The sequence below is a fragment of the Caldibacillus sp. 210928-DFI.2.18 genome (assembly GCF_020554505.1).
Taxonomy (GTDB): Bacteria; Bacillota; Bacilli; order Bacillales; family Caldibacillaceae; genus Caldifermentibacillus; species Caldifermentibacillus hisashii.
Map to the genome: position 1 here is coordinate 1 of NZ_JAJCHL010000001.1, position 57,671 is coordinate 57,671.

Here is a 57,671-nt window from a genome sequence, read left to right on the forward strand (position 1 = left end):
ACATTTTGGTTTCAATTTCCGATTAATTTGTCCCATAGGGCTGATCTATGAGACATTTCTGTTCGCTTTTCCGAAGTTTTTGTCCCATAGAAAAGGATTTGGTCACTCCTATGAGACCATAAAGCAATTCCACTACACATTTCTGTACTTACTTTATTACTTCAGAAGGTTTTGTCCTACGTAAAGAACTTTATATCTTCTTCTAACGTATTAAAAAGTAGTTAACTTTTCACCCATTTTATATTAAACTATTAAAAAGTGGAAAAATTACAAAAAAGTAGGGATATGATGATTAAAGCAATTTTCTTTGATTTAGATGACACGCTTTTATGGGATCAAAAAAGTGTGCAAAAAGCATTCTTGGCCACATGCAAAATAGCTCAGGAACGTTACGGGATTGACCCGAGTAAACTGGAGGATGAAGTTCGGCAGGCTGCCAGAACATTGTATCTATCTTATGAAACATATCCGTTCACCCAAATGATCGGTATTAATCCTTTTGAAGGGTTATGGGGTGAATTTTGCGATAAAAATGACCAATTCAAAGCGTTACATGATATCGTCCCAACGTATCGAAAAGATGCATGGACACAAGGGTTAAAAGCACTTGGCATTGATGACCCTGATTTCGGCTCTGAATTAGGAGAGACTTTTCCTAAAGAGCGAAGAAAAGTCCCGATTGTTTATGAAGATACGTTTCCTGTACTGGAACAATTAAAGAAGGATTATCGTTTACTTTTATTGACAAACGGTTCACCGGATTTGCAAACGACAAAATTATCCTTGACTCCTGAACTACCCCCGTATTTTGAACATATTGTCATCTCCGGTAATTACGGGAAAGGAAAACCGGATCCGGGAATTTTTCAATATGCTTTATCTTTAATGTCCTTAGAGGCAGACGAGGTTCTAATGGTCGGGGATAATTTAAATACCGATATTTTAGGGGCAAATCGTACAAAGATTAAATCTGTTTGGGTGAATCGCTATCAAAAAAGAAGAACAGACATCACACCGACCTTTGAAATACAAAATTTAACAGAACTATTCTCCATTCTAGAGAAAGTAAATGTGAAAAACAGCTAAATCATATACATTTGTAGCACGTTTTGCCACGTATCATTTCTGTATCGTTGAGGAAAATAAAGAAAGAAATAAACATGAGGAGATGAATCAAATGGCAAAACGGAAAGCAGAGAGAAATGCTGTTGAAAAATACACAAAAACGCCACATAAAAATAACCGAGAAACTGATTTTACAGCCGAGTTTGCCGGTGAGGAAAACCCGATGAAAGGGGCAAACAGAAATTCACAAAAGGGAAGAGCGGGAAAGCATAATGAAAGACCAATCGAATAAAACGAACAAGGATCTCAAGGGCCGGGTTGAATTTGGCATTGAATTTGGAAATGTGAATGCAGGAAAGGAATTGGAAACACTCATAATGAATAAAAAAGAACAGAAGCATAAAAAGAAAGATTCCTCTAAAAAAGAACGTTAATCATTTGTTTGCACTGAAATGAAGTCAAAGAGTGGCACAGGTCCACTCTTTGAAAAACCAGTTTTAATAGTTATTTCGCAAAATAGTCATTCAGCATCTGGTTAAAATCCTCCATAACATTTTGGTCGCCACGCTTTAGTCTTGTTGAGAATTCACTCATTTGCTGAATAAAATGTGGATTTTCAGAAATATATACATGGTCAATTTGTGGATGATTCTTTTTTACTTGATCGGTTATTTGATTTTTCATCTTGGACGTCAGTTTTTGCCTTTGTTGCAGAACCACCGCCACATAAGCATTATTGTTGCTAATAATGACATTTGTATCGATGACTTCCTTCATGGCTAAAAGGTTGTTTTTTGTGTCCGTATCGGTAAAAATCGTTGGTTGACGAGCTTCATTTTTTTGTTCGTTTGTACCTGGATTTTTACTGTTTATGAAATTTTGCCCTTTCGATTGAGAAACATTAGATGTCCTCCATGGATGATCAGAAGTGTCTGTTACGGTCAAATTGCGATGATCATTAGATTGATTTTTATCATAATACGTACACCCGGACAATAGAAGAAAAGCCGAGAGAATTGAGCAAGAGATAACGATTATTTGTTTCAAAATGGACCCCCCAAAGGATTGCAAATTGTTGTATTCCTATTTTTTGCACTAAGAAAATTTTTTATGCAATCGTTAAGAGGGGACCTTGATTCAGACAATTGTATTCATGATCAGTAAGCCGACTGTTAAGAAAATCATAATGACTAAACTTAACGTATCAGCCCATTTCCAACGCAGTTTCCGAAATGAGGAGCGTCTAGCGTTTGGTTGATAACCACGAACTTCCATAACATTTGCGACTTCTTCCGCCCGGTTTAGTGAACTCACAAATAATGGTAAAAAGATTGGTACGAGAGTTTTCATTTGTTGGAATAAAGAACCTTTGCCGAATTCTGTCCCTCTTGCTTTTTGTGCATCCATGATTTTTTGTGTTTCATCTAATAAGTTTGGAATAAAGCGCAAAGCAATGGACAGCATAATGGATATTTCTTCAACAGGTATTTTAAAAATCCGAAGTGGCTTGAGAAGAAAATGAATGGCTTCGGTTAAGTCAATCGGTTTTGTTGTCAGTGTAATAACCGTAGAGATAAAAATGATCATGACAAAACGGAAAAAGATATAAATACCGCTCACTATCCCAAATTGAGATATGGTTACCGGACCCCATTCGAAGTAAATTTCTCCCCCGGCTGTAAATAATACTTGTAAGCAGACCGTAAACAAAATCAACCAAATTAAAGGTCGTACGCCACGTATGTAGGTTTTGAAATGGACACCGGATAAATGCATGACCCAAAAGGTAAACGACCATAGAAGAATATAGGCCGGCCAATCCTCGGCAAAAAACAAAATAAAAATAAAATAAAAACCGGCGATTAATTTTGCTCGAGCATCAAGTATATGGAGTAAAGAAGTACCGGGAAGATAACGACCGATGATTAATTTATTCATGCAAGTCCCACCTCGATTAAGCAGTCTGCAAGTTCCTCCACTGTCAGACAAATTTTTGGCAAGGATACACCGGTTTTTTCTTCAATGAGTAATTGAAATCTTCTTGCTTCCGGAATATCAAGGTTCCAAGATTGGATTTGATTAAGATCAGCAAAAAAAGTTCGCACATCATCATGAAAGACGATTTTTCCTTTTTCCATAACAATAACATCATCAGCGAATTTAGCTACATCATCCATTTCATGTGTGACCATTAGTGTTGTCAGTTTATTGTTTTTATTCCAAGAAGCAATTAGCGAAAGGATTTCTTGTTTTCCAATAGGGTCAAGTCCTGCTCCGGGTTCATCTAAAATTAAAATATCCGGTTTCATCGCTAAGATCCCCGCAATGGCGACCCGTCTTTTTTGGCCGCCGGATAATGAGAAGGGGGATTTCGGTAAAAAGGAGGCATCCAGGCCTACCTGGTAAATGGCTGTTTTTGCCATTTCTATCGCTTCACTAAGCCCCACACCAAAATTCAAAGGACCAAAACAAATATCTTTTTCCACGGTCTCTGCAAATAACTGGGATTCAGGAAATTGGAATACCATGCCTATACGTTTTCGTACTTCTTTTAAAGAAGTAGGATCGTTATTTGAAGAAACAGAGTATTTGCCGATTTTTACCTCACCTTGTTTCGGACGTATTAAGCCATTCATTACTTTTAGTAAACTTGATTTTCCGGCTCCGGTTTGGCCGACAATAGCGGTAAAGGATGAAGGTTTTACGAATAAATTTACATCATCTAAAACATTTTTTGTTCGAATCGGACCTAATTGGTAATCTGCGGATACATTGCTATATCTTATTTCCATAGCCATTCTACCATCTCTTCTTCACTCATATACGTATTTGGCACGTTTCTTCCTTTCATTTGTAAAATTCGTCTTAGTTTTTCGGTAAAGGGGGCTTCAAAATCAAGTTCTTTACTGAAAACTTCTTTCGGTGTGCCAATGGAACTGATTGTTCCGTTTTTTAACACAATAATGCGGTCACTGGATGCAGCTTCATTCATATCATGTGTAATAGAAATAATAGTCAGTTGATGCCGAGATTTTAATTTTTGTAGCGTTTTTAATAAATCTTTTCGACTTTTCGGGTCTAACATAACAAAGGCTTCGTCCAATAATAATATTTCCGGTTGTAAAGCTAGTAAACCGGCAATTGCCACTCGCTGCTTCTGTCCGCCGGATAACCGGGTCGGATCAGCGTGACGATAATCATCCATATCAACCATATGAAGTGCTTCATAAACTCGCATCTTCATCTGTTCATAAGGCATATTCAAATTTTCTAAGCCAAATGCCACATCGTCTTCAACGGTCGAACCGATAAATTGATTATCCGGATTTTGGAAGACAATACCCATTCGCTTTCTTATTTCCCATTTCGTCTCTTCATTTAACTCATAACCGGCGATTGTTACAGAACCAAATTGCGGTTTGTACAACCCTAATAAAATACCGGCTAATGTTGATTTCCCGGAACCGTTGTTGCCGATAATGGCGACCCACTCACCTTTTTGGACGGAAAAGTTAATGGAAGATAAGGTTTCAGCGGAATTACGTAAATCATAACGAAAAGATACATCTTTTACTTCAATGATTGGGTTTGTTGAATCAAGTACCATGAGCAACACCTCTTATATGAAAACAGCTAAACAAAGGATTGCGGAAATGACTCCGTTAATAATGACCAAATTTTTTACAGAAATAACAAACGTCTCGGATTTAATTTGTTTCTTATTAAATAGTTTCACGTGCTTATAGACAGGGATACTTGCTAAAAGGGCAAGCAACATAATTTTTGGCAATAAATGTAACGCAGCAGCTGCCAAAATTGCGAAAAAGGCAATGAGATATAAAGCATTAAATAACCAGATGGCGTATTTTTTCCCAATGTAATAGGGGAGGGTAAACCGATTATTTTTAATATCCTCCTCCAGATCACAAATGTTGTTGGCCAACATGATATTGGCAATGGTTGCTACACATGGAATAGAAACAAGAACAATTTTTAAGTAAAATGCCGTTTTGGTTTGAGTGGATTATGAAAATAATGCTGCCAACACCAGAAGTTGCCATATTCATGCAAAAATTCGTTATTTTTGTAGAAATGGCGATTGGGTTGGCGCTTATTACCGGGCTATTTACGTGGCTGGCCAGTTTAGCAAGTGCCGGATTTCTTGTTATGTTTACGTTAACTGCGATGCTCGGGTGGGATAAGTTTTGGGTTTTACCTGCTTCGATTGCGTTATTGAACGGATCCGGACGGACACTGGGGTTAGATTATTGGGTTATTCCATTTTTGCAGGTGAAATTAGGAAAATGGTGGTATGGGGAAGAACAGGCTATATACAGGGATAAAGGATAAAGAGATAAAAATAAGAGGAGAGTTTAATTTGCTCCTCTTATTTCCATTTCAAGTAAATTTTCCTGGTTTTGATTCTGCAATTGATTTTGCATCTTATTGTATTGGATTAGCATAGCAATTCGCCAAGGAACAATCATGCCAAAAGCAAGAATCCAAAACATTCCGCCCGTTTCACCGACATGGACGGTTAAACTTAATGCGGCTTTTAATCCCGTTCGAATAAGCAATAGCCCGATCAATATAAAGGCAAAGGCCTTGGAGCGCGTAACATAAATTTCATTCCCGCGAATTTCAAAATGTGTTGTTTTAATAAGAAATATAGAAAAAAACATCCCGATACACAGTGCTTCAATTACTTGTAAAAAAGGAATGCGAAAAAACGGAAAGATGAACATCAATGCACCGGTACTCATAAAGATTGGCGGCAAAATGATTTTCTTCCTCGTTACGGGATGTTTCGTTGCTTTCATTCTAATCACTAAAACGGCAATAGCCATGATGATTGGTATGATAAAAGTAAGATAAACCATGAGTCTCAACCCTTTTCAACTTTTCTCCCGCATAAATGGTCACTAAATCTCCCTCTAATGAAAGAGAAATCAAGTACCCGGAAGTGCCCAATTGATTCAACTAACCATCAGTGGACGATGAAGAAAACCCCCCACTGGTGGAAATTTTCACTTTATCACAGTGAAAAACTGTACGACTCATTTTATCAGATTTTATTCGATATAACAACAAACAAGAAGTACCAACCAGGACATTAAAATAGCTTTAATTGCTCAACTTTTCTTTGTACAATTGGCTCTTTACCAAAAATTTGATAACCCATTAAATGATAAGTCTTTAATCTTTTTTCAAACATGGCTTTTAATAAAGTTACATTTTCATCTACATAATCGTATACTTTGACTTTTTCTTTTTTATTATGGAAGCGATGCAAACGACCAACATATTGTTGCAATGTTCCTTTCCAAGAAATCGGCATGACTAAAAATAATGTATCTATTGGAGCATAGTCGAACCCTTCTCCAATATATTTACCGGTTGCAATTAGTAATCTTTCCGCATCATCAGGTATATCCTCAAGTAATCTCATTTTTGTTGCTTCTTCTGTTTTACTCATTCCACCTGTCAAAGTTATGATATTTTTTGCAAATCCGGTAAATTTTTCTTGCAAATCATAGACATGTTCCACTCTTTCCGTTAATATCAACGGTACTGCTCCTTTATCCAGTTCCTTTAAGACATCATCAAAAATCATGTCATTTCGTTGCTCATTTTTCATTAGTTCCTGATACAATCCTTGGAAATCTTCTCCACTAATTTTGCATGAGCTTTTGAAATTTGTATATCTGGGAATAAGAATTTGCTCAAAAGGACGGGTCATTGCATGTTTTTTGGCACTGACTTTATAACGAATCGATCCCAATTGCATGGTCATAATCCGTTCCAGTCCATCTTTTCTTGCCGGTGTTGCCGTCAATCCATGAATATAAGTGGCATTTGCCTCTTTCAATACCTTTTCAAAACTAAATGCCGAAATATGATGGCATTCATCAACAATAATTTGTCCGTATTGCTGAATGACATCCTTAACTTTCCCTTTATAGTTCAAGCTTTGAATTGTTGCAATATCAACAATGCCGGATAATTTAGTTTTTCCGCCACCCATTTGCCCGATTTGATCATTAGCTAAATTTAAGAATGAGGAAAGTTGCATTTTCCATTGGTCAATCAGTTGCTTACGGTGAACAATGATTAGCGTATTTATTTTTCGGTTAGCAATGATACTTGCAGCAACTACGGTTTTTCCAAATCCGGTTGTTGCCGATAAAATGCCTGTGGAATATGCTAATAATTTAGTAACTGCTGTTTCCTGTTCAGACCGCAATTCCCCGATAAAAGAAACAGCTATTTCGGACCCCGAATTTGTACGGGTTTCGAATTCAAATTCAATAGAAAGATCGGTTAGCAAGTTAACAAGTTGTTCCTTACAACCACGGGGTAAAACAATATAAGCGTCCGTTTCCTCACTACAATTAATCATCCTCGGTGTGTTATGGGTAGACAGGCGTTTTGCTTGTCTTTTAAAAAACTCCGGGTTATTGAATGTAGCTAACTGAATCATCTGATGAACGAGAGATGAAGGAAGATTTGTTTTTTCAATATATAACCCATTCTTTTCAATAATTTTCAGTTTTTTAGGAAGTTTTTGGTCTGCATATTCCTTGGTTCTTAGCTGATTGGTTTCTTGTACAATATTTTCAAATCCGTTTGATTGCCGTAAATCTTTGATAACAGTTCGAATATCTTCAATACTCATCTTTTTCACGTGTTTTAAATAACTCCATTGATCTGGATGCGGCATGAAATTTTCATCTACAAATACGCTATTTCCTTTTTTTCTCGGCTCATTTTGTAAAGGAAGAGCGATTAAATTTCCGAATCCTCCTTTTGGCATTGTATTTTGACTGGGGAGTAGTCGATCAAAAGAATCCATGCCGATTTCGTGTCTCTTTTCTAACGTCTTCGCCAATAATACATTCCCTAATTTTCGGGCTAAAGATGCCTGAATTGCTTGGTTGAAAAAAATCCAGACATGCGCACCGTTTCCCGACCGAGATCGTTCAACATGTGCAGGGATATTTTGTTCTCTACAGGTAGTTATGAATGCTTGTACATCTTGTTGCCAGCTTTTCTTATCAAAATCTACAGCTAAAAACCAACAAGTTTCATCATGTAAAAGAGGGTAAAGCCCGATAGTCTTTTTTCCTGTCAGATGTTCATAAATTACCTGATCGGTTAAAGGCAGAAGCACTCTCCGGGAACAATCCGAACATTTGATTTCCGGTTTTTGACAGATCGGTTTTTGCCACTCAAATTTACATGCAGGTATATAACCCGATTTGCCGGTTTTCGATTCCCATCTGACCGCATAAACATCAGTTCTGCCTTTAAAGAGACTTTTAAAGATTTCAAGTCTTTCTTTTAATTTTTCAGCATTTGATTTGGAAATTTTACTTTTATTTATTGAAACTGAGGCATCTACATTAATGTTATGTTGTATTAATAATGCTTTCAGTTTTTGGTTTTCTAATTTTAATTGCTTTATTTCTTGCTTTGCCTGTTGTAGTTGAGTCTCAAGATTTTCCATGATATCCTCCGATTTCTACTGAGTTTTATTGTAAAAATAGTAAGATATAGTACCATTATACATAGAACAAAGGAAAGATAAAAATGTGATAATTTCATAAGTTGTGGATAGTTTGAAATTATTGAAGTCAACTTTGATGATGATAGAGATATTTGAAGCAGAAAAGTTTAAGTTACGAACAGTTGAAGAAAAAGAATTGGTAAGCATTAAACTACAGGTGGTTGTTAAAAATTCGGCAAATAAGATGAACCGATATCATCTATATCTTTTTACAAACTTTGCATAAAGGTTGGTCTTTTGCACTTATCAGATATTTTACCATAGCTGTTTATTAATCATCAAAATGGCGTTTATCTATTAGTTTGTAGTTTTCATAGATATAGGTATATAATTTTTTCTAACGAAGAAGTTGAAATATAGTATTCAAAAGCTTACTGATACTAAATACATAAAAAAAGGTAAAATTATAATACCACCGCCAAAACCAACTATTTGATAGTTAAATAAGTAAAGGAAGGCATAAGCATGTTTTAGATTTTAGAGTATATGGAACGAGCAGTTGATGGTAATCCATGGATCGGGTTAATAATGATTCATAATCAATATCAAAGCCAAGGCTATGGCTCTGAGTTTTTAAAATCTTTCTTGTGTTGGGCTCAACATCAGGGATGGAACGAAATAAGGGCTGCATTCATAAACGATAGAGCTTTAAAATTTTTAAATGATTTTGGCTTTAATCGTTATGCTGTAAAGGAAAAGCGTATGCCTTCTGGTGAAAAAAATTTAACGTATCTACAAATATTACTCAATAAATAGGGATATTCCATTTTTAGAAAGTATCTAGTGTAGACACATTGCCTTATGATTTCTCGCCTGTTGGATCTAACTTGAAAAAGAGGATTAATGAAATAGAGGCAGGAAAAAACAAATTCCTCAAGGTCATAAGGATTTCCTTGAAAACCTTTTAGAGAATATGAAGTTGCCGAATTAGAAAATCAATTTTCTATAGATTATCGTTCCCACTACTTTTTCGTGTAAATGTTGAAATAAGTAACATGAAAATCCCCTTTTATAACTGGGGGAATTTTCCAATTTATAGTCATCTACTTGTTTTTCTGTGTTCCTGTGATTTTTTAACGTAGGGGATAACAACTGATTGCAGATTACGAAAATGAGTAATATGGATGCTCTTTATTCTTTTAAGGTCCAATTTAGTCCAAGTATTTCTCCTTGTTCTGATCCAGCATTTTGCTAAAACGACCCGTCCCAAGTTCAAACCGGATTTGGTTGTTCTCGTTTTTTTTGTAAAAGGCTGCAATTACCTTTTGAGCTTTCATTTTGTTCACTTCATCCTTTAAGACAAGGGACAGGCCGTATAAAAAATTAGCAGCTACAGTAACCCGACCCACTTCCAATAGGTCATGCTAAATAATAAAATTAGCAAGTAGCCCATAATCGTTAATGGAACCCCTGATTTTAGAAAATCTTTTGCAGTAAAAGCGCCGGTCCCGTAGGCAAGCATACTTTGTGGCGAGTTGACCGGAAGCAGGAAACCAAAGCTAATAACAAATTGCTGAATGAGAACGAATCCAATTCGGTTATCACCCAGATGTATTGTGGCGGTGAGCGCAATAAAGATCGGAATCAACGCTGCTGAAAGGCTGGTTGCGCTCGCAAATCCAAGGTGGATCAAAATATTAAATAATGAAACGATTGCAATTGTAACGATAATCGGCATGCTTTCCAGACCAAGTGAACCGAATACTTTATTGGAAAGCCACTGTGCCCCCTGGGTGTCAAGCAAAATGGTGCCGAGCGAGATTCCCACTGCAAAAACAATAATTGTACCCCACGGAATCAAACGTTCAACCGATTTCCAATCAAAAACACCGATCTTTGGCGTCAATAAAATGGCAATCGCCACAATAGTAACGGTAGTGGTGTCAAAGGAATGAAGTTTGCCTTCCGTCGTCCAGAAAAATAATAAAAACAGCGAGATGATGATAAGTCGAATCTCTGATGCTTTTAAATGCCCCAGTTCGTTAAGCTGGCTTTGTATGAGATCTTTTCCTGCTTCAATCGCCTTCGTTTCAGGCTTAATCAAATGGGTCATCACAAAATACAGTAGGACAGACATGATGACAGCCAACGGTGCGGCATATAGAAACCAAGAACTCCATGTAATGGTGGTGCCAAATTCTTTTTCAATAAAACCGAGTGCAACCATGTTTTGGGCGGCAGCTGTTTTAATACCAACATTCCAAATCGAAACCGCCTGAACGGAAGTGATTACCAACAGTGCTCCCAGTTTACTGTTATTCGGCAACCCGAATGCGGCCACCATCCCCAATAATATTGGAACAACAGCGCCGGCCCGGGCAGTGGCACTGGGAACGAAAAATGCCAGTACAATTGAAACAAGAATTGCGCCAAAGACGAGGCTGCTTGTTTTTGTACCAACCCTAGATAAAATCCAAAGGGCAAGCCGTTTATGAAGATTGGTCGCCTGCATTGCAGCTGCAAGAAACAAGGCGGCGGCTACCAGGGCAACAGCGGAACTGCTAAATCCGCTGAGTGCCAATTTCAGTGCATTGCCCGTTCCCGTCATTTGCGAAGGATCCTGAATGCTTGGTGCAAGGCCGATTAGGAGTGCAATCAGCCCAACAATCATGGCTGCACTGACTTCGTAGGATACAGCTTCTGTCACCCAGAGAATCAGTGCAAAGGCTAAGATTGCAAGTGCACGCTGGCCGGCAACCGGAAGACCTTCCGCTTGGGGTAGAAGCGTGATTACAATTAGTGCGGTAAAAGCGGCTACGACCCAAATCCAATGCCATTTCGACTTCTTTGTTTGTTGTGTTGACGTATTCATTTTTCCACACTCCCCTATTAATTCTCTAAAAATATTATTAATCCTATTTTTATTGTAGCAAAGAGGAAAAGGAAAAAATGTTAATAATTGGTGTAAATTTGGAGGCGATTACACGACAAAAATTTGAAACTTTCTTTATAATTTTCAGCACTACCGGAATTACCAAAATATGTATTCTATAACACAAAGTAGGATATTGATTGTGCAGATAATTAATTAATTTAATTGCTATCTCTCACATAAATCCAATCACTCCTTGACTTGTTTTGTTTTTAAAATTTGAGGATATATTATTTATTTTTGGATAATCCCACTGTTATTAGTAGATATTATTTATTATTTTGGGATGAAAAATTTATTTTATGGTAATATAAAAATAAATAAGTGAATCAGGAAGAAGGTGATGCCCATATGACAACGAATAAAAACCCGAATCGTTTAATCAATGAAAAATCACCTTACTTGCTTCAACACGCCTATAATCCGGTCGACTGGTATCCGTGGAGTGAAGAGGCATTTGAAAAGGCAAAAAGTGAAAATAAGCCGGTATTTGTTAGTATTGGTTATTCGACTTGTCATTGGTGCCATGTGATGGAGCGGGAGTCTTTTGAAAATGAAGAGGTGGCGCGGATTCTCAATGAGAAATTTGTTTCGATTAAAGTGGACAGGGAAGAGCGACCGGATATTGATTCTATCTATATGCTCGTTTGCCAAATGATGAACGGGCATGGCGGCTGGCCGTTGAGTGTATTTTTGACACCGGATCGAGTTCCATTTTACACCGGAACTTATTTCCCGCGGGAAGGCCGTTATGGAATGCCTGGCTTTAAAGAGGTACTGAATTATTTATATCAACAATATACCGAAAATCCGGATCGAATAAAGGATGTAGGGGCACAAGTAAAACAAGCGCTTGAGCTTAGCCGTGAAAAAGGGAAACAAACTTCCTTAACGAAAGAAACAATTGATAACGCTTTCCAATATTACAAACAAACTTTTGATCCTCAATACGGTGGTTTTGGCGAGGCACCGAAATTCCCAATGCCGCATTCACTCGTATTTTTACTTATGTATGCCAAATTTTGTGAAAATCAAGAAGCGCTTAACATGGTAACAAAAACATTGGACGGACTGGCCCGCGGGGGAATTTATGACCATATTGGTTATGGTTTTTCTCGTTATTCCGTTGACGAAAAATTTTTGGTGCCGCACTTTGAAAAAATGCTGTATGACAACGCTCTGCTTGCGATGGCTTATACCGATGCTTTCCGGATGACGAAAAATTCCCGATACAAAAAAATAACGGAAGAAATTATCAAGTATGTGTTACGTGATATGGTTCACCCGGATGGAGGGTTTTACTCTGCGGAAGATGCCGATTCAGAAGGGGAGGAAGGAAAGTTTTATGTTTGGACCCCGGAAGAAGTGAAGGATGTGTTGGGTGAACAGTTGGGCACACTCTTTTGCCAAGCATATGACATTACTAAACAGGGTAATTTTGAAGGAAAAAATATTCCCAATCTGATTACAAGTCATTTAGAATCGATTGCAAAATCGGAAGGGATTTCTTCTGCAGAGTTAGCGGAAAAATTAGAAACGGCACGACAAAGATTGTTTCAACATCGGGAAAACCGGGTTCGCCCATTCCGCGATGATAAAATTTTAACGGCATGGAACGGCTTAATGATTGCAGCGCTCGCAAAAGCAGGGCGTGTTTTTCATCAAGCATCCTATGTGCAGGCTGCAGAAAAAGCAGTTTCTTTTATCAGGGACAACTTGATTCAAAATGGCCGGGTAATGGTGAGATACCGAGATGGCGAAGTAAAAAATAAAGCTTTTATTGATGAATATGCCTTTCTATTGTGGGGATATATTGAACTGTACGAATCAACTTTTGCTCCATTTTATTTAGAGGAAGCAAAAAAACTGGCCGGCAACATGATGGATTTATTTTGGGACGATCACGCGGGAGGCTTTTTCTTTAGCGGAAACGACGATGAGCCATTGCTCGTCAACCAAAAGGAGTCATATGACGGGGCACTGCCTTCCGGAAACAGTGTCGCTGCATGCCAATTGTTAAGACTGGCGAAACTGACCGGGGATTTTACGTTAGAAGAAAAGGTCCAGCAAATGTTTCAAGTTTTCAGTAAGGATATCCATGATTATCCCAATGGTCACGCAATGATGCTGCAGTCTGTAATGTTATCACAGCAAGCAATGAAAGAAGTCGTTATCGTTATGGATAATGAAACAAAAGAAGTTGTTGATTTTATCCAACATATACAGGAGAATTTCCACCCCGAAATTTCTTTAATGGCTGTAAAAAGGAACGAACAGGCCGAACTTTCCGAAATTGCTCCGTTTATTGAAGACTATGCCATGATAAATGAGAAACCGACCATTTATGTCTGTGAAAATTTTCAATGCAACCTGCCGACAAATCATTTTCAAACTGCAATGGATTTACTCTTTAAAAAATAAATTCATGGAAGGTGACTTGACCTTCCTTTTTTTATACCTTAATGCGCAAAGGTGCGAATTACCGGGAGTTTCGTTAAAATGATTACTTGAGTTTCGCATCCCAATGACGGGTGGGTTTTCATCGCCAAAAAAGGGAGTTTCTCACTCCAAGTCATCCCTCGACGGGCATGAGTTCCCTGCCAAGAAGCAAGACTTCACAAACTTCGGCTCTCCAGACAATGTTATCATGCCCGTCTCTCCGCATAAATTTTCTTGTATCGTTCTGTTATCGCTTGTTAGACTTATATCCAAGTTTCTTTGTTTACTTAACCTTAATTTTTCTGCCCAGTTAATTGTAATCTATTCAACCTTAAATTATTTTAATAGTATCCCCATATAGCAGATTAGGATGTACAATTAAGTAAGGTGTTTTTGAACTTCCTCTTTAATAGAAAAGTATTACAATTGATAAAAATAGTATTTTCATGTTAAAAAGCAAGTTGAAAATGTAATTTTTGTAAGGAGAAAATACGATTTTACAGCAAAACTTTCCTTTAAAAGCTGACGAATGAACGTTCGACAAAATACTTGGCAAGTTGAGTAAAAAAGTATATAGTATTAATAGGTTTCAAAACTAATAGCCTATTTAATAGAAGGGGGAAATTGCGTGAGTGATCGTCAACAAGCCTTAGAGCAGGCGTTAAAACAAATTGAAAAGCAATTTGGTAAAGGCTCTATTATGAAAATGGGGGAAAAAACAGATACCCAAGTTTCCACAGTTTCAAGCGGTTCTTTAGCATTAGATATCGCACTGGGTATAGGTGGATATCCAAGAGGACGAATTATCGAAATTTATGGTCCGGAAAGTTCAGGGAAAACAACCGTTGCCTTGCATGCTATTGCAGAGGTACAAAAGCAGGGCGGACAAGCAGCTTTCATCGATGCAGAACATGCGCTTGATCCGAAATATGCGCAAGCCTTAGGTGTAAATATTGATGAATTACTTCTTTCCCAGCCGGATACAGGTGAGCAGGCATTGGAAATTGCAGAGGCTCTTGTACGGAGCGGTGCAGTTGACATCATCGTCATTGATTCAGTTGCCGCCCTTGTTCCGAAGGCAGAAATTGAAGGGGAAATGGGGGATGCGCATGTTGGTTTACAAGCACGTCTTATGTCTCAAGCGTTACGGAAGCTATCCGGTGCCATCAACAAATCAAAATCCATTGCGATTTTCATTAACCAAATCCGTGAAAAAGTTGGAATTATGTTCGGCAATCCGGAAACAACCCCCGGTGGTCGTGCCTTAAAATTCTACAGTACCGTAAGACTTGAAGTTCGTAGAGCAGAGCAATTAAAACAAGGAAATGATATGGTCGGGAATAAAACAAAAATTAAAGTGGTAAAAAATAAAGTGGCACCACCATTTAAAACTGCCGAAGTTGATATTATGTACGGTGAAGGGATTTCGCTGGAAGGAGAAATTATTGATATCGGCGCTGACCTTGATATTATTCAAAAAAGCGGCTCTTGGTACTCCTATGAAGGAGAAAGGGTTGGACAAGGCAGAGAAAATGCAAAATTATTCCTAAAAGAAAATCCAAAAATTAAACTGGAAGTTTTGAACAAAATTCGTGAACATTATGGTCTGGATTTACTGCAAGAAAGCCCTGAAACAAAAGATGCTGTGGATCAAGAACAACTTCAATTAGAAGAATAAACTTTTGCGACTGCCTATATGATTACTGTATATTGGCAGTCTTTTTTATCGTTAAAACGTACAAACGGTCAATAAATCTTCCACTTGTTGCTTAAGGGAAATAAAGATGAACGAGGAGAAAGATAAGTGCAACTAACTATCTGTGGAGATCAAAAACTCCCCTGGTGGAAGTTTTACTTTATTCCATCCTTTTTTGGAATCGTTCTATTACTTGACAATGAAAATTCACACCTTTACAATGAAAATGTATATTTTACAATTTTTTTGTAGTTTTTGGCATAAAATTTGGCTTATTGCAATATTTTGCCTTTATGTTAGGTTCTTCATACCTGACGTTATTTATTAAAAACTTTTTGAAAATGTACATGCCGACATGTATGAAATTGTAAAGTTCATAGCAAGAGGAGGTGAAATGATGGACTTAGTGCAAATCATCATCTCCATTTTGCTTCTTATCGTCGGTGTTGTTGCTGGTTATTTCATTCGAAAATCCATTGCTGAACAGAAGATTGCAGGAGCAAAAGATGCTGCAGAAAAAATATTAGCTGATGCAAATCGAGATGCAGATTCTTTGAAAAAAGAAGCCCTGTTAGAAGCAAAGGATGAAATTCACAAACTTCGTACAGAAACTGAACGTGAACTTCGCGAACGAAGGAACGAATTGCAAAAACAAGAAAATCGGTTATTGCAAAAGGAAGAGAATCTAGATCGAAAAGATGAAACATTAGACAAGCGTGAAATGATATTGGAAAAAAAGGAGGATTCTCTAAATCAAAGACAACAGCATATTGAACAGATGGAAAGCAAAGTGGAAGAGATGGTTCGAAAACAACAGGAAGAACTTGAACGAATTTCCAAATTAACGTTGGATCAAGCAAAATCCATCATACTAGAACGAGTTGAAAAAGAGCTTTCCCACGATATTGCCAAGATGGTAAAAAATGCAGAAAATCGTGCGAAAGAAGAAGCGGATAAGAAAGCGAAAAGTATTCTCTCACTGGCTATTCAACGATGTGCTGCTGATCATGTCGCTGAAACAACCGTATCTGTTGTCAATTTACCAAATGATGAAATGAAAGGACGGATTATCGGACGTGAAGGTCGTAATATCCGTACGCTTGAAACATTAACTGGTATTGATTTAATTATTGATGACACACCTGAAGCAGTAATCTTATCCGGTTTTGATCCAATTCGAAGGGAAACGGCGCGACTTGCATTGGAAAAATTAGTTCAAGACGGAAGGATTCATCCGGCCAGAATTGAAGAAATGGTCGATAAATCCAGACGTGAAGTGGACGAATATATCCGTGAAGTTGGAGAACAAACGACTTTCGAAGTTGGTGTTCATGGATTACATCCGGACTTAATTAAGATACTCGGACGACTGAAATACAGAACCAGCTATGGTCAAAATGTATTAAATCACTCAATTGAGGTTGCTCAATTAGCAGGAATATTGGCTTCTGAATTAGGAGAAGATGTAACGCTGGCAAAAAGAGCCGGACTTCTACATGATATTGGTAAAGCTGTCGATCATGAAGTAGAAGGAAGTCACGTTGAAATCGGCGTTGAACTTGCCACCAAGTATAAAGAACATCCTGTCGTAATCAATAGCATTGCATCTCACCATGGTGATACAGAACCTACTTCGGTTATATCCGTTTTAGTAGCTGCCGCTGATGCATTATCGGCTGCAAGACCTGGGGCCAGAAGTGAGACTTTAGAAAGCTATATTCGTCGTCTGGAAAAACTTGAAGAAATTTCCGAATCCTATGATGGTGTAGAGAAATCATATGCCATTCAAGCAGGAAGAGAAGTCCGGATTATTGTAAAACCGGAAATGATTGATGATTTAGAAGCACATCGATTAGCTAGAGATATACGGAAAAAAATCGAAAATGAACTCGACTATCCTGGTCATATTAAAGTTACTGTTATTCGGGAAACCCGGGCAGTCGAATATGCCAAATAAAACGGAGGGGACATTCCTTGGTGGTGTTTCTTCCTTCTTGAAATCACCTTTAAAAAATGGTTTTCAAGAAAGGGAGATAATCGACACGTATCCATGGTTTGTCCCTTTCCTTTATTCTTCGTATCAATTATAATATGGCAAAATAAAAATAAATGAAACACTTTTTATAAAAGAAAGGAAACAATATGAAAATTCTTTTTATTGGTGATGTGGTGGGAGAACCAGGTCGAAAAACAGTAGCAGAATATTTACCTAAGTTAAAAGTAAAGTATCATCCGACATTTACTATTGTAAATGGAGAAAATGCCGCTGCCGGAAAAGGGATTACGGAAAAAATATATCGGCAATTTCTTGAATTGGGTGTACAAATAATTACAATGGGAAATCATACTTGGGATAATAAAGACATTTTTGAGTTTATTGATCATGCGAAGTATCTTATAAGACCGGCAAATTTCCCCGAAAACAATCCGGGGAAAGGGATCGTTTATGTGAAAATTAATTCATTTGAATTGGCCGTCATAAATTTGCAAGGCAGGACATTTTTACCGCCAATTGATTGTCCTTTCCAAAAAGCAGAACAATTAGTAAATGAAGCAAAAAAGCGAACCCCCTATATTTTTGTCGATTTCCATGCAGAAGCTACCAGTGAAAAGCAGGCAATGGGTTGGTTTTTGGATGGTCGTGTCAGTGCTGTTGTGGGCACGCATACCCACGTTCAAACAGCAGATAACCGTGTTTTGCCGGGGGGTACAGCCTTTATAACAGATGTGGGCATGACAGGTATTTATGATAGTATACTTGGTGTAAATAAGGAAACGGTGTTAAGAAAATTTTTAACAAATTTACCGTCAAGGTTTGACGTTCCGAAACATGGCCGGACGCAACTTTGTGGTGTTGTTGTTGAAATCAATGACAAAACGGGATTGGCAGAAAATATTGAACGGATGATTTTAAATGATGATCAGCGGTTATTTAATTAGATGAAAGTATGATAAAGAAAAATTATTTAAAAATCAGTTTCAGCTTGGAATAAGGGTTCGACTCCTTGAATATAGTAGCAATGGAATGGTTTTACACTTGCAGGTCAGTCCACGAAAAAAATAAACCAGAGAGATTCAAGGAGGAACAAAGTATGGAAATATTAAAAGTTTCAGCAAAATCGAGCCCGAATTCAGTAGCCGGTGCACTTGCAGGAGTTCTACGGGAAAGGGGCGGTGCAGAAATCCAAGCTATTGGTGCAGGTGCGTTAAATCAAGCGGTAAAAGCGGTAGCCATTGCCAGAGGTTTTGTTGCCCCGAGCGGAGTTGATTTGATTTGTATTCCAGCTTTTACCGATATTCAAATTGATGGGGAGGAACGAACAGCAATTAAGTTGATTGTAGAACCTCGATAGAGCAGTTTAAAACCATTTTCAACTTGTATCGTGATGATACTTTCATCATTTTGAAATTTATAAAAGGTCCTTTTACAAAAGTCTGGTTGTTTAACGCAATCAGACTATTTTTGTCTAATGTTTCAATTTCTACTTTTCTTACGCATAAGTGTACAAGGAAAGCTTCGCGGGAATACATCGCAGCAGAAAAAATTTTATATTTTTTCGGTGAACCCACGGCTCGAACGCACGAGTTTTCTTTAGTTTATCTCACCTTATCCGAGTTTTGATTATTTTATGGAACTTCCATGTCTTCATATAACCACCCATTACATACTATATCTTATTGTTAATTGCTTTATAAACGTTTATAATGATAAATTGAATAGAGATGTGTTTTAACAGATGTGGCAAGAATATGATTTGTTTTTATGGTCTTGAAAGGAGTTTAATTATGAACGAACAACAACGGTTACAAAGTCAACAAGTGAAACAAGCTTCTCCAACGGACAAAAAATCCGCTGCCGGAGAAAAAGATTATAGTAAATATTTTCAAACTGTCTATATGCCACCTTCCTTAAAGGATGCAAGGAAACGGACAAAAGGAAATGTAGGTTATTTTAAAGATTTTGATGTGCCGGAACCATTAAAAGGAATGGGGGAAGGTCGAAAATTTTATATCCGTACGTATGGTTGTCAAATGAATGAACATGATACCGAAGTAATGGCCGGAATTTTCATGGAATTAGGCTATGAACCGACCGATACAACCGAGGATGCCGATGTCATTTTACTCAATACTTGCGCGATTCGGGAAAATGCCGAAAATAAAGTGTTTGGCGAACTGGGTCATTTAAAATCATTAAAACAAGAAAAACCGGACCTACTTCTCGGGGTTTGCGGGTGTATGGCACAAGAAGAATCAGTCGTCAACAGGATTTTGCAAAAACATCAACATGTCGATATGATTTTCGGTACCCACAATATCCATCGTTTGCCGCAGATTTTACATGAGGCTTATATGGCTAAAGAAATGGTTGTTGAAGTTTGGTCAAAAGAAGGCGATATTATTGAAAGTCTTCCAAAGGCACGGAAAGGTAACATTAAAGCTTGGGTTAACATTATGTACGGCTGTGATAAATTCTGTACATATTGTATTGTTCCATACACACGCGGGAAAGAAAGAAGCCGCCGTCCGGAAGATATTATCGAAGAAGTTCGCCATTTAGCTGCCCAAGGGTATAAAGAAATTACTTTACTTGGCCAAAACGTGAACGCATATGGAAAAGATTTTGAAGATATCGATTATCGCTTCGGTGATTTAATGGATGATCTGCGGAAAATTGATATACCGCGAATTCGCTTCACAACCAGCCATCCGCGTGATTTCGATGATCATTTAATTGAAGTATTGGCAAAACGCGGCAATCTTGTTGAACATATTCATCTTCCGGTTCAATCCGGTTCCAGTTCCATGCTGAAAATTATGGGACGGAAATATACCCGGGAATCTTATTTGGAATTGGTGCGCAAAATTAAAGCGGCCATACCGGATGTTGCCTTGACAACGGATATTATTGTCGGTTTCCCGAATGAGACGGATGAACAATTTGAAGAAACGTTATCCTTGTACCGTGAAGTGGGATTTGATTCAGCTTTCACTTTCATTTACTCACCTCGGGAAGGAACACCTGCGGCAAAAATGAAGGACAATGTCCCGATGGAAGTGAAGAAAGAACGGTTACAACGATTAAATGATTTAGTTAACGAAATTTCTGCACAAAAAATGAAAGCAATGGAAGGGCAAACCGTCGAAGTACTTGTTGAAGGTGAATCGAAAAACAATCCGGAAGTACTCAGCGGTTACACGCGAAGAAACAAACTGGTCAATTTTGTCGGACCAAAATCGGCCATCGGTCAAATTGTAAAAGTAAAAATTACGGAAGCAAAAACATGGACATTAAACGGGGAAATGGTGGTTGAAGAAAAAATCGAGGTGAGCTAAAACAATGGGGAAATATACAAAGACGGAAATCATTGATAAAGCAAGGGAACTGGCTAAAATGATCGCCGAGACAGAAGAAGTGAATTTTTTTAAGCGGGCGGAAGCAAAGATTAATGAAAATCAAAAGGTTAGGGAAAAAATTAACAGCATAAAAAGTTTACAAAAACAAGCAGTTAACTTCCAAAACTATGGAAAAATCAAAGCTTTGAAACAAGTCGAAGAAAAAATAGAAGCGCTGGAAAAGGAAATTGATGAAATTCCGATTGTGCAGGAATTTAAAGAGTCACAATATGAAGTAAATGAACTTTTACAAATGGTTTCAAATACAATTGCCAATACAGTTACAAATGAAATTATTCTGTCGACTGACGGTGACTTGTTGCAAGGTAAAACAGGCGCACAAGTCCGGAGTGAAAAAGCAGTCATGTCACAAGACTTATCATAAAAAGGATATTTCCATCCTGTTAAACACATAAACGATTAAGGGTCTATCTTAAAGAGGTAGGCCTTTTTTAGGAGACATATTATGGGAATTTTATTGATTATTGTTATCGTTTTACCGGTTTTTTTCCTTTGGTATATGTGGAAAGTCGCTCATGAAAACCATATGATTGAACACAAGTTATCTTTTCCTTCGTTCCCCGCTTCCTTTGGCGAAATTAACATTTTTTTCATATCTGATATCCATCGACGTCTTATCAGTGAAAAAATCATTGATCAAGTTAAGGGGAAAGCTGATCTTGTCATCATTGGCGGTGATCTAACAGAAAAAGGAGTTCCCTATACAAGAACGGAAGAAAACTTACGGCGACTAAATGAAATAGCCCCCATCTACTTTATTTGGGGAAATAATGACTATGAGAAGAACCGAACAAAACTGATGGAAATCTTCCATAAAAATTTTGTCACTGTTTTAGAAAATGATTATCGAGTGCTTCAATCAGATAAAGGGGAAAAATTATATATCATTGGGATCGGTGAAATAAAATATCAGGACATTTGTTTGGAGAGTGTTTTAGAACCTGTAGACAAGGAATCGTTTAAAATTGTTATTTGCCATAATCCGGAAATTTGGAATGATGTAAAAAAAGAACATCGTATTTCTTTGTTGTTAAGCGGTCATACCCATGGAGGACAAATCCGTTTATTTGGGCTTGGTCTATATCCAAAGGGGAAATTGTATCAAGGACAAGAAACAACCTTATTAATAAGTAACGGATATGGGACGACGCAATTACCGTTACGATTGGGAGCAAGGCCTGAAACCCATTTAATAAAAATAACCGGAAATAAGGAAAACGAAGATCACCCGTAACAGTGTAAACTCAATCTTCCGTTAATCATTTTATCTGCTTCGTATCGACTGCCGGTAGACAATTGCCAACCTCTCTTCCTTTAGTCATTTTCCTTGAAAACGAACTTCCAAGAAAATTTACGCACACTGGTTTTTTGTCCCGCATAGGATGAAGTGATAAAACTTGAGGAGGTTACGCTCGCATGGGAAATACAAGAGAGATTATTACAAAAGCGGTCGTTGCGAAAGGGCGAAAAAATACCACTTCCAATCATACAATCCGACCAAACCATGCTCCGTCCAGTATCCTTGGTGCATGGATTATCAACCATGCATATAAAGCGGAGAAAGTCGGAAAAACTGTGGAAGTAAGTGGACATTATGATATTAACTGCTGGTATTCCTGCAATGATAATACGAAAACGGATGTTGCAACTGATCGGGTCGAATACAAAGATGTCATCAAATTAAAATATAAAGATGACAAAACCATTGCCGATAAAGAAGTCAATGTACAAGTACTTCAACAACCGAATTGTGTCGAAGCAGTCATTTCACCGAATGGGAATAAACTGGTTGTTACGGTCGAACGCGAATTTTTAGTCGAATTGATTGGTGAAACGAAAGTAGTTGTCCGATTAAGTGATGAAGATTTTGAAGATGACGATTGGGATCTCGATATTGACGATGAGGAGTTTGAAGAATTAAACCCGGATTTTCTTGTAGATGGGGAAGAGGAATAACGAAAATTTATTGATAATACTATTTGGTTCTGTCTGACACTCACTTCCAACACGGTACAATGGTAATAAACCTTAAAATGATATCATGTGGGGTCAGACTCCTTTTGTTTTACATGAAGCATGTATAAATTTCCAGCAAAGAAGAGAATTTGCTTGGTACGGGAAAATAAAAGAATGAAGGAAAAGTGCACAAGGAAAGCAACGAAGCGTTTTATCGGAATCGAAAAACTAGGGTATTTTTTCGTTGAACTGTGCTCTTCTCTCACCTAAAGCTCGGACCCCCGAGTTTTCTTTATTTATGAATAAAAATAAAAGGAAATAACTTTGGATTCGTTTTAATGTCTAGCTTCGATCGCTCTGCGTTTTTCTTTATTCGGGAAAATTTTTTTGGAAAAATTTATTACCTAGTACTAACATTTAGTAATATGTTGAGGTATAATATACATATTCGATTTAATTTAAATAGAAAGTGTGATTAAAAATGGTGGAAAACAAGTCAATTACATTGGAAAGTTTAATTGCGCCTACAAAATATAATATTATTGATGAAATTGAAAAACATAACTCGAGTAAAATTGCTTTGAAATTTATTAGTCAAAATGGCGATCGGAAAGAAATTTCTTATGAAGAGTTCATTGCACGGGGCAACAAACTTGCAAATGCCTTAAAAAAATTAGGCTTAAAAAAGGGCGACCGTGTTTTTATCATGGTCCCGCGGATGATTGAGACCTATATTATTTATTTTGCTTGTTGGAAGGCCGGTCTTGTTATCATCCCGGGTTCTGAGTTACTTCGGGCGCAAGATATTCTTTTTCGGCTGAATAATGGGAAAGTGAAAGCAATCATTTCTTATTTTTCATTTTGTGAAGAAATCGACAAAATAACAAATGAAGCGACCAATTTACAATATAAAATTACTTTTTCAGAGTCAGTACCCGGTTGGAAGCAAATGGAAGAACTTGCTGAAAATGAATCAGAAATTTTTAAAAAGGTAGAAACTTCAAGGGATGACTATGCATTAATTACGTATACTTCCGGAACAACCGGACAACCAAAAGGAGTTGTTCACGTACATGGTTGGGCATATGCACATTTACGGATTGCCGCGACACAATGGCTCGATATTCATGAAGGGGATATTGTTTGGGCGACTGCAGGCCCCGGTTGGCAAAAGTGGGTGTGGAGTCCTTTCCTTTCTGTACTTGGCATGGGGGCGACCGGGCTGGTATATTTAGGCAGGTTTAATCCGGAAACCTATTTAAAAATACTGGATCAAGAAAAAGTGAATGTTCTCTGCTGTACGCCAACAGAATATCGACTAATGGCAAAAGTCCATGATTTATCGAAATATCATTTATCCCATTTACAAAGTGCCGTTTCAGCCGGAGAAGCATTAAATCGGGAAGTCATCGATATCTTCCAAAATCAATTTAATATCATGGTTCGTGATGGCTATGGTCAAACAGAAAGTACGCTTGTCATCGGAACCGTAAAAGGAATGGAAATCAGACCGGGATCAATGGGTAAACCGATTATGCCGGAATTTGTGGAGATTGTTGATGAAGATGGGAAGCCGGTAAAAGTAGGTGAAAAAGGGAATATTGCCTTACGAAAAGATTTCCCGGCACTTTTTGTCAAATACTACGAAGATCTCGAAAGAACTGAAAAAGCTTTTAAAGGGAATTATTTTGTAACCGGAGATCTTGCCTATAAAGATGAGGATAATTATTATTGGTTTGTCGGAAGAAGCGATGATATGATCATTAGTTCCGGATATACAATTGGACCTTTTGAAGTGGAAGATGCGTTAATGAAACATCAATTTGTAAAAGAATGTGCGGTTGTTGCCCATCCCGATCCGATTCGGGGAAATGTGGTGAAAGCTTTTGTTGTTCTTAAAGACGGAATTGAAGCCGGTAAACATTTAGTTAGAGAACTTCAAGATCATGTTAAACAACTTACTGCACCTTACAAATACCCAAGATTAGTTGAATTTGTTCAATCTTTACCAAAAACAGATTCAGGAAAAATCCGTCGTGTTGAATTGAGAAGCCAAAATTCATAATAACGAAAAATAGGACTCCTCACATATAACTTGGATGTTTCAGTGGTTAAAAAAAGACCTTCAATACATTTTGAAGGTCTTTTAAAATTTATAAAAAAATGAAGGGAAAGGAACATGAATTTTTTCGAATGATAACTCCATAATGATATGTTATAATTATTATTTGAGAATGAAACGGAAAAGGTGTGGGCAAAAATGAAACAATATACGCCTATGATCCAACAATATTTGAGCATAAAGGCAGAATACCAAGATGCCTTTTTATTTTTTCGTTTAGGCGATTTTTATGAATTATTTTTTGAAGATGCTGTCAAAGCAAGTCAAGAACTGGAAATTACGTTAACTGCCAGAGATGGCGGAGTTGAGGAAAAAATACCGATGTGTGGCGTACCCTATCACTCTGCTTCCGGATATATTGAAACTCTGGTAAATCGTGGCTATAAAGTAGCGATATGTGAACAAATGGAAGACCCGAAACGAGCAAAGGGAATGGTTAAGAGAGAAGTTATTCAGTTAATTACTCCCGGTACATTGATGGATGGGACTAGCCTTCACGATAAAGATAATAATTATATCGCATCCATTACCCTGTTTAACGATGGTACTTTTGGATTATCCTTTTGTGATTTATCAACGGGGGAAAGCCGGGTAACATTGATACAAGAAGAATTCGAGGAAGTCATGAATGAACTGTCCACGTTCAGAACAAAAGAGGTTGTTGTTTCACCGGATTTTTCCGAGGAATTGCAAAGTCAAATGAAAGAACGTTTCCCTATCGCCATCTCCTTTGAAGAAAGTATCGACATTCCGGCGGTATTTTCGGATAAGTTGGTCAAAATTACGCAAGAAAAATTACGAATGACCATTGCTCGTCTCTTTAATTATTTATATCGCACCCAGAAACGAAATTTAGATCATATTCAACCGGTCGAGTTTTATCAAGTCAATCAATATATGAAAATTGATTATTATTCGAAGCGAAATTTAGAATTAACCGAAACGATCCGGTCAAAAGGAAAAAAAGGGTCCCTTCTTTGGTTGCTTGATGAAACGATGACGGCGATGGGTGGAAGGTTGTTAAAACAATGGATTGACCGCCCGCTTTTATCGATTGATGCGATTGAACAACGGTTAAATAGTGTGGACACGCTGAAAAATCATTATATGGAACGACAAGAATTACGTGAAAAATTGAAGCAAGTCTATGATATTGAAAGACTTGCCGGCCGTGTCGCATTCGGAAATGTCAATGCCCGCGATCTAGTCAGTTTAAAGACAACACTATGGCAAATTCCGGAAATTATACATATTTTACAATCTATTTCAGATCCGGAAATGCAAAGAAGGGCGAAAAACCTTGACCCATGTACTGAACTGGCTGACATGATTGACCGGGCAATTATTGAAACTCCTCCATTATCGGTAAAGGAAGGGGGAATCATTCGAGATGGTTATAATGACCGCTTGGATTCTTATCGCTATGCCAGTCGCAACGGAAAAGTATGGATCAGTGAAATGGAAAAGAATGAACGGGAAAAGACAGGAATTAAGTCGTTAAAAATCGGTTATAACCGGGTTTTTGGGTATTATATTGAAGTGACAAAGGCTAATCTCCACCTTCTTCCAAAAGATGGATCCTATGAACGAAAACAAACCTTGGCCAATGCCGAACGATTTATTACACCGGAATTAAAGGAAAAAGAAAGTATTATTCTGGAAGCAGAAGAAAAAAGTGTTGACCTCGAATATGAGTTGTTTATTGAAATTCGTGAACAAGTAAAGGAATATATTCCAAGATTGCAAGAGTTGGCGAAACAAGTAAGTGAGCTTGATTGCTTACAATGTTTTGCCACCGTCAGCGAGGAAAGAATGTACACAAAACCTGTTTTTCGAAAAGACAGAAAACTAATTATTAAAGAAGGTAGGCATCCTGTCGTTGAAAAGGTCATGAATCTCCAATCTTATGTACCGAATGATTGCTTTATGGATGGAGACAGAGAAATGTTATTGATTACCGGCCCAAATATGTCAGGGAAAAGTACATATATGCGGCAAATTGCTTTAACCGCCATACTTGCACAAATCGGCTGCTTTGTCCCGGCTCAAGAGGCGGAATTGCCGATTTTTGATCAAATTTTTACTCGGATTGGTGCGGCAGATGATTTAATTAGTGGCCAAAGTACATTCATGGTGGAAATGTTGGAAGCGAAAAATGCGATCAGTGGTGCAACGGAAAACAGTTTAATTTTATTTGACGAAATTGGGCGGGGAACATCAACCTATGATGGTATGGCTCTTGCTCAGGCTATGATCGAATATATACATGATAAAATCGGTGCGAAAACACTTTTTTCGACCCATTATCATGAATTAACTGTTTTGGAACAATCATTAAAGAAATTGAAAAATGTTCATGTTCGTGCAGTAGAAAAAGACGGTCATGTTGTTTTCCTCCATAAAATTAAAGAAGGACCTGCTGACAAAAGCTATGGTATCCATGTCGCAAAATTGGCAGACTTACCACCGGAGTTGATTACACGTGCGGAAGAAATTTTGCAGCAATTAGAAAATCAAGATGGAAAACCAAAATTTGCCGAAGAGTCACACTTGCCAGATCAAATGACAGATAATGAAGAAGCTAAACAAGACATTCAAATGAATTCGGAACAAATATTTGAATCAACTACTACGGATGCGGAGCAATTATCATTCTTTCAAGAAGAACCAAAATCACCGGCTTCAACAAGATTAACAAATAAAGAGAAGAAAGTGGTTGATGAGTTAAAATCGTTGAACTTGTTAGAAATGACTCCGCTTGATACGATGAATGCATTATATAGGTTACAAAAAAAGCTGAATAAAAATTGAACGATTATGTTGGATGGTGAGAAAAAATGGGCAAGATTATCCAATTAGATGAAGTACTTTCCAATAAAATAGCAGCAGGTGAAGTGGTTGAACGTCCAGCATCAGTTGTAAAAGAACTTGTTGAAAATGCTATTGATGCGGGTAGTACGATGATAGAAGTGGAAGTGGAAGAAGCGGGATTGAAAAAGATCCGGGTGATTGACAATGGATCAGGGATTGAACCGGAAGACGTACCCCTTGCTTTTGAAAGACATGCAACCAGTAAAATAAAAGATGAAAAAGATTTGTTCCGTATCAAGTCGCTCGGATTTCGCGGTGAGGCTTTACCAAGTATTGCTTCGGTGGCAAAAGTTGAACTGGTGACAAGCACCGGCAATGGACCCGGAAGTCGTTTCGTTGTAGAGGGAGGGACGAAGCTTCTGTTTGAACCCGCTCCGAGCCGTAAAGGAACAGATTTTACAGTAACAGATTTATTTTTTAATACACCAGCCCGTTTGAAATATATGAAAACCATCCATACCGAGTTAGGAAATATTACAGATGTTATGAACCGATTGGCACTTAGTCATCCTGAAGTTGCAATGAAACTCATTCATAACGGTAGAACGCTTCTGCAGACAACCGGAAATGGAGATTCCCGGCAAGTTCTCGCCGGGATCTATGGCTTAAATATTGTCAAAAAAATGATTCCCATTCACGGTGAATCACTCGATTTTCAAGTCGATGGTTATATCACATTGCCGGAAGTAACCAGAGCATCACGAAACTATATTTCAATCATGGTTAACGGTCGGTTTATTAAAAATTATCCAATTGCTAATGCGGTTATTGCTGGATATCACACCTTGCTTCCCATTGGACGCTTTCCCATCGTTTACTTGAACATTACGATGGATCCCATCTTAGTTGATGTGAATGTTCATCCTGCGAAACTAGAAGTACGTTTAAGTAAGGAAAAAGAATTGTCAGAATTAATTACGGAAACCATTAAACAGAGCTTCAAAAAAGAGACACTGATCCCTGCCGGTCAAGCGCCAAAACAAGAAAAATTAAAATCGGAACAAATTTCACTTTCTTTAGATCATTTACCTGAGAACTTGGGACAACAAGATGAACCGTTTGATCAGAAACGAGAGAAAGTCGCAAGGTCCAATATTGACAATGGACACTCCACATTAACAAAAGAAGAAAGAACAGTAGCCGGCTTATTTTTGCAATCGCTGAAAGAACATGAATCGGTTAACGAAATAAAAGAGAGTGAAGAATCGTTTCACCAAACGAATCATAATCAAGAGGAAAATTTTGACAAAGTAACCGAAAATTCAATTGGGGAAAATTTGAACGGTATTGATCTTGATGAAGCAACGAATGAGAAAAAAGCTCATGATGATCATGAACCATTCGATAATAACCCGGATTTTACCAAACAACCGGTAAGTAGAATTCCGGTCTTATATCCAATCGGGCAAATGCATGGCACATATATTTTTGCTGAAAATGAAAAAGGATTATACATCATCGACCAGCATGCAGCCCAAGAGCGGATAAAATATGAGTATTTTAAAGAAAAAATTGGGGAAGTTTCAAATGATTTGCAAGAGCTGCTTATCCCGCTGACACTCCAGTTTTCTAACGACGAATATATTAAGTTGGAAGAAAATCTGGAAGAACTTAAAAAAGTCGGCTTATTTCTCGAACCTTTTGGAACGAATACATTTATCATCAGGAATCACCCACAATGGTTTCCTCACGGTGAAGAAGAAGAAACCATTCAAGAAATCATTGAACAAGTGTTGACAATGAAAAAAGTTGATATTAAAAAATTGCGTGAAGAAACAGCTATTATGATGAGCTGCAAAGGTTCGATTAAAGCAAATCACCGGCTGCGTCATGATGAAATTCAGCAATTACTGGATACATTGCGGATGACAAGTGATCCATTTACATGCCCGCATGGACGACCGATTATTATTCATTTTTCAACATATGAAATGGAAAAAATGTTCAAAAGGGTCATGTAAGAAAGTTTGAAGACAGGATGGACTTTTGCTCTAACCGGATCTGGCTAATAAATGCAGTTAAAATTTAGCGGAAACATTTCTACCCTTACACTAACTTTCTATAGTATATATTTTTAAAAAAATTTTCGAATTTCCATCATGAATCGACAAAATGAGGTATATCTTTCCTGTTTCGGGACATAATAGTTTGATGTTTAACATATTTATTTTATTGTGGTAAACTAAAAATGACAGGAAATGATTTCAAATAAATGTGTTGAAAGTAGTGGGATTTTTGTGAACAAGGAGAAGTTGCTGTGTATTATCGGACCTACCGCAGTGGGAAAAACCAAATTAAGTATTGATTTGGCAAAACAATTTCATGGTGAAATTATTAGTGGAGATTCAATGCAAATTTATCGCGGACTTGATATTGGGACAGCCAAAATCTCCAAAGAGGAAATGAAAGGAATCCCACATCATCTAATCGATATTAAAAATCCGGATGAATCTTTTTCTGTATATGATTTTCAACAACTTGTCCGAAAAAAAATTTCTGCTATTACCGACCGAAATCATTTACCGATGATTGTCGGAGGGACAGGGCTTTATATTCAAGCTGTTATTTATGATTATCAATTTTCTAATCAAGGAAAAAACAACAAAATACGTAGCCTTTTAGAAGAAAGAGTGAAATTAGAAGGGATTGAACGTTTGTATCAATACCTTTCAAAAGTCGATCCGGAGACTGCCCGGCAAATTCATCCTAATAACGAGCGCCGTGTTATCCGGGCTTTAGAAGTATATTTTTCGACCGGACAAACGATGGCGGAATTAAAAGCAAAACAACAATATACATTATTATATGATGTTGCGATTGTTGGTTTAACAATGAATCGTGACATTTTATATAAAAGAATAAATGAACGAGTCGACCAAATGATCGAAAATGGGCTAATCAACGAGGCAAAAGCTTTATATGATCAAGGGTTCAAAAATGTTCAGGCGACACAAGCGATTGGCTATAAAGAATTGTTCGCTTACTTTGACGGAAAAATTACCCTTGAAGAAGCGGTAGACCAATTAAAACAAAATACGAGACATTTTGCCAAAAGACAATTGACATGGTTTCGGAATAAGATGGATGTCGAGTGGTTTGATATCACGAATCTGAAAGAATATGAAAAAAATTTACAAAAAATTTCTGATTTCGTTGCAGGAAAGCTTCACCTTAGAGCGAATATATAAATTAGGAGAATAATGAGGAGGACAAAGAATGAAACAACCGATCAATATTCAAGACCAATTTTTAAATCAAATACGGAAAGAGAATATTTTAGTTACCGTATTCCTAACAAACGGTTTCCAAATCCGCGGTCTCGTCCGAGGGTTTGATAATTTTACTGTTTTATTTGAAACCGATGGCAAACAACAACTCGTTTTTAAACATGCAATATCAACTTTTGCCCCGTCACGAAATGTGCAAATTGATTTAGAGTAGGGGAAAGTAATAATACAAAAGAGGTATGGTTTTCATAAATCATACCTCTTTTTCTATTTGTAGGCTATAAGTATAATCGAGGACGTATTACTTTTAAGGAAAATATGATACTCGAGTCATGACTTGTATTATTTATGAATAAATATAGTAAAAGATATTTTAAGACCTTTAAAAGCCTTATGGGAAGAGAAGCAAGGTTTCCATGAACCATATTTCGTTTTATACAAATCTTTGTGCATGATATGATCACATCAGCTGTTTTTACGTGATGAAAGCAAATTTGGAAATAATATTCATTATTTCTTGGGAAAGCGCAAGATTTGACAAAGGGAAAGTGGGATTTTGTCATTAAACATAAATTATTGTCAAAACATAAAGAAAAGTGAAGCAGGAAATACATTTTTTCGACAAATAGGCGAATGTCACCTTTTTTTCATCTGGGCGTATACTGTTTTACATACAAGAGAGGTGAACACATTGGATCAACCAATACGGATGAAAAATAATGGTCAAATAAGTATTACTTTAAACCGAAAAGCAAGAGTTGAACCGGTTACTGAACCAAAAGAGCAGACTGGTGATCATGAAATATTAAGAGAAATTGAAGAACAGTTAAATTCCTTAGTTGGTCTAAATGATGTAAAACACGTAATTAAAGAAATATATGCCTGGATTATTGTGAATAAAAAGCGGGAGGAAAAAGGATTAAAAGCTGGGAAACAGGTCCTCCATATGATGTTTAAAGGAAATCCGGGAACAGGAAAAACAACGGTTGCCCGACTGATCGGGAAACTTTTTCAAAAGGTTGGTGTTTTATCAAAGGGACATTTGATTGAATGTGAAAGAGCCGATTTAGTTGGTGAATATATCGGACATACTGCACAAAAAACTCGTGATTTGATTAAAAAAGCTATGGGCGGCATCCTCTTTATAGACGAAGCATACTCTCTAGGCCGTGGCGGTGAAAAGGATTTTGGGAAAGAGGCCATTGATACTTTGGTAAAACATATGGAAGATAAACAACATGATTTTGTACTTATATTAGCCGGTTACTCACGCGAGATGGATCATTTTCTCGCCTTAAATCCTGGTCTTGAATCACGCTTCCCGATTATCATTGAATTTCCTGATTATACGGTTGAACAGCTAATGGATATCGGAAAAATGATGATGAAAGAAAAAGAATATATATTAAGTCATGAAGCTGAAAAAAAATTACGAGAGCACTTATCATTTGTGAAATCATCGTTTATTCGAAATCGCTTTTCAAATGGACGTTATGTAAGAAATATTATTGAAAAGTCGATTCGTGCCCAAGCAATGAGATTATTAATTAATAATCAATTTGACCGGAGTGAATTAATGACGATTCGCAGCCAAGATCTTATTTTTCCGGATGAACATTGAACTGAAAAATAGATAAATCTTTTGCCCCAGCATGTTGGGGTTTTTTTTATAATGAACTAAATTTTTTTTTACGAACCGAATTTGCAGTCAAATTTATTTTGTGTAAATATAGTAATGGATAAATGAGGCTCCGCAGGTTCAACTTGCGGATAAGAAAAATAATGATTGATTATAAAAGAAATTAGGTGGTTTTGTGGAAAACGCAAGAGAAAAAGTTATTGTCGTTGGCTGTCAACTCCCGGAAATGGATGATTTCCGTTTTGAAAATTCAATGGAAGAACTTGTCTCGTTGACGGATACAGCTAATGGTGAAGTGATCCTTCGTGTGACACAAAAAAGAGACAAGCCAGATTCTTCTACTTATCTGGGGAAGGGAAAGGTGGAGGAATTACGGAATCTTATTGAAGAACTTGAAGTAGATGTTGTCATTTTTAATAGTGAATTGACACCGAGCCAGTTACGAAATTTATCAAACCAATTGCAAACGAAAATCATCGACCGGACGCAATTAATTTTGGATATATTTGCGAGAAGAGCGAAGTCAAGAGAAGGGAAACTACAGGTGGAGCTCGCTCAACTGGAGTATTTATTGCCCAGATTAGTTGGACAAGGAACCGAGTTATCCCGTCTTGGTGGTGGAATTGGAACAAGAGGACCGGGTGAAACAAAACTGGAAACTGATCGAAGACATATTCGTAACCGGATTAATGAAATTAAAAATCAGCTTTCTGTTATTGTGGAACATCGGAAACGTTATCGCTCGAATAGAAAGAAAAAAAATACATACCAAATTGCCTTAATCGGGTACACGAATGCCGGGAAGTCAACTTTGTTTAACCGATTGACAGATGCCGCATCCTACGAAGAAAATAAACTATTCGCCACCCTTGATCCACTGACACGAAAATTAGTGCTACCCAGCGGATTTACTGTTTTATTAAGCGATACAGTCGGTTTTATTGAAGATTTACCAACAACACTGGTTGCAGCATTTCGTTCCACATTGGAAGAAGTTGCAGAAGCCGATCTGTTGCTTCATGTCATCGATGCTTCCAATCCGGATTACGATCAACATGAAAAAACCGTGAATAAAATATTAAAAGAATTACATGCTGAGAAAATTCCCCAACTAGTTTTATATAATAAAATGGATCGGGTCCACAATGATTTTGTTCCAACAGCGGACGGCAAGGTGTTACAAATCAGTGCCTTAAACCTTGCTGATCGTGAGCGACTAAAGCGTAAAATTGAAGAGATGATGATAGAAGAAATGGTCCAATATGAAGTCAACTTGCCCTCGACATCCGGAAAATTATTAGCCCGGCTGAAAGAGGAAACCATTTTACGGGAGCTCAAATTTTTGGAAAGTGACGAAACCTATCAATGTAAAGGCTATATTTTTGCCCACTCCCCTCTATATGGGGAAATCAAGAAACAAAATGACGGAGATGGAGAATAACATGGAAAATGTACTAACCAACAATGCAAAACTTCAATCAATTATTAATGAGGTGGAAATGAAAATTCGACCCATACATGATCAAATTGATAAAATTGTCGAAAACAATCAATATCGTGTATTGAAAAGTTTCCAAAAAAATGAAGTCAGTGATTCACATTTTATTCCTTCAACGGGATACGGCTATGATGATATTGGTAGAGATACGTTAGAAAAAGTATATGCCGATTGTTTTGGTACCGAGGCTGCATTGGTCAGGCCACAAATTATTTCCGGTACCCACGCCATTTCTACATGCTTATTCGGAGTTCTAAGGCCGGGAGATGAACTTCTTTATATTACCGGCAATCCTTATGATACTTTGGAGGAAATCGTTGGAATACGCGGGTCAGAAAATGGAAATTTAAAAGAATTTGGCATTGGTTATCAAACCGTTCCGCTTACACAGGAGGGGAGACCTGATTTTAAAAACATTGCTGAACGTATTCATCCGAAAACAAAAATGATTGGGATTCAACGTTCAAAAGGTTATGCCGACCGACCATCATTTACTGTAAATGAAATAAAAGAAATGATTGATTTTGTTAGAGAGATTAAAAAAGATGTAGTTATTTTTGTAGATAATTGTTATGGAGAATTTGTTGAAGAATTGGAGCCAACTCATGTCGGTGCCGATTTAATGGCCGGTTCGTTAATAAAAAATCCAGGAGGCGGCATTGTAAAAACGGGAGGCTATATTGTCGGGAAAAGAGAGTGGGTAAATAAATGTGCTTATCGATTAACGGCTCCCGGACTGGGTGGTGAAGCTGGTGCCTCCCTATATAGCTTACTTGAAATGTATCAAGGTTTTTTCCTAGCACCCCATATTGTTGGTCAAGCATTAAAAGGTGCCGTATTTACTGCAGCGATGTTGGAACGTATCGGATTGAATACAAATCCATCTTGGGATGCAAAAAGGACCGACCTCATTCAATCTGTTCAATTTAATGATAAGGATAGAATGATCGCTTTCTGTCAAGCAATTCAGTATGCTTCTCCTGTTAATTCAAAATTTACACCTTATCCAAGTTATATGCCGGGGTATGAAGATGATGTGATTATGGCCGCAGGTACCTTTATTCAAGGTGCAAGTATTGAATTATCTGCAGACGGCCCAATACGCCCTCCGTATATTGCTTATGTTCAGGGGGGATTAACTTATGAACATGTCAAAATTGCTATTTGTCTTGCCGTCAATAGGTTAATTGAAAAACAGTTAATCACCATTGAATAAACATGAAAAAACACCCCAGCCATCTTTTGATTAGAACCCAAAAAGTTCTTTCGAAATGGTCGATATGTACAAACAATGGTCGGTTTAAGTTTTTAAAAAATTAGCTCTTTGTCGGTGAACCATTTTTTATTTCTACATCCATCATTTAAGTCGTAAATAATATGTTAGATATGCTCACATGTTGTTGACATTATATTTAACATTGGATATAATGATAATAAATAATTTGTAAAGGGGGCGGAAAGGTGAGCGGAAAAGAAATTCGCAGATCCCTACCTTTATTTCCTATAGGAACTGTGATGGAACTGACGGAACTTACAGCGAGACAAATTCGGTACTACGAAGAACATCAATTGGTGGTTCCGGCACGGACAAAAGGGAACCAGCGAATGTTTTCTTTGAATGATATCGATAAGCTCTTGGAAATTAAAGACCTTTTAGATCAAGGCGTTAATATCGCAGGGATTAAACAAATCTTTGCGATGAAGGAACTGGAAAAGTTAGAAAAGCAAAACCGAAAAAAGGAAAGAGACCAAGAAATTTCGGAAAAAGAACTAAGAAAGATCTTAAGGAATGAGTTACTTACCAACAGTCGAATCAATCGTTCTGATTTACGGCAAGGGGACATGTATCGTTTCTTTCACTAGGAGCGTACAAAAAAGAACCGCATTCGTATTAATGAAGTTATCACAATCAATAGAGTTAAAGATTATTAAAGAAAATGATGGAGGAAAAAGACAATGGGAAAAAAATATAATCGCGATGATATTATTCGGATGGCAAATGAAGAAAACGTGGCTTTCATACGTTTGCAATTCACAGACATTTTAGGAACGGTTAAAAATGTAGAAATTCCATTGAGCCAACTTGAAAAAGCACTGGATAATAAAATCATGTTCGACGGTTCATCGATTGAAGGATTTGTCCGTATTGAAGAAAGTGATATGTACTTATATCCGGACTTGGATACTTGGGTGGTCTTTCCGTGGACGGCCGGTCGTGGTAAAGTGGCTCGGATGATTTGTGATATTTACAATCCGGATGGTACACCGTTTATGGGAGATCCGCGTAACAATTTAAAACGAATTGTTGAAGAAATGAAAGAACTCGGTTTTACACAATTTAATTTAGGTCCTGAGCCTGAATTTTTCTTGTTTAAATTGGATGCTAACGGAGAACCGACAATGGAATTAAACGATCATGGCGGTTATTTTGATTTGGCACCGACTGATTTAGGTGAAAACTGTCGAAAAGACATTGTCGTTGAACTGGAAGATATGGGTTTTGAAATTGAAGCATCCCATCACGAAGTAGCACCCGGTCAACACGAAATTGATTTCAAATACGAAGATGTTGTTACTGCCTGTGATGAAATCCAAACTTTTAAGCTGGTTGTAAAAACAATTGCACGTAAACATGGTCTTCACGCAACATTTATGCCAAAACCGCTTTTTGGAATTAACGGTTCCGGAATGCACTGTAATATTTCTTTGTTTAAAGAGGGTGCCAATGCATTTTATGATCCAACAGGTGAATTGGAATTAAGTGAAACAGCCTATCAATTTATGGCTGGAGTTTTGAAACATGCGCCAAACTTTACGGCTGTTACAAATCCAACAGTTAACTCATACAAACGGTTAGTACCGGGATATGAAGCACCGGTTTATGTTGCATGGTCGGCACGCAACCGTAGTCCATTGGTTCGGGTTCCTGCTTCAAGAGGGATGAGTACCCGTATTGAATTGCGTAGCGTAGACCCGTCTGCTAATCCGTATTTAGCCATGGCAGTTATATTGAAAGCTGGATTAGATGGTATCAAGAACAAACTAACACCTCCAAGTCCGGTAGATCGAAATATTTACGTCATGACAAAAGAAGAACGTGAGGCAGAAGGAATTAATGATCTTCCCGGAACATTGCAATCAGCTTTAGAGAAATTGCAAGAAGATGAAATCATTATGTCAGCATTAGGAGAACATATTTTAACAAACTTTATCGAAGCGAAAGAAATTGAGTGGGATATGTTCCGTACGCAAGTGACACCTTGGGAGAGAGAACAATATTTGAAATTATATTAATTTTTAAGGGTGCTTCCTTTTTGGGAGGCACCCTTTCATATAATTATAAAAGTTTAATATATTTGTCGATAGACGCCGATTACTTTTCCAAGTATCGAAACATTCGGAACAATAATTGGGTCCATTGTTGCGTTTTCCGGTTGTAGCCGGATATAGTTTTTCTCTTTATAAAAACGTTTTACAGTTGCTTCATTTTCCTCAGTTAAAGCGACAACGATATCACCGTTTTCTGCGGTACTTTGTTGTCGGACAATTACATAGTCTCCATCTAAAATACCTGCCTCAATCATACTTTCTCCCATAATTTCCAACATGAAAACAGGATCTCCACTAGGAGCAATTTTTTCCGGCAGAGGAAAATAGTCTTCAATATTTTCAATAGCGGTAATAGGCATTCCGGCGGTTACTTTACCGACAATTGGCACTTTCCGCACAGGAACATCAGGTTCATTCAACCCTTTATTGTCGAGAATTTCTATCGCTCTCGGTTTAGTAGGGTCGCGGCGGATTAGTCCTTTGCTCTCAAGTCTGGCTAAATGGCCGTGTACCGTTGAACTGGAGGATAGACCAACCGCTTCACCAATTTCACGAACCGATGGTGGATACCCCTTTTCTCGTACTTCTTTTTTAATAAAATCTAAAATTTCCTGTTGACGTTTGGATAATTTAGTCATATTCAACACCCCTTAGCATATTTTTCTATAGTATATCATAACTGACATCATTTTGACAAACATAAGTTCGAAATTTTTCTTGACTCAAATATACGTTCGTTTTATAATAGGGTTACGAACTAATATTCGTTAACGGGGTGATAGAATGTTATTGCAAAAATTGTGGAAAAATTATTCTTATGTGATTCTATTATTACTCATTTCATTTATTTGTGGACTCATTTATGTACATATATTATCATCCTCAAGCGATGAAACGGAAAAAATAGAGGATCATAAAGATTTAGAACAATATACAGTTGAAATGACAAGTATGAATGAATAATATATACTATAATACAAACAATGTTTTAGAAGGTGTTGTTTTGAAAGCGATCATCTATTGTCGGGTAAGTACGGAAAAAGAGTCACAAGAAACATCATTGGCCAGACAGGAAGAAGAACTTAAAGCTCTTTCAGAAAGGTATCAATTTCAAGTCGTTGATACAATTTGTGAGCAAGCAAGCGGGTATGATCTTGACAGACCTGGTATCCTTGAAATATTGGAGAAAATTAAAGAACACCAAATCCAAGCACTTTTAATTCAAGATGAAACGAGACTTGCCAGAGGGAATGCAAAAATCGCCCTTCTTCACGTATTGTTTAAACTGGGAGTAAAAATTTATACAATCTCTCATCAAGGTGAATTACAAATCTCCGAAGCGGATTCAATGGTATTAAAAATTATAAGTCTTGTGGAAGAATACCAAAGAAAGTTACATAACAGTAAAATCAAGCGTGGGATGGAACGTGCTGTTCGGGCCGGGTACAGACCGGAGCAAAACTTATCAAATCGTGGTGAAAATGCCGGCCGTGATAGAAAAGAAGTTCCATTGGAAGAAATTATTCGATTACGAAACATGGGACTGACTTTTTCAGATATAGCCGCAACGTTAAGGGGATTCGGATATTCAGTATCCAAGGCAACCGTACATAGACGTTTTCAAGAATATTGTCAAGAAATGCAAGTCAATAACAAAGATAACCATGTTAATTATAAATAAAGGAGTTTTCATATGCTTTCAAAAGAAAAACTGGCCAGAATTAATGAATTGGCAGCAAAGAAGAAAAGGGAAGGGTTGACAGTGGAAGAAGCAAAAGAACAGTCAAAATTGAGAAGTGAATATTTGCAATCCTTCCGAAATTCATTTAAAAAAACAATTGAAAATGTAACAGTCATTGATCCGAATGGAAATGATGTTACACCTGAAAAATTGAAGCAACTTAAGAAACGAAAAAGATACCATTAATCATTTAAAAATGAGTGTTTGACCAAAGACTACAAGAATTCGACAAATATAGAAGAAATTTTTCTCAATAAAGCGACATTTTTTTTGTCTCCCGCCTATTAAAATATATATAAAAGATTTGTCCAATTATACGAAAAAGGGGCGGGAGATTATGAGAAAATACGATATGTATATCATTAAGGAATTATTTGCAAATTATTACTATGGTAGAGAGTATTTCTTTTATCATTTATTTAAGGATTATGAAACAGCAAATAATAAAATGAAAAAGATCCTTTCAAAACAAATTGACTATATTTCTTCCTCGATACCGGCGATCCGAATTTATAAACAACTGATCGAACAATTACAAGGAAGAAAAGATTTCATTATGAATAATGGGATGTTTCTCGTAGAAAACAGTCGAGGTTCAGTTAGTTTTAAAATATATCAAAAAAAATGTGTTATGCAATCGACCGGGACAATGGATATTGATATGATATTTATGGAAGCGTTAAGAAAGACTGAATTCAATTTTCTAGTTGTTGATTTGGATAATGGGCGTTTTGGCTGGATTAAACCGATGAAGGATCATCATTATTTGGAAACTCTATCCTCCCGGTGAATAGTTTCTAGTGATTTTGTTAATTAAGTATTGAAATTTTCACCAAAACATGGGAAAATTTAAAGGTTCTGTATTGTAAAATGAAAGTACGTTTAGTAAACTGAATAGTAGACAACAAGAAGGAGGATTTGCAATGGTTTGGTGGGGATATTTACTAATTTTTGTTGCCCTCTTAGCAGGAATTGCCATCGGATTTTTCCTTGCACGCCGTTATATGATGGACTATTTGAAGAAAAATCCACCAATCAATGAACAAATGATTCGCGTGATGATGATGCAAATGGGAATGAAGCCGAGTCAGAAAAAAATTAATCAAATGATGAATGCCATTAATAAACAACAACCGAAGTAATTTTTTACTGCTCTTTTAAAAAGAGTTTTCAAATATATGGATTCTATAATAATCGAAGTCAAACATTGATTTTGTCCATATACGAATATGATCGTTTTTATCGGAACAGATCCGATATGAACGATCTTTTTTGTACATAGAGATGTATAAATTTTGTACGGATCTTATATCATCGAAATATGGAGGGGAGCTATGAAAGTCTTTTTCGAATTAGCCTGGTTTTTTAAAAAAGAAAAGAAGTCGTATATGATTGGCATCATATTGTTATTATTTGTTGCGTTGTTGCAACTAATTCCGCCCAAAATTATCGGTTTTGTGGCTGATGATATTGGCAGCAACCGTTTGACATGGGGGAAAATGGGTATATGGGTTTTTGCCCTTATTATAACATCATTACTGATGTACATATTACGCTATTATTGGAGGATTTATATTTTTGGTAGTTCTGTGAAATTAGCACGGATTTTAAGAAGTCAACTTTATGAACATTTTACAAAGATGCCCTCCTCTTTTTATCAACGGAAACGTATCGGTGACTTAATGGCACATGCCACCAATGATATACAGGCAATCCAGCAAACAGCCGGCAGCGGAGTTCTAACTGCTGTTGACTCTTTAGCAACAGGCGGATTTGTCATTATTACCATGGCGGCAACAATCAGTTGGCAATTGACATTAATCAGCTTACTTCCACTACCGCTAATTGCTTTATTAACTAATTGGTATGGGACCAAACTTCATGCACGGTTTGAAAAAGCTCAAGAAGCCTTTTCTTTATTAAATGGCAAAACCCAAGAAAGTATTTCCGGTATGAAGGTCATCAAAACATTCGGCCAAGAAAAGGAAGATATTGAAGCATTTAAGAAACAATCCACCGATGTTGTAGAAAAAAACATCGCTGTTGCAAAAATTGATGCCTTATACGACCCAACGATTTCTGCCTGTGTCGGCATTTCTTTTTTCTTGTCCATCGGGTTCGGAGCATACTATGTTGTTAAAGGAAGCATTACAATTGGTGAATTAATTTCTTTTAATACATATTTAGGTTTGTTAATTTGGCCGATGCTCGCTTTCGGTTGGTTTTTCAATATTGTTGAACGTGGGCGTGCTTCATACGACCGCGTAAAACGATTATTAGAAGAAAAGATGGAGATTGCCGATTCAGATGTGAGCATAAGTCTTATCCCAACCGGTGATATTGACTATCATGTACATTCATTCTGCTATCCGGGGAAAACAGACCCGGTTTTACGTGAAATAGCATTTACTCTTCAACAAGGGAAAACACTTGGAATTGCCGGGAAGACCGGTAGTGGGAAAACAACATTGATTAAATTGTTGATTCGTGAATTTGAGGGATATGAAGGTGAAATATTGATTGGCGGACTTCCAATTCAAAAATATAAACTTGATGAATTCCGTAAAGCATTTGGTTATGTTCCGCAAGACCACTTTCTCTTTTCAACAACCGTCCGGGAAAATATCGCCTTTGCAAAGGTAAATGCGAGTGATGAAGATATCATTTCTGCTGCAAAGATTGCCAATATTCATGAAGATATTATTGAATTTGCACAGGGGTACGAAACGGTTGTCGGTGAACGGGGAGTAAGTTTGTCCGGTGGTCAAAAACAACGAATTGCGATTGCCCGGGCACTACTTTTGAATCCGGAAATATTAATTTTAGATGATTCCTTGTCAGCCGTCGATGCAAAAACGGAAGAATCCATCCTGCAAGCATTAAAACAAAACCGTTCCGGGAAAACCACAATCATCACGTCGCATCGACTCAGTGCCATTCAACATGCCGATTTAATTCTTGTATTGGATGAAGGAAAAGTTATTCAAAGTGGTACTCATGAAAATTTAGTAAGTGAACAAGGCTGGTACAGAGAAATGTATCTTCATCAGCAACTGGAATCGCTTGTGGAAGATGGAGGATGAGACATGGAGCCATTATCGAAAAATGTGCATTTGGATGCTAAGCAACAACGACAAGTTTTGTACCGTCTGTTACGTTATACAAAGCCGCACGGGAAATCATTACTATTTGCCTTTTTACTATTAGTTCTGACAACGGTTGGTGAAGTTATTGGTCCAATTTTTATAAAAATCTTTATAGATGATTATGTAACACCGAGAAATTTCGAATCGAAACCTATTATTATATTAGCTATAACTTATATCGTTATTCAGATGTTCAATTCTCTTATTATGTATTTACAATCAGTAAAATTTCAAGAGATTGCTTTAAAAATCATTCAACAGTTACGTATTGATGTATTCAGTAAGGTAGAAATGCTTGGAATGAAGTTTTTTGATCAAACCCCCGGGGGAACGATTGTATCAAGAGTAACCAATGATACTGAAGCAATAAAAGATATGTTTGTTAGTGTATTGGCAATTTTTCTTCAAAGTTTTTTTATGATTATCGGTATTTTCATCGCTATGTTTGTTCTCGATATTAAACTTGCAGCACTATGTCTTTTCCTTTTACCTGTTTTATTCTATATTATCCATTTATATCGAAAATTAAGTTCGAAATTTTATAGTGAGTTACGGGAATTACTTGGGCAACTGAATGCCAAATTAAATGAATCATTACAGGGAATGGGAATTATTCAAATATTCCGCCAAGAGGAACGGATGTGTAAAGAGTTTGCAGCTATTAATGATGCTCACTACCGTGCAGGAATGCGAAAAATCAAGATTGATGGACTATTATTACGCCCGGCAGTAGATTTAGTGTATATATTAGGCCTTATTATGATATTAAGCTTTTTTGGGATTACCTCCATGGAAACATCTGTGGAGCTTGGAGTATTATTTGCCTTTACCACCTATTTAAGTCGCCTTTTTGAACCGGTTAATAACTTTATGGAGCAATTAAGTTTTTATCAACAAGCGATCGTTTCCGCTTCACGGGTTTTTCATCTTTTGGATGAAAAAGAGTTGGCTCCTCAACAAACTGAAGTGGAAGGTTTGGAAATTGCATCAGGGAAAATTGAATTTCGCCATGTTTCGTTTTCTTATGACGGCAAACAAGATATATTGAAAGATATTACATTTACAGTGAATCCCGGTGAAACAATTGCATTTGTTGGTCATACCGGTAGTGGAAAAAGTTCGATTATTAATCTATTTATGCGGTTTTATGAGTTTGACCGTGGAGAGATATTCATTGATGGAAATTCGATCAAAACCTATCCGATAGAAGAATTACGAAGAAAAATCGGGTTAGTTTTACAAGACCCTTACTTGTTTTATGGTACAATCAAAGAGAATATCAGATTGTATAATCAAGAAATAACCGACAAAGAAATCGTTGAGGCTGCCAAATTTGTTCAAGCACATGACTTCATAAAAGATTTACCGGAACAATATCTTTATCCAGTCAATGAAAGAGGGTCAACTCTTTCAGGCGGACAAAGACAGTTGATCGCATTTGCCCGGACAATTGCGATGAATCCGAAAATCCTCATTCTCGATGAGGCAACTGCGAATATTGATACGGAAACGGAAGAATTAATCCAATCATCTCTGGAAAAAATGCGGAAAGGCAGGACGACGATTGCCATTGCTCATCGACTGTCGACGATTCAAGAAGCGGATCTTATTTGTGTCCTTCATAAAGGAAAAATTGTCGAACGTGGCAACCATCAACAATTACTGGCACAAAAAGGGTTGTACTATAAAATGTATTTGCTGCAAAATGGGTTATCGGAAAAAATGGAAGAGGCGGTACACGAAGGAAGCAGTCGTAGCAATCAATCCTTTGGAATATAAATGAATGCGTGGACAATAATGCTTTATATTTTATTTGGATTTGATAAAATGAAGATAGTATATGGGAGAATTTTCAACGGGTAAAGAGAAATCGATTTATCGGGGGGATATTGTTGCCGGATTTAAATGTATTTTTAGCTTTCGGAGCCGGGATTTTAAGTTTTATTTCACCTTGTTGTCTGCCTCTATATCCCGCCTTTCTTTCTTATATTACCGGGATGAGTGTCGCGGAATTAAAAGAAGAAAATATATTATTGCAAAAAAGAAGTTTCTTGCATACTACTTTTTTCCTTATCGGGTTTTCCATTGTTTTTCTAGTTTTAGGCTTGAGCACCACTTTTGTATATAGTTTATTTGTAAAGCATATGGATCTTATTCGTCAAATTGGGGCAATCTTTATCATTTTTTTTGGTTTGATAACGGTTGGCTTGTTAAAACCTGAATTCTTAATGACAGAAAGGCGCTTCGAATTTAAAAATAGACCGAGCGGATATCTTGGATCGCTATTGATTGGTCTGGCTTTTGCTGCCGGTTGGACACCTTGTATGGGACCAATATTAGGAGCCGTTATTGGATTGAGTGCTACGAATCCATCTGAAGGTTTTATTTATATGATATCTTATGTACTCGGCTTTATTGTTCCGTTTATTATTATGACCTTTTTTATCGGAAAAATCAGTTGGATTCGAAGGCATAATGTAATGATCATGAAAGTCGGCGGTTCTTTAATGGTCCTTGTTGGCTTCATGTTATTTTTTGATTGGATGAATATATTCATTAGCTGGCTAACGGTTCTTTTTGGTGGTTTTCAAGGGTTTTAAATTTGTTGATGAGGAGGATTTGTCAAGTGGGAAAGGTTTTAATCGTTGATGATGCAAAATTTTTACGAATGACAATTGCTAGAGCCATTACAAAAGCCGGACATGAAGTAATCGGTGAAGCGCAAACGGGCGAAGAAGCTGTGCAATTATATAAGAATTTGAAGCCTGATCTTGTTTTTATGGATATTACTATGCCGGATATGGATGGTATCGAGGCGGTAAAACATATAAAAAAGGATTTTCCTGATGCGAAGATTATTATGTGCTCGGCAATGGGCCAACACAAAATGGTGTTAGAAGCCATTGAAGCCGGAGCAAGAGATTTTATTGTTAAACCGTTTGAAGAATCCCGTATTATTGAAGCAATCGATAAACATATTTCATAAAGTGGGAAAAATTGTAACTTAGGGTATTTCTCGTTATAAAGAGAAACGATATGACCGTTCATACAGGATGATAAAAAGCCCCGCAAAATGAAAGAGGGGGCTTTCTCTATGTATAAAAAATATTATTGGAATAACTGTTCGTAACTTTCTGTACGAATATTTAATTGTTCCAGTTTTTTTCTTAGATATTTATGATCTCTTTTCGGAGTGGCGATAATATAACCTCGAATAATTAAATCCAAAGTAATTTTTTTAGTATGTTCTTTTAAAGCAAGTTCACCGATCTTTCCTTGAATTTTATGTCTTGCTACATCACGGAATAGTTCAGGGACCGGTGAAACGAGTTCATTCAAAAGGGCTAGTTGCTCTTCCGTCCATAAATGTTTCGTATTTTCTACATAATAAATTTCCCAATCCATGTCTGATTTGCCATCTTCTTTTGGCAATTTTTTTAGAAATTTTCTAAACATAAAAAATCCACCAATTCCAAAAAGAACGGGAAGCGCGAAAATCCACATTAAAATAAACCAAAGAAACCAGCCGTCCAGCATATTTACCCCCCTCGTTTGAAAAGATAAAGCGTTAGGATGAATAAAATCAAAATTATTTTTTGCGGGTAGTAAGACTCCCACCTCAAGATTCTGGTCAACGAGGAAGATCGGAGGGAGAAAGGCATGCCGCATGTCTACTTTTTTACATGAAGTAAGTATAAATTTAAAGCGTTTCACTTTGTATTATAACAATGCATGAAGCCGGTTTTCAATTAAAATGATTCTTAGGGGTTTTCAATAGAGGACAATCATTTTAAAATAAATTATAATTGTAACTTTCAAGTAGCCTTATCTGTTTAGAAAAAATAAAAAATAAAGGTGTCGATGACTCGTGAATCGAATTGGAATTGATGCAGGTGGCAGTCTTGTAAAAATGGTTTTTGAAGATAAGGGTGAGCTTCACTATCGGAAATATGCAATAACAGAAATAGACAGTTTTATTCAATGGTTGAATATGACCGTTCCCACTGCAAAGTTGGTCGTGACAGGCGGGAAATCGTATTTAGTTAAAGAAAAAACTTCACATCCTGTTACCATTGTCAATGAATTTGAAGCAATGGCAGAAGGGGCCCGTTATCTTTTAGAACAAGAATTTCATTTATTACATAAAGAATTCATATTAATCAGCATCGGAACAGGGACATCCATTTATCATGTAACCCCCTCCAATTTTGAAAGGGTTATAGGTACAGGGATTGGGGGAGGAACATTCATTGGACTTGGTACATTGTTGGCAGGTACCAGTAATTTTACAGAATTAGTTGAACGAGCTGGATCCGGCGACCGGAAAAAAATAGATCTTCTTGTTCGTGATATATACGGATCAAATGAAACGCCTCTTATCGGGGATTTAACGGCTGCTAATTTTGGCAAAGCACATCTTTCCCAGGATGCAACGAAAGATGACCAATTAGCAAGTACGATTCAATTAATTGCAGAGACGATTATTTTATTGGCGAATCAAGTTGCTCAAATAAAAGATGTGAGTAAACTTGTTTTTGTTGGTAGTACTTTGAGTGGGAACCATATGTTAAGAAAAGTGCTGGGTGAATTTTCCCAATCCCTCGGTCGCGAAGCTTTATTTCCTACAAACGGCGCATTTGCCGGTGCCATTGGAGCTTATTTACTTTAGAATTAAGCCAACTCCATATATTTGCAAATAGGCATTCACCTATTTCATTTAGAATCATATTTATGAATGAAGAGGATGTTTAAGGCGTCCGGGAAAAAGTCTTCCTATTTTTTACCGCTCTTTACGTTAAAAATAAGACTCTGAATTTAGAAAATGTGTTTCCTCGAAGTTTTGAACATGAACGTAAAGAGATCATGTAATTGTACGGATAAATTTTGGGAATCTTATTGTTTAGGAGTTGGTACTTTGAAAGAATTAAATTATTATGCCGGCGGGAATACAGCAAAGGGGTTTGTTCATTTCTTTGAATCTAATTTCCAAGATTTGGATAGATTATTCATTTTAAAAGGCGGACCGGGTACAGGAAAATCATCAATAATTAAATCAATTGGCCGTGAATGGCGAGATAAAGGGTATGCGGTTGAATGGATTCATTGTTCCTCAGATGTGGATTCTTTAGATGCCGTTATCATACCACATTTAAAAGCCGGTATTGTCGACGGAACGAAACCGCATATTATAGAACCTAAATATCCCGGTGTTATTGAAGAATATGTTAATTTAGGCATTGCTTGGAATCGCAACCAACTTTTACAGCATAAAGAGGAGATTCTTTCATTAAGCAATCGTGTCAATACAGGTTTTCAAACCGCATACTGTTCTTTTCGTGAAGGTCTTGCAAATCATGATGAATTAGAGAAAATTTATATCAGAAATATTGACTTTGATCGGGCAGCCCAACTTACAAATAAATGGATTGAGAAACTGTTACCTGAAAAATCAAAGACAGGAAATGGCATAGTAAAACACCGCTTTTTAGGGGCGACCACACCTGTGGGACCGGTTGATTTTGTAGAAAATTTAACAGAGGATGTGGAAAATCGATATTTTATTAAAGGCCGGGCAGGTAGCGGTAAGTCGACTATGTTGAAACAAATTGCTCATGCAGCCGAAAAGCAAGGATTTCATGTGGAAGTGTACCATTGCGGATTTGATCCAAATAGTTTAGATATGGTAATTGTTCGCGAATGTCAATTTGCTATTTTTGATAGTACTGCACCACATGAATATTTTCCGAGAAGGGAAAAGGACGAGATCATTGACTTGTATGAGGAAACAATCCAATCAGGAACAGATGAAAAATATGCTGAAGAAATTTCTTTTTGGACAAAAAAATATAAAGATAAGATGGATGAAGGTATTCACCATTTGGCTGAGACAAAAAAACTTCGCGATAAGTTAGAATCTTTTTATGTAAAAGCAATGGATTTTGAAACAGTAGACGGCATACGTAATCAAATTAATGAAGAATTGAAAAAACTAAGTTAAACCTCGGACGCATGGAGGCAGCTCATCCCCCACCTATCCAGAATCTTGGGGTGGGGGTCTTGAATCACCGTTAAGTTGGGATAAAATTATTGTTGAAAGACGTCTTGCCTTTCTCCTATCCATATATCATCTCGTTTGATTGTTATTTCAGTTGTTTAAGGGGTATAATATGGTCAACCCTGAATGAAGGAGAGAGTAGCGTGGAAAAATCAGCAACAAAGGAATTGCTGTCTTGGATAAAATCTTTTTTTATTGCATTTATTATCGTTATATTAGTTCAGAAATTCCTTTTTTCACCAACTACAGTATATGGTGAATCGATGGAACCGACGTTTTCTGATAATGATCGAATCATAATTGGTAAAAATACTTCCATTGAGCGATTCGATATCATCGTATTTGATGCACCAAAATCCAAAGATTATTATATAAAACGGGTAATCGGATTACCGGGTGATAAAGTTGAGATGAAAAATGATGAGTTATATATTAATGGAAAAAAATATAATGAACCTTATTTAGATAAAATAAAAAAGAGTCATAAGTATAGAAAAATAACCGAAGATTTCACGCTGGAAGAATTAACGGGTGAAACGATTGTCCCTAAAGATTCCTTGTTCGTTTTGGGAGATAACCGCTTAGTCAGTTATGATAGTCGCCAATTCGGATTTATATCTTTTGATTCCGTTATTGGTGAAGTTAAGTTTCAATTTTTTCCGTTTAATGAAATAGGGATACGGAAATAATGCGTAACACATGTAAGCAAGGATGGAGCTGAATGACTCCGATTCCTTGCTTTTTTGTTTAATCGTTTGTACCGAAAGTTTTCTGTATAATTTCTTTATTGCTTGCCGTTATATATAGGGTTTGGCTTGGAAACGCAATTTCAATTCCTTCTTCAGTTAAAATTTCAATAATCTTTAAATTGATTTCCTGTTTAACTTCTAAATATTCCGACCAAACCGTTGTTTTCGTAAAGAAATAGAAAAACAGTTCTAAACTGCTTTCGGATAATTTATCAAAAGTGACCAGAATCGTTTCCGGATGAATCCCTTCGTGTGCTTGTAACATCTCACGTAAACGGAAAATGGCTTGTTCTACTTTGTCAATCGGTGTATTGTAACTGATGCCAATTCGAAAATCAATTTTTCTTTTTCCCATCTTGCTATAGTTGATGATATTGGTCGCGGCAAGAGACGAATTTGGTACGGTAACCAGCGCTTGGTCAAAGGTTCGAATTAATGTACTTCGAAAGCTAATGTCTTCAACTGTGCCTTCTACACTGGTAGCATTAATCCAATCACCTATCGAAAAAGGTTTTTCAAAAATAATGACTAGTCCGCCAATAAAATTTTTAATCATATCCTGTGCAGCAAGGGAGATGGCTAACCCGCCGATTCCGAGACCGGCAACTAATCCGCTGATATTATAGTTAAACTCTTGTAAAATGACACTAATGCTAATCAATACGATAATCGCACGAAGTAATTTTGATAAGAAAGGAATTAAAATTTGATCAATTTCAAGATCATAACGACTGTTTAATTTTTGAAAGATGACGGATGATGTAGAAGAAAGATTATAAAACCCCCATGTAATTAATAAAATGATGGTTGAACGGTAAATCTTTAAAAATAACGCATTATTTGGGTTGAAATATGGAATGAACTGAGCGGCCAGATAAATACCGATAACGACAAAAAACCAACGAATCGGTTTCTCAAAGGAAAGCCACACGTTCGTAAAAAATTCTGTCGGTGTCTTTTTTGATATTTTAAGGATGAATTTAAATACATATTTACTGAACAAATTACGGAACAACAAAAATAATAAAAAGATACAAATGGCTTTTAGGGTATCTGTTAACGTTTTGTATTCGAGAAAAAAATCCCAACTCATAAAAAAACTCCTTTACTATTGAAAAAGTATTACATTGAATCTGACTATTCATATGTTTATAGTGTAACATGAATCTGGTTGTTCATCTATTTTTTTATTTATAAGAAAATAGCCTTGTCCGTTTCCTTTCACCTGCATATTTTAGTTATGTAAGTGAAAGGTGGTGAAGCTTAATGGGATACACTGAGGGTGGAGTTGGATACGGCTCTGGTTTCTTCTTAATTGTTGTTTTGTTTATCCTATTGATTATTGTAGGAGCATCTTATGTAGGTTACTAATGGAAGAAGGAAGGCTGCTAGCATTATAGCAGCTTTCCTTTTTCAATGAAAGATATTTTTCCCAAAACATATTTATTGGAATACCCATACTTTCGCAAATGGAATTATTTTGGTGTTTTGTGATCGCCTAAAGGATTGATTGGACATTCCTGTATAACGATAATTAGCTTTCTTTCATTCCCTTATTGTTGTTATAATGAAAACGAGGTGAAAATAATGGAACAACAAAAAGTTTTTATGAAAGATACGATTGCAATTAAAACGGCACTTGTTTTTCCGCAAGATACGAATATGCATGGAACACTGTTTGGCGGTAAGTTAATTTCATACATAGATGATATTGCTTCCATTTCTGCACTGAGGTTATGCAAAACCCCTGTTGTCACTGCGTCCATCGATTCTGTTGATTTCATAAAACCAATTCGGGAAGGCGATGCGGTCACTTTAGAGGCAATGGTAACTTGGACAGGGAATTCTTCAATGGAAGTTTTGGTTAAAGTAACTTCTGAACATTTAATGACAGGGAAAAAATCATTAGCGGCACTTTCTTTTTTAACATTCGTATCGTTAAATGAAGACGGGAAACCAAATCCTGTCCCGAAAGTGGTTCCTGAAACAGAATATGAAAAATGGCTTCATGATACCGGGGAAGAACGGGCAAAACATCGAAAAACAAGAAGATTACAAAGCAAAAGTCTCATAGATTTAATATCAAGAAAAAACTGAAAATTTGTTGAATAGAGGAGCGAATGACATGAATCGATGTGATTGGGTGACAGATGATTTGCTTTATATTCATTACCACGATTTTGAATGGGGACGACCTGTTTTTGATGACCAAAAATTATTTGAAATGTTAACTCTGGAAGGTGCTCAAGCAGGTCTGAATTGGCTTACGATTTTAAAAAGACGAGAGAATTACCGGGTGGCATTTGATAACTTTGATGTTGAAAAAATTGCCCGTTACATAGAAGAAAAAGTGCAAGAATTATTACGGAATGAAGGAATAATTAGAAATGAAAGGAAAATTCGTTCAACCATTCGTAATGCTCAAGCATTTATAGAGATAAAAAAGAAATATGGTTCTTTTTCATCATTTTTGTGGGGATTTGTTGATGGGCAACCGATTAAAAATGAGTGGAAAACAAGTACAGATGTTCCAAGTCAAACGGAACAAAGCCACAAGATTAGCAAAGAATTAAAAAGACATGGTTTTTCTTTTGTCGGTCCTACAATTGTTTACGCATATATGCAAGCTGTCGGAATCGTCAATGATCATATACAATCTTGTTTTTGTTACGAGGAAATAATGTGAAACTTTCATAAGTGGGTTTCTTCATACCCTACTGATAGTTTGTTGACCCGAACGGACGCACCGGGCTCCACCAACCTTCTTTATAAATTCGAAAATCTTGAGGTGGGGGTGTCGACTTGCCGTTAAGGTGGGATAAATAGGTATAAACCCATTTCTTCATAGTCATGCACCTATACTTGGTTATGTACATAATCTTATGGTGTATTGACTATGAGGAGGTATGCAAAGATGGATCAATTTTATAACCCTGTTAATGAAGAAGAATTGTTAAGACAATATGGCGGGTGGTATGGTGGACAACAATACGGGCATCACGGTCATCATCACCATGGCCATCACCACGGGCATCATCACCATGGACATCATCATGGGCATCACCACCACGGCCACCATCATCACGGTCATCATCACTTCTATCCCTATCCGATTAGCTGGGGATATGGTTACCCGTATGGTGGATTTGGCGGGTATGGTGGATGGGGCAACCCGAGCCCAGAATATAATTGGGGATATGGTCCTGGATATTGGGGACAATGGCAATACTAAATCGATTATAAGGAACAAAAACAGAGGAAGCAGTGAAGGACATTGCTTCCTTATTTATTTTTTCGTTTGTTTAACTTTATCCTTAAGGGATAAAGTTTTCAAATAAATAGAAAAAGAGAGATTGTAATTAATATTTTTTAAAAAAATGTTGAAAACCTTTTAATATTTGCTATAATATAACTAAAATTCGGAACATACCATGTAGTATGTTCCGGAAATTGAAGAGTACTGGAGGAATGTCAAATGGATTTTTCGTATTCTGATAAAGTGCAAGAGTTAAGAAAGAAATTGACTGAATTCATGGAGGCGTATATTTATCCAAATGAAAAGATTTATAGAAATCAATTAAACCAACAAAGTGACCGTTTCGGTTCAATTCCTCCAATTATTGAAGAAATAAAGAAGAAAGCAAAAGCGGAAGGGTTATGGAATTTATTTTTGCCGGACAACGAATATGGGGCAGGGCTGACAAACCTAGAATATGCCCCGTTGTGTGAAATCATGGGGCGTTCTGTAATAGGGCCTGAAGCCTTTAACTGTAACGCACCGGATACTGGTAATATGGAAGTGTTAGTACGATACGGGTCTGAAAGACAAAAAAAAGAATGGCTGGAACCTTTGCTTGCCGGAGAGATTCGCTCTTGTTTTTCCATGACGGAACCGGATGTAGCGTCCAGTGATGCGACGAATATCTCCACTAGTATTGTGAAAGACGGTGACGAATATGTCATCAATGGGAGAAAATGGTGGTCATCAGGGGCAGGCGATCCTCGTTGTAAAATTGCTATTGTCATGGGGAAAACAAACCCGGATGCCCCAAGACATGAGCAACAATCGATGATTCTTGTACCAATGAATACGCCGGGGGTAAAGATTGAACGAATGCTTCCGGTTTTCGGTTATGACGATGCCCCACATGGACACGCGGAGATTACCTTTGAAAACGTCAGGGTACCGGCTGAAAATATCATCTGGGGGGAAGGAAAAGGTTTTGCGATTGCACAGGGACGTCTCGGACCAGGTCGGATTCACCACTGTATGCGATTAATCGGACTGGCGGAACGTGCACTGGAAGATTTGTGTAAGCGTGTTCATGAAAGGGAGACATTTGGAAAAAAACTGTCTGAACAAGGTGTTATCCAAGAATGGATTGCCAATTCCAGAATTGAGATTGAACAAGCACGTTTATTAACACTAAAAGCGGCATATATGATGGATACAGTCGGCAATAAAGAGGCAAAGACGGAGATAGCGATGATCAAAGTTGTTGCACCGAACATGGCTTTACGGGTACTTGATCGAGCCATTCAAGCATTTGGGGCAGCAGGGGTCAGTGATGATTTCACCTTGGCTTATCATTGGGCAAATGCAAGAACACTTCGGATTGCCGATGGTCCGGATGAAGTGCATCGCCGGCAAATTGCAAAATTGGAGCTGAAGAAATATTCATAATAAGGAGAATGGAGGAATTCAAATGGGAGTTTTTGATTTATTCAGATTGGATGGCAAAACAGCTATTGTAACCGGTGGAGGTAGAGGACTAGGTGCGCAAATTGCAGAGGCATTTGCTGAAGCCGGAGCAAATGTAGTGATTTGTTCAAGAAGACTGGAACAATGCCAAGAAAAAAGTGAAGAGTTAAAAAAGAATTTTGGAATTGACTCAATAGCTTTAGCCTGTGATGTCAGTAAACATGATGATGTAAAGAAGGTTGTCGATGAAACGGTTAAGCAATTTGGCACCGTTGATATTTTGGTCAACAATAGTGGAGCCACTTGGGGGGCGCCTGTTCTCGATATGCCTTTTGAAGCTTGGCAGAAAGTTATTAATGTAAATATAACGGGTACATATTTAATGAGTAGAGAAGCAGGAAGAATCATGATTAATCAGGGAAGCGGTAAAATCATTAATATTGCTTCCATTGCCGGGTTTGGCGGTACGAATCCGGAAGTGATGAATACGATTGGTTACAATACAAGTAAAGGTGCAGTGATAACATTTACTAAAGATTTGGCAGTAAAATGGGGACAATACAACATTCATGTAAATGGAATTGCGCCAGGATTTTTTCCATCGAAAATGTCAAATGCGTTAATAGAAAAAGGAGGAGACAAAATTCTGGCGAACACGCCTTTGAAGCGGTTCGGCAGTAATGAAGACTTAAAAGGTGCTGCACTATTCTTGGCCTCAAGAGCGTCGGATTTTGTGACAGGAGAGATTATTAAGGTCGACGGAGGATCGAGTGCTTACGCCTGATAAGTGAAACTTCCATCAAGGTGGGTTTCTATATCCCTCACCAATCTTTTTGTCAACTTGAAAATCATGAGGTGGGGGTGTTACTGGCGAGGTAGGGTAAAGAATGATTATGGATAGACGATAAAAAAGTGAATTTACAATCAAGCGAGGTTTGAAGAAGATGAAAGAAAAAATAATTGAAAAAGCAATTGAATTGTTTGAAAAGAAAGGTTTCAGTACGACGTCTATCCAAGATATTGTCGATGAATTAGGAGTAACGAAGGGCTCTTTTTATTATCATTTTTCCAGCAAAGAACAATTATTGATGGATATTTATAATGAATACATTACGAACCTATTGGACAGACAAACAAAAATAATCGCAAATAAAACGCTGTCACCAAAGGAGCAGCTGATCGAAATTATTCGGCTGTTAATTGACGATCTTATCGAAAATGGACCCCGGGCACGTATTTATTTTCGGGAAATGCGACATTTATCCGAAAATCATATCAATACGATTAAAAAGATTCGAAAACAATTTCGTAAAAATATTGAAATGGTTATCAGAACAGGGGAGGAACAAGGTGTTTTCAGAAATCAGCTCCCTGCAGATATATTAGCGTTTGCTCTCCTTGGACTGACAAACTGGAGTTACAACTGGTACACACCGGATGGAGAAATCCCGCCGGATCAACTGGTGAAAATTTATTCAGAATTGCTGCTTACAGGTTTACTGGATAAAGATCATCAACGAAAGCTAACAATCACACAAAACGTTTTTAAAAAGAACTAGAAAGTGCTCGTCAGATTTACAGATAAGTAGATTCTCTGTTGTTAAAAAAATCAATAAGCGGAAAGGATTGCTCTGGTTTCTTCCTTTTCCGCTAAATTGGACGAACGAAATCATAGCGTAAAGGATGGTGCGGATAGTGGGATATTCCTATCATGATACAATCAGTGTCAGAAAAGGGGAAGAATTAGATAAAGAGACACTGACAAAATTTTTAAAAGAAAATTTACCGTTTATTCCTGATGGACCGTTGGAGATTGAACAATTCGGGGCAGGTCATTCCAATTTAACTTATTTATTACGGATCGGAAATTGGGAAGCGGTTCTAAGACGGCCTCCCCACGGACCGGTTGCACCGAAAGCACATGACATGCACCGTGAATATCGGATTTTAACAAGCCTTCATCCGTATTATCCGACAGCTCCAAAACCATACATTTTTTCGGATGATGAATCAATTATTGGAAGTCCTTTCTTTATCATGGAACGGAGAAACGGGGTTGTTGTCGATACCGAATTTCCTGAATGGGTGACCTATACCCCGCAATTGGGTCGGAACCTGTCGATATTGATGGTTGATAAACTCGTAGAACTGCATGAAATTGATTACCGAAAGACAGAACTAATGACGATGGCGAAACCGGATGGATTTATGGAAAGGCAAGTAGCAGGCTGGACAAAACGGTACGCACTTTCCAAAACCGATGAAATTCGCGGTGTAGAAGAGTTAACCAATTGGCTTGCGAAAAAAATTCCGACATCCCCGGAACCGACGATTATTCATTATGATTATAAATTAAATAATGCCATGTTCTCGCCTGATTTTAATGAAATGGTCGGACTATTTGACTGGGAGATGACAACAATTGGTGATCCTTTCGCTGATCTTGGCGCCGCTCTCAGCTATTGGGTGGAAGAAAAGGATCCTGATGAATTGAAAAAAGCATTCGGTGCGGAATCAGTAACAACGAAAGAAGGCTTCTTTACACGAGAAGAATTTATTGAACGATATGCAAAGAAGAGTGGCAGGGATTTAAGTCATATCCAATTCTATTTGACCTTTGCTTATTTTAAACTAGCGGTTATTTGTCAACAAATCTATTATCGATATAAAAGAGGGCAAACAAGTGATCCACGTTTTGCCAAATTTCAAAAAACAGTTGAAAGTTTGATTCATCATGCTTTGAACTATAGTAAAGGTGTGTGAACCATTGAAAATCCATACACTTTTAAAAAAAGAAGAAATCGACACGGTACAAATGAATGAGGAAAAAATTGCCGTTGTATTTGATGTGCTCATGGCCACATCTGTCATTGCTTCTTGTTTTCATTATGATGCAAAACAGGTTATCCCTGTTTTGGACGCGACCGAAGCATTACAGGAAGCAAGGAAGTATCCTCCTGATGAAGTCGTTTTAATAGGGGAACATAACGGAATTACTATTGAAGGCTTTTTCGATCCTTTGCCTTCTGTATTTAAAAAGCAGGTCTCAGGGAAAACGGTTATTTTATCAACTACAAATGGAACGGTAGCCATTAGAAATTCTTCAAATGCCAAAAAACTCTATGTTGCTTCCTTGCTTAATGGTGAAGCAGTAAGTAAACATATTGCAAGGAATATTCATCAAGAAACGATTATCGTAGTTTGTTCAGGCTCATCAAACACTTTTTGTTTAGAAGATTTCTATGGTGCCGGTTATTTCATTGCACAATTTGTTAAGGAATTCGGCGAAGAAAAGGTTGAGTTAACCGATAGTTCATTGGCGGCAAAATTATTTTATGAAAATAGAGCTGAAGACTCCTATGAAATTCTCCGTCAATCACGGGTAGGTATGAATTTACAAAAATACCATTATGACGAAGATCTGTTATTTGTCAGTCAAAAAGGCGCTTTGCCACTTATTTTGACTTTAGAAGAGAAAAGATTGATATCGATAAAGAAAGAAAAAGTCGCAAATAAAAGGGAGGAATAAGATGAATTCAACTCATTTTCAGTATTGGCCGGCACGGTTGCCAAAAACT

Annotated in this window: 56 protein-coding genes and 1 pseudogene (1 of these 57 running past the window's edge); 46 read left to right on the top strand and 11 right to left on the bottom strand. The window is 37.2% G+C overall.

What is annotated here, in order from left to right:
* Window positions 1-288 precede the first annotated feature (288 nt).
* The 3 genes from LIZ98_RS00005 (at window position 289) to LIZ98_RS00015 (ending at window position 1,499) form a co-directional block, all read left to right on the top strand.
* Window positions 289-1,086 carry an HAD family hydrolase gene (locus tag LIZ98_RS00005; protein WP_041845225.1) on the top strand — a complete coding sequence of 266 codons (798 nt, stop codon included), beginning with the start codon at window positions 289-291 and terminating at the stop codon, window positions 1,084-1,086.
* Window positions 1,087-1,177: 91 nt separating this feature from the next.
* Window positions 1,178-1,357 carry a hypothetical protein gene (locus LIZ98_RS00010; protein WP_034769922.1) on the top strand — a complete coding sequence of 60 codons (180 nt, stop codon included), beginning with the start codon at window positions 1,178-1,180 and terminating at the stop codon, window positions 1,355-1,357.
* The gene (locus LIZ98_RS00015) at window positions 1,338-1,499 is read left to right on the top strand and encodes a hypothetical protein (RefSeq protein ID WP_161792839.1); all 162 of its coding nucleotides are present in this window, start codon (window positions 1,338-1,340) and stop codon (window positions 1,497-1,499) included. The genes LIZ98_RS00010 and LIZ98_RS00015 overlap by 20 nt, the downstream gene beginning before the upstream one ends.
* A gap of 70 nt (window positions 1,500-1,569) precedes the next feature.
* Here the strand turns inward: LIZ98_RS00015 and LIZ98_RS00020 are convergent, their stop codons facing one another.
* From LIZ98_RS00020 to LIZ98_RS00040, 5 genes are all read right to left on the bottom strand, one after another.
* Window positions 1,570-2,112, bottom strand: a complete 543-nt coding sequence (locus LIZ98_RS00020) for a YhcN/YlaJ family sporulation lipoprotein (protein ID WP_041845224.1) — start codon at window positions 2,110-2,112, stop codon at window positions 1,570-1,572.
* Window positions 2,113-2,202: 90 nt separating this feature from the next.
* The gene (locus tag LIZ98_RS00025; RefSeq protein ID WP_034769925.1) at window positions 2,203-3,003 is read right to left on the bottom strand and encodes an energy-coupling factor transporter transmembrane component T family protein; all 801 of its coding nucleotides are present in this window, start codon (window positions 3,001-3,003) and stop codon (window positions 2,203-2,205) included.
* Window positions 3,000-3,863 (bottom strand): energy-coupling factor transporter ATPase, encoded by an 864-nt coding sequence (locus LIZ98_RS00030; protein ID WP_227138677.1) that lies wholly within the window; start codon window positions 3,861-3,863, stop codon window positions 3,000-3,002. The genes LIZ98_RS00025 and LIZ98_RS00030 overlap by 4 nt, the downstream gene beginning before the upstream one ends.
* Window positions 3,848-4,672, bottom strand: a complete 825-nt coding sequence (locus LIZ98_RS00035; RefSeq protein WP_041845223.1) for an energy-coupling factor transporter ATPase — start codon at window positions 4,670-4,672, stop codon at window positions 3,848-3,850. The genes LIZ98_RS00030 and LIZ98_RS00035 overlap by 16 nt, the downstream gene beginning before the upstream one ends.
* Window positions 4,673-4,684: 12 nt before the next feature.
* The gene (locus tag LIZ98_RS00040; RefSeq protein ID WP_255654753.1) at window positions 4,685-5,011 is read right to left on the bottom strand and encodes a UbiA family prenyltransferase; all 327 of its coding nucleotides are present in this window, start codon (window positions 5,009-5,011) and stop codon (window positions 4,685-4,687) included.
* A 47-nt stretch (window positions 5,012-5,058) separates the two neighbouring features.
* On the opposite strand from LIZ98_RS00040, the pseudogene LIZ98_RS00045 reads away from it, so the two are divergent.
* Window positions 5,059-5,415 (top strand): annotated as a pseudogene (locus LIZ98_RS00045) (DoxX family membrane protein); the annotation flags it as partial.
* A gap of 23 nt (window positions 5,416-5,438) precedes the next feature.
* On the opposite strand, the gene LIZ98_RS00050 reads toward LIZ98_RS00045, so the two are convergent.
* A complete protein-coding gene (locus tag LIZ98_RS00050) occupies window positions 5,439-5,945 on the bottom strand; it encodes a CcdC family protein (RefSeq protein ID WP_227091384.1) in 507 nt (168 codons plus the stop codon).
* 233 nt (window positions 5,946-6,178) lie between these two features.
* Window positions 6,179-8,572, bottom strand: coding sequence for a TOTE conflict system archaeo-eukaryotic primase domain-containing protein (locus LIZ98_RS00055; protein ID WP_227138676.1), 2,394 nt, complete (start codon window positions 8,570-8,572; stop codon window positions 6,179-6,181).
* A 546-nt stretch (window positions 8,573-9,118) separates the two neighbouring features.
* Between LIZ98_RS00055 and LIZ98_RS00060 the strand changes: the two genes are divergently transcribed.
* On the top strand, window positions 9,119-9,388 hold the full coding sequence (locus LIZ98_RS00060) for a GNAT family N-acetyltransferase (RefSeq protein WP_227138672.1): 270 nt from the start codon (window positions 9,119-9,121) through the stop codon (window positions 9,386-9,388).
* Between the two features lie 574 nt (window positions 9,389-9,962).
* Here the strand turns inward: LIZ98_RS00060 and LIZ98_RS00065 are convergent.
* Window positions 9,963-11,444, bottom strand: a complete 1,482-nt coding sequence (locus tag LIZ98_RS00065) for a DASS family sodium-coupled anion symporter (protein WP_108897988.1) — start codon at window positions 11,442-11,444, stop codon at window positions 9,963-9,965.
* Between the two features lie 411 nt (window positions 11,445-11,855).
* Here LIZ98_RS00065 and LIZ98_RS00070 point away from each other — a divergent pair, with 411 nt between their 5' ends.
* The 19 genes from LIZ98_RS00070 to glnA all read left to right on the top strand — a co-directional run bounded on the left by LIZ98_RS00070 (window position 11,856) and on the right by glnA (window position 37,664).
* Window positions 11,856-13,925 carry a thioredoxin domain-containing protein gene (locus LIZ98_RS00070; RefSeq protein ID WP_227138670.1) on the top strand — a complete coding sequence of 690 codons (2,070 nt, stop codon included), beginning with the start codon at window positions 11,856-11,858 and terminating at the stop codon, window positions 13,923-13,925.
* Window positions 13,926-14,571: 646 nt separating this feature from the next.
* Entirely contained in the window at window positions 14,572-15,621 is a 1,050-nt protein-coding gene (recA, locus tag LIZ98_RS00075; protein ID WP_034769943.1) for a recombinase RecA, read from the top strand.
* Window positions 15,622-16,036: 415 nt separating this feature from the next.
* Entirely contained in the window at window positions 16,037-17,596 is a 1,560-nt protein-coding gene (gene rny, locus LIZ98_RS00080) for a ribonuclease Y (RefSeq protein ID WP_034769944.1), read from the top strand.
* Between the two features lie 185 nt (window positions 17,597-17,781).
* Entirely contained in the window at window positions 17,782-18,579 is a 798-nt protein-coding gene (locus LIZ98_RS00085; protein WP_041845212.1) for a TIGR00282 family metallophosphoesterase, read from the top strand.
* Window positions 18,580-18,731: 152 nt separating this feature from the next.
* On the top strand, window positions 18,732-18,992 hold the full coding sequence (gene spoVS / locus LIZ98_RS00090; protein WP_033829016.1) for a stage V sporulation protein SpoVS: 261 nt from the start codon (window positions 18,732-18,734) through the stop codon (window positions 18,990-18,992).
* A gap of 433 nt (window positions 18,993-19,425) precedes the next feature.
* Window positions 19,426-20,976 (top strand): tRNA (N6-isopentenyl adenosine(37)-C2)-methylthiotransferase MiaB, encoded by a 1,551-nt coding sequence (gene miaB, locus LIZ98_RS00095; RefSeq protein ID WP_034769948.1) that lies wholly within the window; start codon window positions 19,426-19,428, stop codon window positions 20,974-20,976.
* 4 nt (window positions 20,977-20,980) lie between these two features.
* Window positions 20,981-21,421, top strand: a complete 441-nt coding sequence (locus LIZ98_RS00100) for a YlbF/YmcA family competence regulator (RefSeq protein WP_034769950.1) — start codon at window positions 20,981-20,983, stop codon at window positions 21,419-21,421.
* An 81-nt stretch (window positions 21,422-21,502) separates the two neighbouring features.
* Window positions 21,503-22,291, top strand: coding sequence for a metallophosphoesterase (locus LIZ98_RS00105; RefSeq protein ID WP_227138668.1), 789 nt, complete (start codon window positions 21,503-21,505; stop codon window positions 22,289-22,291).
* 182 nt (window positions 22,292-22,473) lie between these two features.
* Window positions 22,474-23,013: an outer spore coat protein CotE gene (gene cotE / locus LIZ98_RS00110; RefSeq protein WP_034769951.1), complete on the top strand. Its 540-nt coding sequence runs from the start codon at window positions 22,474-22,476 to the stop codon at window positions 23,011-23,013.
* Window positions 23,014-23,512: 499 nt separating this feature from the next.
* Window positions 23,513-25,078 carry an acyl-CoA synthetase MbcS gene (mbcS, locus tag LIZ98_RS00115; RefSeq protein ID WP_227138681.1) on the top strand — a complete coding sequence of 522 codons (1,566 nt, stop codon included), beginning with the start codon at window positions 23,513-23,515 and terminating at the stop codon, window positions 25,076-25,078.
* Window positions 25,079-25,273: 195 nt separating this feature from the next.
* A complete protein-coding gene (mutS, locus tag LIZ98_RS00120; RefSeq protein ID WP_227138666.1) occupies window positions 25,274-27,946 on the top strand; it encodes a DNA mismatch repair protein MutS in 2,673 nt (890 codons plus the stop codon).
* Between the two features lie 26 nt (window positions 27,947-27,972).
* The gene (gene mutL / locus LIZ98_RS00125; RefSeq protein ID WP_227138664.1) at window positions 27,973-29,967 is read left to right on the top strand and encodes a DNA mismatch repair endonuclease MutL; all 1,995 of its coding nucleotides are present in this window, start codon (window positions 27,973-27,975) and stop codon (window positions 29,965-29,967) included.
* Between the two features lie 276 nt (window positions 29,968-30,243).
* Window positions 30,244-31,194 (top strand): tRNA (adenosine(37)-N6)-dimethylallyltransferase MiaA, encoded by a 951-nt coding sequence (gene miaA, locus LIZ98_RS00130; protein ID WP_034769974.1) that lies wholly within the window; start codon window positions 30,244-30,246, stop codon window positions 31,192-31,194.
* Between the two features lie 28 nt (window positions 31,195-31,222).
* Window positions 31,223-31,447, top strand: a complete 225-nt coding sequence (gene hfq / locus LIZ98_RS00135; RefSeq protein ID WP_034769975.1) for an RNA chaperone Hfq — start codon at window positions 31,223-31,225, stop codon at window positions 31,445-31,447.
* Window positions 31,448-31,924: 477 nt separating this feature from the next.
* Window positions 31,925-32,854 carry a stage V sporulation protein K gene (gene spoVK, locus LIZ98_RS00140; RefSeq protein ID WP_034769978.1) on the top strand — a complete coding sequence of 310 codons (930 nt, stop codon included), beginning with the start codon at window positions 31,925-31,927 and terminating at the stop codon, window positions 32,852-32,854.
* Between the two features lie 193 nt (window positions 32,855-33,047).
* Window positions 33,048-34,313 carry a GTPase HflX gene (hflX, locus tag LIZ98_RS00145; RefSeq protein WP_227138662.1) on the top strand — a complete coding sequence of 422 codons (1,266 nt, stop codon included), beginning with the start codon at window positions 33,048-33,050 and terminating at the stop codon, window positions 34,311-34,313.
* Between the two features lies 1 nt (window position 34,314).
* Window positions 34,315-35,586, top strand: coding sequence for a methionine gamma-lyase family protein (locus tag LIZ98_RS00150; RefSeq protein ID WP_041845207.1), 1,272 nt, complete (start codon window positions 34,315-34,317; stop codon window positions 35,584-35,586).
* Window positions 35,587-35,831: 245 nt separating this feature from the next.
* Entirely contained in the window at window positions 35,832-36,233 is a 402-nt protein-coding gene (locus LIZ98_RS00155) for a MerR family transcriptional regulator (RefSeq protein WP_034769983.1), read from the top strand.
* A 93-nt stretch (window positions 36,234-36,326) separates the two neighbouring features.
* Window positions 36,327-37,664, top strand: coding sequence for a type I glutamate--ammonia ligase (gene glnA, locus LIZ98_RS00160; protein WP_227138660.1), 1,338 nt, complete (start codon window positions 36,327-36,329; stop codon window positions 37,662-37,664).
* A gap of 53 nt (window positions 37,665-37,717) precedes the next feature.
* Here glnA and lexA read toward each other — a convergent pair whose 3' ends face one another.
* The gene (gene lexA / locus LIZ98_RS00165; RefSeq protein ID WP_034769985.1) at window positions 37,718-38,338 is read right to left on the bottom strand and encodes a transcriptional repressor LexA; all 621 of its coding nucleotides are present in this window, start codon (window positions 38,336-38,338) and stop codon (window positions 37,718-37,720) included.
* 145 nt (window positions 38,339-38,483) lie between these two features.
* On the opposite strand from lexA, the gene LIZ98_RS00170 reads away from it, so the two are divergent.
* The 9 genes from LIZ98_RS00170 to LIZ98_RS00210 all read left to right on the top strand — a co-directional run bounded on the left by LIZ98_RS00170 (window position 38,484) and on the right by LIZ98_RS00210 (window position 45,573).
* Window positions 38,484-38,663, top strand: a complete 180-nt coding sequence (locus tag LIZ98_RS00170; RefSeq protein ID WP_034769986.1) for a hypothetical protein — start codon at window positions 38,484-38,486, stop codon at window positions 38,661-38,663.
* Between the two features lie 40 nt (window positions 38,664-38,703).
* Window positions 38,704-39,381 carry a YneB family resolvase-like protein gene (locus LIZ98_RS00175; RefSeq protein WP_041848547.1) on the top strand — a complete coding sequence of 226 codons (678 nt, stop codon included), beginning with the start codon at window positions 38,704-38,706 and terminating at the stop codon, window positions 39,379-39,381.
* A gap of 12 nt (window positions 39,382-39,393) precedes the next feature.
* Window positions 39,394-39,627 carry a DUF896 domain-containing protein gene (locus tag LIZ98_RS00180; RefSeq protein WP_034769989.1) on the top strand — a complete coding sequence of 78 codons (234 nt, stop codon included), beginning with the start codon at window positions 39,394-39,396 and terminating at the stop codon, window positions 39,625-39,627.
* Window positions 39,628-39,778: 151 nt separating this feature from the next.
* A complete protein-coding gene (sirA, locus tag LIZ98_RS00185; protein ID WP_227138659.1) occupies window positions 39,779-40,231 on the top strand; it encodes a sporulation inhibitor of replication protein SirA in 453 nt (150 codons plus the stop codon).
* Between the two features lie 133 nt (window positions 40,232-40,364).
* On the top strand, window positions 40,365-40,583 hold the full coding sequence (locus LIZ98_RS00190; protein WP_034769993.1) for a YneF family protein: 219 nt from the start codon (window positions 40,365-40,367) through the stop codon (window positions 40,581-40,583).
* A gap of 192 nt (window positions 40,584-40,775) precedes the next feature.
* Entirely contained in the window at window positions 40,776-42,524 is a 1,749-nt protein-coding gene (locus LIZ98_RS00195; protein WP_041848545.1) for an ABC transporter transmembrane domain-containing protein, read from the top strand.
* 3 nt (window positions 42,525-42,527) lie between these two features.
* Window positions 42,528-44,366: an ABC transporter ATP-binding protein gene (locus tag LIZ98_RS00200; RefSeq protein ID WP_108898000.1), complete on the top strand. Its 1,839-nt coding sequence runs from the start codon at window positions 42,528-42,530 to the stop codon at window positions 44,364-44,366.
* Between the two features lie 113 nt (window positions 44,367-44,479).
* Window positions 44,480-45,187 (top strand): cytochrome c biogenesis CcdA family protein, encoded by a 708-nt coding sequence (locus LIZ98_RS00205; RefSeq protein ID WP_227138657.1) that lies wholly within the window; start codon window positions 44,480-44,482, stop codon window positions 45,185-45,187.
* 26 nt (window positions 45,188-45,213) lie between these two features.
* Window positions 45,214-45,573, top strand: coding sequence for a response regulator (locus LIZ98_RS00210; RefSeq protein ID WP_041845202.1), 360 nt, complete (start codon window positions 45,214-45,216; stop codon window positions 45,571-45,573).
* Window positions 45,574-45,695: 122 nt separating this feature from the next.
* On the opposite strand, the gene LIZ98_RS00215 is transcribed toward LIZ98_RS00210, so the two are convergent.
* Window positions 45,696-46,124, bottom strand: coding sequence for a DUF2621 family protein (locus LIZ98_RS00215; RefSeq protein WP_227138680.1), 429 nt, complete (start codon window positions 46,122-46,124; stop codon window positions 45,696-45,698).
* A gap of 331 nt (window positions 46,125-46,455) precedes the next feature.
* Between LIZ98_RS00215 and coaW the strand changes: the two genes are divergently transcribed.
* The 3 genes from coaW to lepB all read left to right on the top strand — a co-directional run bounded on the left by coaW (window position 46,456) and on the right by lepB (window position 49,331).
* Window positions 46,456-47,256: a type II pantothenate kinase gene (coaW, locus tag LIZ98_RS00220; protein WP_227138656.1), complete on the top strand. Its 801-nt coding sequence runs from the start codon at window positions 46,456-46,458 to the stop codon at window positions 47,254-47,256.
* A 246-nt stretch (window positions 47,257-47,502) separates the two neighbouring features.
* Window positions 47,503-48,585, top strand: coding sequence for a PRK06851 family protein (locus tag LIZ98_RS00225; RefSeq protein ID WP_108898005.1), 1,083 nt, complete (start codon window positions 47,503-47,505; stop codon window positions 48,583-48,585).
* A 200-nt stretch (window positions 48,586-48,785) separates the two neighbouring features.
* A complete protein-coding gene (gene lepB, locus LIZ98_RS00230; RefSeq protein ID WP_034770002.1) occupies window positions 48,786-49,331 on the top strand; it encodes a signal peptidase I in 546 nt (181 codons plus the stop codon).
* Window positions 49,332-49,389: 58 nt separating this feature from the next.
* Here lepB and LIZ98_RS00235 read toward each other — a convergent pair whose 3' ends face one another.
* Entirely contained in the window at window positions 49,390-50,484 is a 1,095-nt protein-coding gene (locus tag LIZ98_RS00235) for a mechanosensitive ion channel family protein (protein WP_227138654.1), read from the bottom strand.
* Window positions 50,485-50,657: 173 nt separating this feature from the next.
* On the opposite strand from LIZ98_RS00235, the gene LIZ98_RS00240 reads away from it, so the two are divergent.
* From LIZ98_RS00240 to LIZ98_RS00285, 10 genes are all read left to right on the top strand, one after another.
* Window positions 50,658-50,762 (top strand): YjcZ family sporulation protein, encoded by a 105-nt coding sequence (locus LIZ98_RS00240; RefSeq protein ID WP_227138652.1) that lies wholly within the window; start codon window positions 50,658-50,660, stop codon window positions 50,760-50,762.
* Window positions 50,763-50,978: 216 nt separating this feature from the next.
* Window positions 50,979-51,488 carry an acyl-CoA thioesterase gene (locus LIZ98_RS00245; protein ID WP_041901943.1) on the top strand — a complete coding sequence of 170 codons (510 nt, stop codon included), beginning with the start codon at window positions 50,979-50,981 and terminating at the stop codon, window positions 51,486-51,488.
* 28 nt (window positions 51,489-51,516) lie between these two features.
* A complete protein-coding gene (locus LIZ98_RS00250; protein WP_227138651.1) occupies window positions 51,517-52,077 on the top strand; it encodes a DNA-3-methyladenine glycosylase I in 561 nt (186 codons plus the stop codon).
* A 228-nt stretch (window positions 52,078-52,305) separates the two neighbouring features.
* Window positions 52,306-52,623: a hypothetical protein gene (locus LIZ98_RS00255; RefSeq protein ID WP_227138650.1), complete on the top strand. Its 318-nt coding sequence runs from the start codon at window positions 52,306-52,308 to the stop codon at window positions 52,621-52,623.
* Window positions 52,624-52,866: 243 nt separating this feature from the next.
* The gene (locus LIZ98_RS00260; protein WP_227138649.1) at window positions 52,867-54,075 is read left to right on the top strand and encodes an acyl-CoA dehydrogenase; all 1,209 of its coding nucleotides are present in this window, start codon (window positions 52,867-52,869) and stop codon (window positions 54,073-54,075) included.
* A gap of 22 nt (window positions 54,076-54,097) precedes the next feature.
* Window positions 54,098-54,877 (top strand): SDR family oxidoreductase, encoded by a 780-nt coding sequence (locus LIZ98_RS00265; RefSeq protein ID WP_034770011.1) that lies wholly within the window; start codon window positions 54,098-54,100, stop codon window positions 54,875-54,877.
* A gap of 160 nt (window positions 54,878-55,037) precedes the next feature.
* Complete coding sequence (locus LIZ98_RS00270) at window positions 55,038-55,652, top strand: TetR/AcrR family transcriptional regulator (protein WP_227138647.1); 615 nt, start codon at window positions 55,038-55,040, stop codon at window positions 55,650-55,652.
* 136 nt (window positions 55,653-55,788) lie between these two features.
* The gene (locus LIZ98_RS00275) at window positions 55,789-56,856 is read left to right on the top strand and encodes a phosphotransferase family protein (protein WP_227138646.1); all 1,068 of its coding nucleotides are present in this window, start codon (window positions 55,789-55,791) and stop codon (window positions 56,854-56,856) included.
* A gap of 4 nt (window positions 56,857-56,860) precedes the next feature.
* Window positions 56,861-57,622, top strand: a complete 762-nt coding sequence (locus tag LIZ98_RS00280; RefSeq protein WP_227138644.1) for a 2-phosphosulfolactate phosphatase — start codon at window positions 56,861-56,863, stop codon at window positions 57,620-57,622.
* Window position 57,623: 1 nt separating this feature from the next.
* Window positions 57,624-57,671, top strand: partial view of a long-chain fatty acid--CoA ligase gene (locus LIZ98_RS00285; protein ID WP_227138642.1) — the start only. Its footprint extends 1,626 nt past the window's final position; the window shows 48 of its 1,674 coding nt (coding positions 1-48); the start codon lies at window positions 57,624-57,626; the stop codon falls past the right edge of the window.

Coding starts and splice junctions, on each gene's coding strand:
- LIZ98_RS00005 (WP_041845225.1), top strand. CDS start 289: ATGATTAAAGCAATTTTCTTTGATTTAGATGACACGCTTTTATGGGAT.
- LIZ98_RS00010 (WP_034769922.1), top strand. CDS start 1,178: ATGGCAAAACGGAAAGCAGAGAGAAATGCTGTTGAAAAATACACAAAA.
- LIZ98_RS00015 (WP_161792839.1), top strand. CDS start 1,338: ATGAAAGACCAATCGAATAAAACGAACAAGGATCTCAAGGGCCGGGTT.
- LIZ98_RS00025 (WP_034769925.1), bottom strand. CDS start 3,003: ATGAATAAATTAATCATCGGTCGTTATCTTCCCGGTACTTCTTTACTC.
- LIZ98_RS00030 (WP_227138677.1), bottom strand. CDS start 3,863: ATGGCTATGGAAATAAGATATAGCAATGTATCCGCAGATTACCAATTA.
- LIZ98_RS00035 (WP_041845223.1), bottom strand. CDS start 4,672: ATGGTACTTGATTCAACAAACCCAATCATTGAAGTAAAAGATGTATCT.
- LIZ98_RS00040 (WP_255654753.1), bottom strand. CDS start 5,011: ATGTTGGCCAACAACATTTGTGATCTGGAGGAGGATATTAAAAATAAT.
- LIZ98_RS00050 (WP_227091384.1), bottom strand. CDS start 5,945: ATGGTTTATCTTACTTTTATCATACCAATCATCATGGCTATTGCCGTT.
- LIZ98_RS00055 (WP_227138676.1), bottom strand. CDS start 8,572: ATGGAAAATCTTGAGACTCAACTACAACAGGCAAAGCAAGAAATAAAG.
- LIZ98_RS00060 (WP_227138672.1), top strand. CDS start 9,119: ATGGAACGAGCAGTTGATGGTAATCCATGGATCGGGTTAATAATGATT.
- LIZ98_RS00065 (WP_108897988.1), bottom strand. CDS start 11,444: ATGAATACGTCAACACAACAAACAAAGAAGTCGAAATGGCATTGGATT.
- LIZ98_RS00070 (WP_227138670.1), top strand. CDS start 11,856: ATGACAACGAATAAAAACCCGAATCGTTTAATCAATGAAAAATCACCT.
- rny (WP_034769944.1), top strand. CDS start 16,037: ATGGACTTAGTGCAAATCATCATCTCCATTTTGCTTCTTATCGTCGGT.
- LIZ98_RS00085 (WP_041845212.1), top strand. CDS start 17,782: ATGAAAATTCTTTTTATTGGTGATGTGGTGGGAGAACCAGGTCGAAAA.
- spoVS (WP_033829016.1), top strand. CDS start 18,732: ATGGAAATATTAAAAGTTTCAGCAAAATCGAGCCCGAATTCAGTAGCC.
- miaB (WP_034769948.1), top strand. CDS start 19,426: ATGAACGAACAACAACGGTTACAAAGTCAACAAGTGAAACAAGCTTCT.
- LIZ98_RS00100 (WP_034769950.1), top strand. CDS start 20,981: ATGGGGAAATATACAAAGACGGAAATCATTGATAAAGCAAGGGAACTG.
- LIZ98_RS00105 (WP_227138668.1), top strand. CDS start 21,503: ATGGGAATTTTATTGATTATTGTTATCGTTTTACCGGTTTTTTTCCTT.
- cotE (WP_034769951.1), top strand. CDS start 22,474: ATGGGAAATACAAGAGAGATTATTACAAAAGCGGTCGTTGCGAAAGGG.
- mutS (WP_227138666.1), top strand. CDS start 25,274: ATGAAACAATATACGCCTATGATCCAACAATATTTGAGCATAAAGGCA.
- mutL (WP_227138664.1), top strand. CDS start 27,973: ATGGGCAAGATTATCCAATTAGATGAAGTACTTTCCAATAAAATAGCA.
- hfq (WP_034769975.1), top strand. CDS start 31,223: ATGAAACAACCGATCAATATTCAAGACCAATTTTTAAATCAAATACGG.
- LIZ98_RS00150 (WP_041845207.1), top strand. CDS start 34,315: ATGGAAAATGTACTAACCAACAATGCAAAACTTCAATCAATTATTAAT.
- glnA (WP_227138660.1), top strand. CDS start 36,327: ATGGGAAAAAAATATAATCGCGATGATATTATTCGGATGGCAAATGAA.
- lexA (WP_034769985.1), bottom strand. CDS start 38,338: ATGACTAAATTATCCAAACGTCAACAGGAAATTTTAGATTTTATTAAA.
- LIZ98_RS00170 (WP_034769986.1), top strand. CDS start 38,484: ATGTTATTGCAAAAATTGTGGAAAAATTATTCTTATGTGATTCTATTA.
- LIZ98_RS00180 (WP_034769989.1), top strand. CDS start 39,394: ATGCTTTCAAAAGAAAAACTGGCCAGAATTAATGAATTGGCAGCAAAG.
- sirA (WP_227138659.1), top strand. CDS start 39,779: ATGAGAAAATACGATATGTATATCATTAAGGAATTATTTGCAAATTAT.
- LIZ98_RS00190 (WP_034769993.1), top strand. CDS start 40,365: ATGGTTTGGTGGGGATATTTACTAATTTTTGTTGCCCTCTTAGCAGGA.
- LIZ98_RS00195 (WP_041848545.1), top strand. CDS start 40,776: ATGAAAGTCTTTTTCGAATTAGCCTGGTTTTTTAAAAAAGAAAAGAAG.
- LIZ98_RS00200 (WP_108898000.1), top strand. CDS start 42,528: ATGGAGCCATTATCGAAAAATGTGCATTTGGATGCTAAGCAACAACGA.
- LIZ98_RS00215 (WP_227138680.1), bottom strand. CDS start 46,124: ATGCTGGACGGCTGGTTTCTTTGGTTTATTTTAATGTGGATTTTCGCG.
- LIZ98_RS00235 (WP_227138654.1), bottom strand. CDS start 50,484: ATGAGTTGGGATTTTTTTCTCGAATACAAAACGTTAACAGATACCCTA.
- LIZ98_RS00240 (WP_227138652.1), top strand. CDS start 50,658: ATGGGATACACTGAGGGTGGAGTTGGATACGGCTCTGGTTTCTTCTTA.
- LIZ98_RS00245 (WP_041901943.1), top strand. CDS start 50,979: ATGGAACAACAAAAAGTTTTTATGAAAGATACGATTGCAATTAAAACG.
- LIZ98_RS00250 (WP_227138651.1), top strand. CDS start 51,517: ATGAATCGATGTGATTGGGTGACAGATGATTTGCTTTATATTCATTAC.
- LIZ98_RS00255 (WP_227138650.1), top strand. CDS start 52,306: ATGGATCAATTTTATAACCCTGTTAATGAAGAAGAATTGTTAAGACAA.
- LIZ98_RS00260 (WP_227138649.1), top strand. CDS start 52,867: ATGGATTTTTCGTATTCTGATAAAGTGCAAGAGTTAAGAAAGAAATTG.
- LIZ98_RS00265 (WP_034770011.1), top strand. CDS start 54,098: ATGGGAGTTTTTGATTTATTCAGATTGGATGGCAAAACAGCTATTGTA.
- LIZ98_RS00270 (WP_227138647.1), top strand. CDS start 55,038: ATGAAAGAAAAAATAATTGAAAAAGCAATTGAATTGTTTGAAAAGAAA.